We start from the raw sequence: 57,671 nt of genomic DNA, 5'->3' as shown, positions 1-57,671 counted from the left end.
CCTACACCCTCGCCGTCGGGCGCCGCGCGTTCGCCTGCCGGGCGGCGGTGGTCGCGTCGACCGTGGGGGCGGCCGTCGAAGCTCTCGGCACGCTGATCGCCGAGGGGACCGATGTCGCCGGGCCGCCGGGGACGGCGCGGGAGCTGGCCGAGCGCTGGGCCCGCGGAGCCGACGTCGACTGGGCGGCCCGGTACGCCGGTGCCGGACCCGGGCGGGTGCCACTGCCCGGGCATCCGTTCCGGCGCAGCAGATTCTGGATCGACCCACCGGTTCCGGGACACCACCCGTGACCGGCACGCACGTCCACCCGGGCGCCACCGCGCCCGTGTCCAGCTGGGGAGTTCACCGTGACCGACACGCTGCCTGCCGCGGGCACGCAGGTTCCACCACTGTCCTTTCCGGACACCACGGTCGCCGGCCTTGTCCTGGCGCAGGCGGAGCGGACGCCGGACGCACTGGCCGTGCGCCAGGGGGACGTCCGGCTCACCTACGCCGATCTCGTCGCCGCCGCCTGGGGAGTCGCCGCCGTCCTGCGTGAGCGGGGTGTCGGACCGGAAACGCGGGTGGGTGTCTGCGCCCGCCGGACGCCCGCCCTCGTCACCACCGTCCTCGGCGTCCTGCTCTCCGGCGGCTGTTACGTCCCGCTGGACCCGGGCGGGCCGCGGGCGCGCCTGGCCGGGATCGTCGCCGACGCCGGGATTTCGCTGGTGATCGGCGACGCCGCGGTCGAGGAATTCGGGACGGCGACGGGGATCGACGTCCCGCCGCCGGGGCCACCCGGGGTCTGCCCGGCCACGCCGGACACCACCGCGCACGTCCTGTACACCTCGGGCTCGACCGGGCGGCCGAAGGGCGTGCTCACCACCCACCGCAACATCGCCGCCTTCGTCACCGGGTTCGCCGGGCGGCTCGGCGTCGGGCCCGGCACCCGCACGCTCGGCATCGCCTCGCCCGGCTTCGACGCGTTCACGATGGACGTCTTCGTGCCGCTGAGCACCGGCGGGTCGGTGCAGCTGGCAGGCTCGGCCGACCGCGCGGACCCGGAACGGCTGCGCCGGTTCGTCGTCGAGCACGACGTGAACTGGGGATTCATCACCCCGACGCTGCTGTCGCTGCTGAACCCGGAGGACGTGCCGGGCTGGCGGACCATCGCCTGCGGCGGCGAGCCGGTCCCCGCCGAGCTGGCCGCGCGCTGGCTGCCGGGCCGCCGGTTCTTCAACGCCTACGGCCCGACCGAGACGACTGTCGTCGTGCTCACCGACGAAGTCACCGGCATGCCGGCGGACCCGCTGCCGCTCGGCACGCCGACGCCGCGCCACCGCGTGTACGTCGTCGACGACCAGCTGCGGCCCGTCCCGCCGGGCGAGGTCGGGGAACTGCTCGTCGGCGGGCCCGGCGTCGCCGCCGGTTACCTCGGACACCCGGAACTGACCGCGCGGAAGTTCGTCGGCGACCCGTTCGTGCCGGGGGAGCGGGCCTACCGCACCGGCGACCTGGGCCGGCTGCGCCCGGACGGCCGGATCGAGTTCGCCGGGCGTGCCGACCGGCAGGTGAAGGTCCGCGGGCAGCGGATCGAACTCGGCGAGGTCGAGGCCGCGCTGGGCGAGCACCCGGACGTCGGCTCCGTCGCGGTCGAGGCCGTGCCCGGCCCGGGCGGCACCCGGCTCGTCGCGTTCCTGACCCCGGAGTCGGCACCGTCCGATGTGGACCTCCACGCCCATGCGGCCGACCGGCTCACCGAGGCGATGCGCCCGGCCGCGATCCGGCGCCTGGCCGCACTGCCGGTCAACCCCGTCACCGGCAAGATCGACCGGCCCGCACTGCGTGCCCTCGCCGAAACTGCGCCAGAGCCTGCCGTCGAGCCCGCGTCGCCGGTGGAAGCGGTGTGGCGCAAGGTACTCGGCCCCGGCGCCGGTACCGACTTCCTGCTCTCCGGCGGCGATTCGATCGCCGCGATGCGGCTGGTCGCGGCCCTGCGTGCGGAACTGGCCGCCGACGTCTCCGCCGAAGACGTCTTCGCCGCGCGGACCCTCGACGGGCTCGCCCAGCGGGTCGCCGCGGCCGCCCCGCTCACCGGGCCGGGCCTGACGACCGGGCACGCGCCCGCGTTGTCGCCACCGCAGCGGCGGCTGTGGTTCCTCGACCAGCTCGCGCCGGACGCGGCGCCGTACAACATCGCGATGGCGTTCCGGCTGTCCGGGCCGCTGGACGTCGGCAGGCTGCGGGCCGCGCTGCGGGCGGTCGCCGAGCGGCACGACGTGCTGCGCTGGCGCATCCGGCCGGTCGACGGCGTGCCGCAGGCCGAGTGCCTGCCGCCGGAAGAGGTGGCCCTGCCGGTGATCCCGGTGACCGCGGACGCCGTCCCGGCCCGCCTGGCCGCCGACGCGGCGACGCCGGTGCAGCTCGACCGCGAGCCGCCGTGGCGGGTCCGGCTCTACGCACTGGGCGCCGAGGAGCACGTGCTGGGCTTCACCCTGCACCACGCGGTGTTCGACGGCTGGTCGCAGGAGCTGCTCTGCGCCGACCTCACCGCGGCCTACCGCGGCGAGCCGCTGCCGCCGCTCGCCGCGTCCTATGCGGACTACGCCGTGTGGCGCGCGGATCGCGACCGCCGTCGCGAGTCCGTCGACCTCGCGTGGTGGACCGGGCACCTCGCCGGTGCACCATCCACAGTGGACCTGCCGCGGGACCGGCCGCGCCCGGCCGTGCAGACCTACCGCGGCGCGACCTGCTTCCAGGCGTTCCCGGACGGCGTCGCCGAAGCCGTCCCCGGGCTGGCCGGCCGCACCGGGACGACGCGGGCGGGCGTGCTGCTCGCCGCGTTCGGGCAGCTGCTGCGGCGGCTCACCGGCGGCGCCGACCACCTGGTCGCCACCGTCGTCGCGGACCGGCAGCTGGCCGAGACCCAGGACGTCGCCGGGTTCTTCGTCGACATCGTCCCGGTGCGGCTGCGGGCCGACGACAGCGCGGACTTCGCCACGCACGTCCACCGCAGCGGCGAGGAACTCGTGGCCGCCACCGCGCACCCGGCGGCGCCGATCGACCGGCTCGTCGACGCCCTCGGCGTACCGCGCGACCCGGCACGGGCGCCGCTGGTCCAGGTGATGTTCAACGTCCTCAACTTCACCGAGCCGCGGCTGGGCCTGCCGGGCGTCGACGCCGCGTGGCTGCCGGTCGAGAAGCCGGGATCGCCGTTCGACCTGACCGTCTACGTCCTCGACCGCGGTGTCGAGCTGCTCTACAACCCGGATCTCTTCGACGCGGCCCGGATCGCCGCGCTGGCCGAGGACTACACGCTCCTGCTGCAGGAGCTGGTGGCCGAGCCGGACCGGCCGGTCGGGACGTGCGCGCCCGCGACACCGCGGCCGTCGGTGCGGACCGCCGCGCCCGGCGCGGACGCCCTTGTCCGGGCCGCCGCATCGGCCGCCGTCGCCGACCCGGCCGCGCTCGCCGCGACCGAGGCGGTCATCGCGGCGGCCTGGCGGGAGGTGCTCGGCCTGGCCACGGTCGGTGTCACCGACAACTTCTTCGACGTCGGCGGGCATTCACTGGCACTGGCCAGGGTGCACGCCGAGATCACCGCCCGGCTCGGCCGCCGCATCCCGATGGTGGACCTGTTCAGCCACCCCAGCATCCGGGCCCTTGCCACCCACCTGCATGCGGGCGCCGCGCCGAACCCGGAGCTCGCCCGTGCCGCCGAGCGGGTCGCCGCCCGCCGGGGGCGCACCCCGTCCAGAAGACCCCGCCGCAGTGCCGCCACGACCGGCCAGGAACAGGAGCGACCGCAGTGACCAACGACCTCGAACCGGGTGCCGAACCCATCGCCATCGTCGGGATGGCGGCCCGCGTCCCCGGTGCCGGCGACCTCCGGCAGTTCTGGCGCAACCTCGTCGACGGCGTGGAGTCCATCAAGCCCGCCACCCGCGAGGAGCTGCTCGCCCGCGGGGCCGATCCGGCCACTTTGGACGATCCAAGCTGGGTCAACGCGACCACGATGGTCGACGGCTTCGACGAGTTCGACGCCGACCTGTTCGGCATGACCAGCCGCGAAGCCGAGATCACCGACCCGCAGCACCGGGTGTTCCTCGAAGCCTGCCACTCCGCGCTGACCGACGCGGGGTACGACCCGGCCCGCTACGCCGGGGCCATCGGCGTCTACGGCGGGACCGGGCGGACCGGTTACCTCATCGAGAACCTGCTGCGCAACGAGCGGGTGATGGCTTCGCAGCACGGCGGCATCGGGATGTCGACCGGCAACCAGCCGAGCTACCTGACGACGTCGGTGTCCTACAAGCTGAACCTGCGCGGCCCGAGCCTGGCGGTGCACACGGCGTGCTCGACGTCGCTGGTCGCGGTGCACCTGGCGTGTGAGGCCCTGCGCAACGGCGAATGCGACATGGCGCTGGCCGGGGGCGTGAACCTGGAGATGCCGCACGGCATCGGATACATGGGCGTCGACGGCTTCACCTCGCCGGACGGGCACGTGCGCGCGTTCGACGCGGGCGCCAACGGCACCGTGTGGAGCAGCGGCGTCGGCGTGGTGCTGGTCAAGCGGCTGTCGCAGGCCTTGGAGGACGGCGACCACATCCGCGCGGTGGTGCTCGGCAACGCGATCAACAACGACGGCGCCACCAAGGTCGGCTTCTCCGCGCCGAGCGTCGCCGGCCAGACCGAGGCCATCGCGCAGGCCGTCGGCATGGCCGGGGTCGACCCGCGCACGATCGGCTACGTCGAAGCACACGGTACGGGAACGGCGCTGGGTGACCCGATCGAGATCATCTCACTGTCCACTGTGTACGGCCACGGCGTGCCGGACACCGGCTGGTGCGCCATCGGCTCGGTGAAGTCCAACATCGGCCACCTGTCCCAGGCGGCCGGGGTGGTGGCGCTGATCAAGACCGTGCTGGCCATGGAACACGGCCTCATCCCGCCGACCATCAACTACGAAGAACCCAACCCCGGCATCGACTTCCCGAACAGCCCGTTCTATCCCGCGCGCACGGTGACGAAGTGGGAGGCGGCCGACACCCCGCGCCGGGCGGGCGTCAGCTCGTTCGGCGTCGGCGGCACCAACGCCCACGTCGTGCTGGAGGAGGCGCCGGTCCCGCAGCGCGACCGCCGTCCCCGCCCGGCGCACCTGCTGCGGGTGTCGGCGAAGACGCCGGAAACCCTGGCCGCGGCGGTCGACCGGCTCGCCGACCGGCTGGCCGGGGACGTCGACCTCGACCTCGCCGACGTCGCGCACACCCTCGCGGCCGGGCGCACCGAGTACGCGCACCGGGCGGTCGTCGTCGCCCGCGACACCGAGGACGCCGTCGACGGCCTGCGCGACCCGCGGCGCCTGATCACCGCCCAGGCCGGCGAGCTGAAGGTGGCGTTCCTCTTCTCCGGGCAGGGTTCGCAGTACGCCGGGATGGGCGCCGAGCTGTACCGCACCGAGCCGGTGTTCGCCACCGCCGTCGACGAATGCTGTGAGCTGGCCGGGATTCCCGGCCTGCGCGAGCTGATCCTCGACCGCGGCGGCGACGCGAAGCTGCGGGAGACCCGGTACACCCAGCCCGCGCTGTTCACCGTCGAGTACGCGCTGGCCATGCTGTGGCGCAGCTGGGGTGTCCGGCCGGAGGCGATGATCGGCCACTCCGTCGGCGAGTACGTCGCCGCGACCGTCGCCGGGGTGTTCACCCTGGCCGACGCGGTGAAGCTGGTGGTGCGGCGCGGCGAGCTGATGCAGTCGATGCCCGCCGGGGCGATGCTCGCCGTCCAGCTCGACGAGGAGGCCGTCACGCAGCGGCTGCCCGAGGGTCTGGCGATCGCCGGGGTCAACGGGCCGGGCACCTGCGTCGTCGCCGGGCCGTCCGAGGCGGTCGCGGACTTCGCCGCGCTGCTGAAGTCCAGCGACGTGCAGTGCCGGGAACTGGTGACCTCGCACGCCTTCCACTCGCCGATGATGGACCCGATCCTGGCGGAGTTCACCGAGGCCGTCGCCGCGGTGCCGCGCTCGGCGCCGTCGGTGCCGTTCCTGTCCAACCTGACCGGCGGCTGGATCACCGACGCCCAGGCCACCGACCCGGCCTACTGGGCCGCGCACCTGCGCCAGGCCGTCCGGTTCGGCGACTGCGTGCGGACGCTGTTCGCCGGCGGCGAGCGCTGGGCGCTCGTCGAGTGCGGCCCTGGCCACCAGCTGGCCGGGCTCGCCCGCGGCCAGGTGCCCAAGGGCCTGCCCGCGCCGCAGCCGAGCCTGCCCGGCCGCACCGACCGCGAAGGCGACGTCGAAACGCTCTACGCGGCCGCCGGTCTGTTGTGGACACACGGGGTTCCCGTCGGGTCAACGGCGTCCGGGCACCGCGTGCCGCTGCCCGGCTATCCCTACGCGCGCAAGCGGTACTGGGTGGACCCCGACCCGGCGGGACCGGTCACCCGGCCCGAGGAGCCGAGCGGCCCGCTGCCGCTCGACGAGTGGTTCGCGGTGCCGTCCTGGCGCCAGGCCGGGCCGCAGCTGCGGCGCGAGCCCTTCGAGACGTGCCTGGCGTTCGTCGACGACGACGTCCTCCCGGGCCTGCTGCGCGACGCGGGGGTCGTGGTCACCGAGGTCCGGCCCGGTGCCGCGTTCGCGGTCACCCCGGCCGGGTTCACCGTCCGGCCCGGCGTGCGCGAGGACTACGACGCCCTCGTCGCCGCCCTCGGCGAGCGTCCCGGGCGGGTGGTCCACGCCTGGGCACTCGGCGGGACCGAGACCGGGATGGCCGCACAGGACCGCGGGTTCTTCAGCGTCCTCAACCTGGTCCAGGCCTGGGGCGAGCCGGTCCGGATCGACCTGCTGAGCACCGGCACCGCCGATGTCACCGGCACCGATCTGACCCGGCCCGGGCACGCGACGCTCGCGGGCCTCGCCCGGGTCGTCCCGCTGGAAGTACCGGGGACGGTCGTGCGCCGGATCGACGTCGAGACCGTGTCCGGCGAGGTCGTCGCCGAGCTGTTCGGCCCGGCGGACGCCCCGGCCGAGGTCGCCCTCCGCCGCGGCCGCCGCTGGGTCCTCGAACACACCCAGCTGACCGTGCCCGAGGCGGCGCCGGTGCTGCGCGAAGGCGGCCGGTACCTGATCACCGGGGGCACCGGCGGCATCGGGGTCACCCTCGCCGAGGACTTCGCGCTGCGCGTGCGGGCGAAGCTGATCCTGCTGACCCGCACCGGCCTGCCGCCACGCGAGGAGTGGGACGCGCACCTCGCCGCGCACGGCGGCACCGACCGGGCGGGCCGCGCGATGCTCGCCGTCCGGCGGATGGAGGCGGCCGGCGCGGTCGTGCACGTTCTCGCCGCCGACGTCACCGACCCGGCGCGGCTGCGGGAGGTCCGCGAGCTGGCCGAACGGGAGTTCGGCGGGCTCGACGGCATCGTCCACGCGGCCGGGCTCCCCGGCGGCGGCGTCGCCGAGGTCAAGGAACGGGCGGCCGCAGAAGCGGTGCTCGGGCCGAAGATCGGCGGCACCCTCGCGCTGGCCGAGGCGTTCGGCGACCTGCCGATGGACTTCGTCGCGCTGTGCTCGTCGGTCACCGCCGTCTCCGGCGACTTCGGGCAGGTCGACTACTGCGCGGCCAACGCCTTCCTCGACGCCTACGCCCGCGGTGACCACGGCTGGCGGGCCCGGGTCGTCTCGCACAACTGGGGTGGCTGGGACGAGGTCGGCATGGCCGCCGAGGTGGCCGCGCCGACGACGATCCGCTCGACGCGCACGAAGGCCGACGGCCCGGTCATGCACCCGGTGCTCGCCACCCGCACCGCCGACGGCTGCCACGGCCTGGTCTCGGCGGCCGGGCACTGGCTGCTCGACGAGCACCGCATCGCCGGGGTCCCGGTCGTGCCGGGCACCGGGCACCTGGAAACCGTGCGGGCCGCGGTCGAGGCCACACTGCCGAAGCCGGGTGACGGCCACGTCGTCGAACTGCGGGACGTCGCGTTCCTGGAACCGTTCTCGGTGCCCGAGGGCACGGTCGCGGAGTACCGGGTCGCCTTCGACGGTGACGGCTTCGCGGTGACCAGCCGCGCGGCCGGGGTGACGAAGGTGCACGTCCGCGGCTCCGCTGGCTGGGTCCCGGCGCCGTCGGTGTCCACTGTGGACCTCGACGCGGTGCGGGCGCGGACCCGCGTCCTCGACGACGGCAACGCCTTCGGCACCGGCCGGACCAGCATGGTCACCTTCGGCCCGCGGTGGGCCGCGCTGCGCACCCACCACGTCGGCGAGCACGAGGAACTGGCGTCGCTGGTCGCGCCCGCGGAGGCGGCCGCCGACACCGGCTTCGCGCTGCACCCGGCGTTGCTCGACGTCGCGACCGCGTTCGGCCGCGGCCGGGGCAGCGGCACCTACCTGCCGATGAGCTACGGCCGCGTCGTGGTGCACGCACCGCTGCCGTCGAGCTTCCACAGCCACCTGCGCTACCGGGACTCCGGCGGTGACCAGGTCGTCGCGGCCGACCTGACGCTGTGTGCCGACGACGGCCGGGTACTCGTCGAGATCGAGGACTTCGTGCTGCGTCAGGTCGACGAAGGCGCGGTGAGCGGCGGTCTCGCGGCCGCCGCCAGGGAGTCCACTGTGGAGTCGGCGGGGATCCGGCCGGTCGACGGCGCCGAGGCGTTCCTGCGGGCGATGACCCCCGGCCTCGGCGGCCAGGTGGTGATCAGCACCCGCCCGGTGCGCGACCTGTTCGCCCGCCGGGTCACCGCCGAAGCACTGGAGGAGACCGAAGAAACCGCCGAGCCGGTGGCGCAGCCGCAGGCCCAGGACGACTACGTCGCCCCGCGCACCGATCTCGAAGCCGAGATCGCCCGGCAGTGGGCCGAGGTGCTCGGCGTCGAGCGCATCGGCGTCCACGACGACTTCTTCGCCCTCGGCGGCAACTCGCTGGTCGCCATCCAGCTCATCGCCCAGGTTCGCAAGACCACCGGTGCCCGGCTGGCGATGAAGACGCTGTTCGAAGCCCCCACGGTGGCCGCACTGGTCGAGCGGATCGAACAGCTGCGCGCCGACGCGGCACCCGCTGCCGAAGAGCCGGCCGCCACCACCATCCCGAAGCTCGCGCGCTGAAGCAGGAGACCATGACCGACACGAAGGAATGGACGTTCCCGGCCTCGTTCGGGCAGGAGCGGATCTGGCTGTCCAACCAGCTCGACCCGGCGTCGCCGGTGTACAACCTGCCCTGCCAGGTACGGCAGGACCTGCCGCTCACCGAAGGACAGTGGCGGGCCGCGCTCGGCGTGGTCGTCGGGCGGCACGAGGTGCTGCGCACCGCGTTCCGGATGGAAGGCGGCGAACTCCTCCAGGTGGTGCACGCCGAGGTGCCGATCGAGCCCGAGGTGCACGACCTGCGCGCCGACCCGGACCGTGAGGCGAAGGCCGTCGAACTGGCCGAGGCGATCGCCCGCCGTCCGATTCCGCTGGACACGGCGCCGCCGTGGCGGGCCCAGCTGTGCCGGCTCGGCGACGCCGACTGGCTGCTGACCTTCGTCGTGCACCACACGGTGTTCGACGCGGGCTCGGTGCCGGTGCTGGCGAACGAGCTGAACGAGGCGTGCAACGCCGCCGCGGAGGGACGGCTGCCGAAGCTGCCCGAGCTGGCCATCCAGTACCCGGACTACTCGGCGTGGCAACGCGGGCAGCTGCCGGTGGTGCGCGCCCAGCTGGACTACTGGCGGGACCGGCTCGCCGGGCTCCCGCCGGTGCACAGCCTGCCCACCGACCGGCCGCGGCCAGCGGAGTTCGGGTTCGGCGGCGACCAGGTCGACTTCACCCTGCCCGAGGGGCTCCTGGACCGCGTCGGCGAAGTCGGCCGTGAGCTGTCGGCGTCGCCGTTCATGGTGCTGCTGGCGGGCTACACCGCACTGCTGTCGCGGCTGTCCGGTTCCGACGACATCGTGGTCGGCGTCCCGGTCGCCGGGCGCGACCTGCCGGAACTGGCGCCGCTGATCGGCATGTTCGTCAACCAGCTGGCCATCCGCGTCGACTGCGGTGGTGACCCGTCGTTCGCCGAGCTGGTGCGCCGGGTCCGGACCGCCGTGCTGGACGCGATCGAGCACGGCCGGGTGCCGTTCCAGCTGGTCGCCGACGCGGTGCGGCCGGAACGCGACCCCGCGGTGCAGGCGCTCTACCAGATCGGGTTCAACTTCATCCCGGACTCCGGCATCGAGCCGGTCCGCTACGCCACGGCCAAGGACGACGTCGCCATCGACCTGACCACGACCGGCGGGCGGCTGCTGTACCGCACCGACCTGTTCGACCGGGGCACCGCGGAGTCCATGGTGGACCGGTTCCTGCGGCTGCTGGTGGCCGCGGCCGCCGACCCGGAGGTCGCGGTCGCCGACCTGCCGCTGCTGTCGGACGCCGAACGCCGTCAGGTGGAAGAGTGGAGTGGTTCGTCCACTGAGGACTACCCGCTCGTCGTGGCGTGCTTCGAACAGCAGGTGCGGGCGACACCCGACGCCCTCGCCGTCGACCTCGGCGGCGTCCGGCTCACCTACGCCGAGCTGAACGCCCGGGCCAACCGGGTCGCGCACCGGCTCGGCGCCGGAGGTGTGGTCGGGGTCTGCGCGCCGAACTCCGCGGAGCTGGTCGTCGGCATCCTCGGCGCGCTGAAGAGCGGCGCGGCCTACGTCCCGCTGGACCCGGCCAACCCCGCGCAGCGGCAGGCCCTGATCCTCGGCGACGCGGGCGCGCGCGTGGTCCTCACCGCGGGGGAGGCCGTGCCCGGCGTCGAGACGCTGGCGCTCGACGACCCGGCCGTGTGGGCCGGGGCTTCCGCGGACAACCCGGAAGCCGCCGCGGGCCCGGACGATGTCGCCTACGTCATCTACACCTCCGGCTCGACCGGACGGCCGAAGGGCGTGCAGGTCGGGCACCGGGCGCTGGCCACCTACCTGGGCTGGGCGCGCGAGACGTACCCGAGCCTGGGCGGCCGGGCCCTGCTGCACACCTCGCCGTCGTTCGACCTGACGGTGACGACGCTGCTCGGCCCGCTCACCGCCGGTGGATCCATTGTGGACAACGGCCGTCCCGACTTCGTCAAGGCGACGCCGACGCATCTGGCCGTGCAGCCGGAGGAGTCGTACCCGGCCGGTGACCTGGTGCTCGGCGGCGAGGCCCTGATGGGCGAGGTGCTGCGGCCGTTCTCCGGGATCGCCGTCACCAACGAGTACGGCCCCACCGAGGCGGCCGTCGGCTGCGTGATCCACCGGGTCGACGGCCCGGTCGCCGGGCCGGTGCCGATCGGCCGTCCCACGCCCGGCACCCGGGTGTTCGTGCTCGACGAGCGGCTGCGGCCGGTCCCGCCGGGGGTGGCCGGCCAGCTGTACCTCGCCGGGGCGCAGCTCGCCCACGGCTATCTCGGGCTGCCCGAGCTGACCGCGGAACGCTTCCCCGAGGGCCCGCACGGGCGGATGTACGCCACCGGCGACCTCGTCCGCTGGCGCCGCGACGGCGTCCTCGAGTACCTCGGCCGGACCGACGAGCAGGTCAAGCTGCGCGGCTACCGCATCGAACCCGGCGAGGTCGAAGCCGCACTGCGGGAGCTGCCGCAGATCCGGGACGCCGCGGTGGCCGTCCGGGAAGACACCCTCGTCGGGTACGTCGTCGGGAACGCCGACGGCGCGGGCGAAGCCCTGCGGGCCGTCCTGCCGGAGTACCTGGTGCCGACGGTGTTCGTCACGCTGGACGCGTTGCCGGTGGCGGCGAGCGGGAAGCTCGACCGGGCCGCCCTGCCCGACCCGCAGCTCGGCGGCGGCACGGAGTACGTGGCCCCGAGCACCGCGGCCGAAGAGCTGGTCGCCGAGGTCCTGGGCGAGCTGCTGGGCATCGAGAAGCTCGGCGTTCACGACGACTTCTTCGCCAGCGGCGGCAACTCGCTGCTGGCGATCCGCGCGATGGCCCGGATCCGCAAGCAGGTCGGCGTCGACCTGCCGGTCCGCGGCCTGTTCTCGTTCACCACGGTGGCGGGCCTTGCCGCCGAGGTCGAACGACGGCTGGCCGAGGACCTCGACCAGCTCAGCGACGAAGAGGTGCAGGCCCAGCTGGCCGAAGGTGAGCAGGCGTGACCACGATCGACGAAACCAGCAGCGCGGCCGCGCGCCGCGCGCTGCTGGAACGGCGGCTGCGGCGGCGCGCCGAACCGGCCGCGACCATCACCCGGCGGCCGGACGGCGACCCCGTCCCGCTGTCCTACCAGCAGGAACGCGTCTGGTTCATGGAGCAGTTCGCTCCCGGCACGACGTCGTACAACATCCCGGTGCCGGTCCGGCTCACCGGGCGGCTGGACGTCGGCGTCCTCCAGTCCGCTCTGGACGCGCTCCCGGCCCGGCACGAGGCCCTGCGGATGCGGTTCCCGGCCGGGGAGGACGGGCAGCCGTCCGTCCACATCGAACCGGTGGTGCGGGTTCCGCTGTCCATAGTGGACGTGGCGGACGAGGACGCGGCCCGCGCGGTGGTCGACGCCGCCGCGGCCGAGCCGTTCGACCTGGCCACCGGGCCGCTGCTGCGGGCCACCCTGGCCCGGATCTCCGACGGGGAACACCTCCTTGCCGTGTGCACGCACCACATCGTCGGCGACGGCTGGTCGGTCGACCTGCTGTTGCGCGACCTCGCGGCGCACTACCACGGCACGGCCGAGGCGCTGCCTGCGTTGTCCATCGGCTACGGCGACTTCGCGCACTGGCAGCGGCGGACGCTCACCGGCACCGAACTGGACCGGCAGCTCGGCCACTGGCAGGACACCCTCCGCGGCGTCGAGCCGCTGGAGCTGCCCACCGACCGGCCGCGGCCGGCGACCCAGACGTTCGACGGCGCGATCCACGAGTTCTTCGTCGAGCAGGACCTCGCCCGGGCACTGGGCGAGCTGAGCCGCAAGCACGGCGTCACGCTGTTCATGACGCTGCTGGCCGCCTACCAGGTCCTGCTGTCGCGGTACTCCGGGCAGGAGGACTTCGCCGTCGGGTCGTCCTCGGCCGGGCGCGGGCTGCCCGAGCTGGAAGGCGTGGTCGGCATGTTCGTCAACATGCTGCCGCTGCGGGCCCAGCTCGGCGGCGACCCGACGTTCACCGAGCTGCTGGAGCGGACCCGGCGGCACGTGCTCGACGCCTTCGACCACGCCGACGTCCCGTTCGAGCGGCTGGTCAACGCCCTCGGCGTGCCGCGTGACGTCAGCCGTTCGCCGGTGTTCCAGGCGATGTTCGTGCTGCAGAACTACGAGATGGGCCGGATGGCCGCGGCGGGGGAGTCCGCAGTGGACTTCCGCTGGCTGCCGATGGACCTGCCCTCGACCCGGTTCGACTTCGAGTTCCACGCCATCGAGGTCTCCACCGGGCTGATCGGCAAATTCGTGCACAACACCGCGCTGTTCGGCACGGAGACCGTCGCCGGGATGGCCGGGCGGCTGGTCGCGCTGCTGCGCTCGATCGTCGCCGACCCGGCGCGCCCGGTGTCCGAACTGGACCTGCTGGGCGAGCAGCGGGACCTGGTCCTGAACCGCTGGAACGACACGGCGGGCGAGATCCCGCCGGGCACGCTGCACGGGCTGGTCGAGGCGCAGGTGGCCCGCACACCGGACGCGCCCGCGCTGACCTTCCGCGGTGCGTCGCTGACCTACCGGGAACTCGACGGCCGGGCCAACCGGCTCGCCCACCGGCTGCGGGACCTGGGCGTCGGGCCGGGCACGCTGGTCGGGGTGTTCGCGAACCGCTCGTTCGAGCTGGTGATCGGCCTGCTGGGGGTGCTCAAGGCCGGGGGCGCATACGTGCCGCTGGACCCGGAGTACCCGGCGGACCGGCTCGCGTTCATGCTCGACGACGCCGCCGCGCCGGTCGTGCTGACGCAGGCGGCGCTGCGTGACACGCTCCCGCCGGGGGACGCGGAAGTCGTCGTCCTCGACGAGCTGACCGGGCCGGACACGCCGGTGCCACCGCTGGCGACCGCGGACGATCCCGCGTACGTCATCTACACCTCGGGTTCGACCGGGCGGCCGAAGGGCGTGCCGAACGGCCACCGCGGCATCGTCAACCGCCTCGACTGGATGCAGCGCGCGTACGGTTTGGACAGTTCGGACAGCGTGCTGCAGAAGACTCCGGCGAGTTTCGACGTGTCGGTGTGGGAGTTCTTCTGGCCGCTGATGACCGGGGCCCGGCTGGTGCTGGCCGAACCGGGCGGCCACAAGGATGCCGCCTACCTGCGGGAACTCCTCGCGGCCGAGCGGATCACGACCGCGCACTTCGTGCCGTCGATGCTGACGCTGTTCCTGGCCGAGCCCGGGATCGAATCGGTGACTGCGCTGCGGCGAGTCGTGTGCAGTGGCGAAGAGCTGCCGCTGGACACCGCGCGAGAGTTCATCCGGCGGCTGCCGCACTGCGCACTGCACAACCTCTACGGCCCGACCGAGGCCGCGATCGACGTCACCGCCTGGCACTGCACGCCCGAAGCCCTCGCCGAGGTCGCGTCCGTGCCGATCGGCGCGCCGATCCGCAACATCCGCATCTACGTCCTGGACCGGCGGGGCAGTCCGTGCCCGGTCGGGGTGCCCGGCGAGCTGCACATCGCGGGCGTGGGCCTGGCGCTGGGGTACCACAACCGGCCGGAGCTGACAGCCGAGCGGTTCGTCCCGGACCCGTTCCACGGCGGCCGCATGTACCGCACCGGCGACCTCGCGTTCTGGCGCCCGGACGGGACGCTGGGCTTCCTCGGGCGGCTGGACCACCAGGTCAAGCTGCGTGGCCTGCGCATCGAACTCGGCGAGATCGAGACCGCGCTGCGCGAGCAGGACGGCGTCCGCGACGCCGCGGTGCTGGTCCGCGAGGACACGCCGGGGGACAAGCGGCTCGTCGGATACGTCGTCGGCGACGCCGATCCCGGCGTGCTGCGGACGGCGTTGAAGCAGACCCTGCCGGACTACATGGTGCCGCCGTCGTTCGTCACCCTGGACGAGCTGCCGCTGACCCCGAACGGCAAGCTCGACCGCAAGGCCCTGCCCGCCCCGGTCGCCGGGCGCGACGCGAGCACCGAGCTGGTCGAGCCGTCGACCCCGCTGGAAGTACTGCTCGCGGACATCTGGCGGGACGTGCTCAAGGTCGGCGAGCTGGGCGTCGACGACGACTTCTTCGACCTGGGCGGGCATTCGATGCTCGCCACCCAGGTGGTGGCGCGGATCGCGAAGGCCGGCCACCAGGCCGGGGTGATGGACCTGTTCCAGCACCGCACGATCCGTGACCTGGCGTCCTTTTTGGATGGTGAGCGCGACGACTCCGGGCACCTGCTGTACGAGCTGACCAAGCCGGTCGCGAAGCCGACGCTGACCTACGTCTGCTTCCCCTACGGCGGCGGCAGCGCGATCGTCTACCAGCCGCTGGCCGACGCGCTGCCGAGCGGGTATTCGCTGTTCTCCGTGGCGATCCCGGGCCACGACGTCGGCCTGTCCGAAGAGGCCGTGCCGTTCGACGAGCTGGTCGAACGGCTCGCCGAAGAGGTCCTGGAGCGCATCGACGGGCCACTGGCCATCTACGGCCACTGCGGGGTCGGCAACGCCCTCGCCGTCGGTGTGGCCCGGCGGCTGGAGGAACGCGGCCGGGAGCTGGAGGTCGTCCACATCGGAGCGATCTTCCCGTTCGCGCGGATCAAGGGCGCGGTCGGGACGCTGCGGACGCGGCTGGAGAAACTGCGCAGCAACCGGTACTACGCGAACTGGCTCAAGGGCATGGGCGTCGACACCGACGACCTCGACCCGGCACAGGCCGACCGGATCATCAGCAACATGCGCGCCGACAGCCGTGCCGCCGAGGAGTACTTCAGCGGCCTGCTCGACGCCCGCGTCGCCAAGCTGCGTGCGCCGATCGTGTCGGTCGTCGGATCGGAGGACCCGGTCACCGACTACTACGCCGAGCGCTACCGCGAATGGGAGTTCCTCACCGACCGGACCGCTTTGGTCGTGCTGGACCAGGCCGGGCACTTCTTCCTCCGCTACCGGGCCGAAGAGCTGGCCGAAATCCTCACCCGCGTCCATCCGGCGCTGGACGACCCCGGCGAGCTGCACGTCTCGGCCCGCGGCGAGGACGCGGGCTGGGCGGTGCACGACACCCATCGATCCACAGTGGACGACAAGCCCGCGGTCAAGCCGAGCATGGCCCGGTTCGTCACGGTCACCGTCGGCCAGCTGGTCTCCTCGACCGGCTCGGCGCTGACGTCGTTCGCGGTGCCGATCTGGCTCTACACCAAGACCGGCTCGGTCACCGACCTCGGCCTGCTGTGGGCACTGGCCCTGCTCTGCGGGGTGCTGGTGCTGCCGGTGGCGGGCGCGCTGGTCGACCGCGGCGACCGCCGCAGGATCATGATCGCCGCCAGCGCGGTCGCCGGGGCCATCCAGCTCGCCCTCGCACTGCTGCTGACCGCCGGCACCTTCCAGCTGTGGTTCGTCTACGTGCTCATCCCGCTCGGCTCGGTCGCCGGATCACTGCAGCGCATCGCCTACCAGTCGTCGGTCGCGCAGCTGGTGCCGAAGCAGTACCTCGGGCACGCGATGGGGCTCGCGCAGCTGTCCAACGGCTTCGCGCAGCTGCTGATGCCGGTGATCGCGGCCGGGCTGCTGGCCGCGATCCAGCTGTCCGGCATCCTGGTCCTCGACATGGCCAGTTACGTGTTCGCCATCGTCAGCCTGCTGTTCGTCCGGTTCCCCGACCTGCTCGGCTGGCGCCCGCGCGAGCCGCTGCTGACGGCGATCGCGGGCGGGCTGAAGTACTCGTGGAACCACCGCGGCTTCCGCACGATGCTGCTGTACTTCGCGCTGGCCAACGTCTTCCTCGCGCCCGCGCTGGTGCTCGTCTCGCCGCTGGTGCTGTCGTTCGGCACGGTCACCGACGTCGCCCAGGTCGCGCTGGCCGAGGCGATCGGCGCGGTGGCAGGCGGCATCGGGATGGCCTTGTGGGGCGGCCCGCGCAAGCGGCGGATGGTCGGCGTCCTCGCGGGCAACGTCGGCATCGCGCTCGGCAGCCTGGTGATGGGGCTGCGGCCGTCGCTGGCCGTCGTCGCCGCGGGCGTGTTCCTGCTGGCCGCGGCGATGGCGGTGTCGCAGGGCATCTACGCGACGCTGGTGCAGGTCAAGGTGCCGCAGCGGTTCCACGGCCGGGTGTTCGCGATCAACCAGACGATCACCTGGTCGACGCTGCCGATCGGGTTCGCTGTGCTGGCACCCCTTGCCGTCGGCTGGTTCTCGCCGCTGCTCGCCCCCGGCGGGGCGCTGGCCGGCTCGGTCGGCGCGGTGCTCGGCACCGGCGAAGGCCGCGGGGTCGGGCTCGCCTACGTCGTCTACGCGCTGATTCTCTTGCTGATCAACGCGGGCGGGTTCAGCGTCCGCCTGCTGCGCCGGTTCGACACCGAAGTGCCCGACTCGCTGCCGGACGACCTGGTCGGGGCACAGGAACGGGAGCGCAGGCTCGCCGGGAAGGAGGTCGTGTGAGTGTCGTGGTGCTGATCAGGGAGGCCCGCGGGCACTGGGTCGGCGAGGTCGCCGCCGCGGTGCGGGCCCTCGGCCATCGGCCGGTGCTGCTCGCGCCGCCGGTGGACGCGGCCGAGCGCGCGTCGCTCGCCACGGTCGTCGACGAGATCGTGGCCGTCGCCGACGTCTACGACGCCGAAGCCGTCGCCGCGACGATCCGCTCGGCGTTCGGGCCGCCCGCCGCCGTGGTGACGGGGTCGGACGGCGCCATCGCGAGCACCGCCCGCGTCGCCGAGCTGCTCGGCGTCGCCCGGTGCCCGGCGTCGGTGTTCGCCTTGTGCGCGAACAAGTTCGCTGTCCGGGAAGCCCTGGCCGCGGCCGGGCTGCCGGGGCCGGCGTTCGCACTGATCTCCTCGGCCGCGGAAGCCACCGAGGTGGCCGGACGGGTCGGGCTCCCGGCGATCGTCAAGCCGGTCAACGGGGCCGGGAGCAACCTCGTGCGTGTCGTGTCCACTGTGGAGGAGCTGGCCGCGGCGTACGAGCTGCTGGCCGCGCGCCTGCCCGAGTCGCCGGACCCGCGTTACCGCCGTCCACTGGGGACACTGGATCCGGCGACGACGTTCCTCGTCGAGGGATTCCTGCGTGGCCCCGAGTATGCGGTGGACGTGCTGATCCGCGACGGCGTCGCCGAGCCGGTCGAGATCCTCGACAAGCCGCTGATCGACGAGCGCAAGTTCGAGCTGGCACTGTCCTGCCCGCCGGCCGGGCTGCCGCCGGAGCGGGCGTCGCTGGTCGCGTCGGCGGCGTCCTCGGCAGTCCTGGCACTGGGGCTGGACAACACGGTCGCGCACGTCGAGGTGATCGACGACGAGCAGCGCGGTCCGACGATCGTCGAGGTCAACGCGGGCCGCCCGGCGGGGTCGATCATGCCGCTGCTGGCCAGGCTGCGCACCGGCATCGACGTGTTCGCCGAGCTGACCGCCCTGGCACTGGGCGCGCCGCGGCCCGAGCGGGAACCGGCGAAGCTGCCGATCCCGCTGGCCATGCTGATCCTGTACGCCTCCGGCTCGGGCACGCTGACCGCCATCGGCGGCCTCGACGAGGTCGCCGAGCTGCCGGAGGTGATCGATGTCGTCACGACGGTCTCGCCCGGCCAGGTGCTCACCGACGACCAGGAGACGTATGCGGTCAACCTGGTCGTCGCGGGCTTTGCCGATCACGAAGACCTGGCCGCCCTGCACGCCGAAGCGAGCAAGCTGATCCGCCTGGAGGTCGCATGAAGACCGCGTTCCTCGTCCGGGAGACCCGCGGACACTGGATCCGGGACTTCGCGGCCGCCGTCCGGGCCGCGGGGCTGCGGGCCGAGCTGGTCACCGAGCCTCTCGACGAGGCCGAACGCGCCGAGCTGGCACCCCTCGTCGACGGATTCGTCGTCGTCGACGACGCCCGGGACGCCGAGGCCGTCGCCGGAGTGCTGCGGGACCGCGAACCGGCCGGAGTGCTCACCGCGGCGGAAGGGATCGTCGCGAGCACCGCCCGGATCGCCGAGCTGCTCGGCGTCGGCCGGTGCCCGGCCGGGGTGTTCACCGTGACGCAGAACAAGTTCGCCGTCCGGCAGGCCCTCGCCGAAGCGGGACTCCCCGGCCCGCGCGCCGCGTTGTTCGCCGATCCGGCCGACGCCCCGCGGATCGCCGCGGAGGTCGGCCTGCCCGCGATCGTCAAGCCGGTCAACGGCGCGGCGAGCACCCTCGTCCGCACGGTGTCCACAGTGGACGAACTGGTCGCGGCCTACCATCTGCTGGCCACCCGGCTCCCGGAGAATGCCGACCCGCGGTACCATCGTCCGCTGCCCGGGCCGATCGACCCGCTGCGGGTCTTCCTCGTCGAAAGCCTGCTGCAGGGGCCGGAGTACGCGATCGACGTGCTCGTCCGCGACGGTGCCGCCGAGACCGTCGCCGTGGTCGGCAAGCCGCTCATCGACGAGCGGAAGTTCGAGCTGGGCATGGTCGTCCCGCCGTTCGGGCTGGACGGGGAACACGAGGCGGCGATCCGGGCCGCCGCGTCCGCCGCGGTGCTGGCACTGGGACTGGACAACACGTGCGCGCACGTCGAGATCATCGACGACGTCGCACTCGGGCCGGTGATCGTCGAGGTGAACGCCGGCCGCACCGCCGGCGGCGCCCAGCCCGCCCTGCTCAAGCTCGCCACCGGCATCGACGTCACCGCCGAAGCCGTCTCCCTCGCCCTGGGCACCCCGCCGCCCGCCCGGGGCACCGGCCTGCCCGTGCCGGTCGGCTACCTGGTCGTCTACGCCGAAGGCCGCGGGCGGCTGGTGCGCGTCGACGGCACCGACGAAGTCGCGGACCTGCCCGAGGTCCTCGAAGTCGTCACGATCGTCTCACCGGGCCAGCTGCTCACCGACGATCAGGAGATCTACGCCGTCAACGTCCTCGCCGCCGGGTTCGCCGACGCCGACGACCTGGCCGCACTGCACGCCGAGGCCACCAAGCTGGTCCGATTCGAACTGGAGGAGTCATGACTGCCGATCTCGCGCCGCTGCGGCAGCTCGAAGGCAACGAGCACACCAGCATCGCCGTCTACCCGGCCACCGATTTCACCTGGGTGGAGGAACACCTGCCCCAGCTGCAGCAGCACCTGCGCGACCACGGCGCGTTCCTGCTGCGCGGCCTGCCGGTGGACCTGGACCTGTTCAACCGCGTCACCGAGACGATCGGCGGCGCGCTGCTCACCTACACCGAGCGGTCGACGCCGCGCTCGGCGGTCGCGGGCAACATCTACACCTCGACGGAGTACCCGCCCGCCGAGTCGATCCCGATGCACAACGAGAACTCCTACTCGGCGAGCTGGCCGTCCCGGCTGTTCTTCCTCTGCGACACCGCCGCGGAAACCGGGGGCGCGACACCGATCGCGGACAGCCGCGCGATGTTCCGGCGGCTGCCGGAGGACCTGCGCGAGCGGTTCGCCGGCGGCGTCACCTACACGCGGGCGTTCCGCGAAGGGCTCGGGCTGACCTGGCAGGAGGCGTTCCAGACCGAGGACCGCGCCGTCGTCGAAGACTACTGCGCACGCAACGGCCAGACGTTCGAGTGGACGGACGAGGGACTGCGCACGCGGCACGTCCGTCCGTCCTTTGTGGAGGAGCCGCACACGGGCGAAACCGTGTGGTTCAACCAGGCCAACCTGTTCCACGTGTCCAGCCTCGGCGAGGAGGTGAGCGAGGCGCTGCTGGAGCTGTACCCGGAAGCGGACCTGCCGCGCAACGCCTACTTCGCCGACGGCAGCCCGATCCCGCTCAACGACCTGGAGAAGATCCGCGAGGTCTACGACGAGGTGAGCTACGCGTTCCCGTGGCAGGCCGGTGATATCATGGTGATCAACAACATGCTGATGGCCCACGGCCGCGAACCCTTCACCGGCAAGCGGCGCATCCTCGTGGCCATGACGGGATGACCGGACCGGTGGTCGTGCTGCTCGCGCACCCGCGGCCGGGCAGCCTCAACCACGCACTCGCCGAACGCGTTCGCGGTGCATTGGACCGGCTCGGCGTGCCCGTGCGGTTCCACGACCTGTACGCCGAGGGGTTCGATCCGGTACTGACCGCCGACGAGGCGTACACCAGCGGAGCCCGGGGATTCTTGGCGGCCGAACCGGATCCACTGGTGCGGCGGCACCGCGAGGAGCTACGCGAGGCGGCCGGGCTGGTCGCCGTCCACCCGAACTGGTGGGGCAAGCCCCCGGCGATTCTTAGTGGCTGGCTCGACCGGATCCTCGTCCCGGGCGTCGCTTACCGCCTTGACGACGCCGGCGGCGCACCGGAGTCACTGCTGTCCCTGCGGCGGCTGCTGGTGGTGAACACATCGGACACCACCGAGGAACGCGAGCGAACCCTCTTCGGCGACCCACTCGACGCGATCTGGCGGCGTTGCCTGGCGCCGTACCTCGGCGAGCCGGAGGTGCACCGGATGGTGCTGCGGGTGGTGGCGGACGCGTCGGCAGACCGCCGCGTTCAGTGGCTCGGCGAGGTCGAAGCGGAGGTGGAGCGGCTTTTCGGCGGTCGGTGACCGGTTGACCGAGCCGTCCGGCGGGCGTTGCGGCCGCTTCGGCGACGTTCTGCCCGGCCGGACCGGCGGATCCTGTTGCCGGTCCGGCCCCGGCCCGCGGGTGCTGCGGCGCTGCTTCGCTCAGGGCCAGGCCGGTGCGGTCCGCGGGCGCTTCGAGACGTCCCAGGCGTGCAGGCCCCGGCATTGCTCGGCCCGCGGTCCCGCCCCGGCCCGCGTCCGCTGCCTCAGCGGTAGCTGTCGAGGACGAGCTTCGCGGCCTGCGCGATCAGGCGGTCGTCGTGCTTGGCGTTCTCGGTTCGGCGGTCGGACATCACGACCAGCACGATCGGTGCCCGCCCCGGCGGCCAGACCACCGCGATGTCGTTGCGGGTCGCGTACTCGCCGGTGCCCGTCTTGTCGGCGACCGTCCAGCCGGCCGGGGTGCCCGCGCGGATCACCGCGTTGCCGGTGAGGTTGGCGCGCATCGTGTCGGTGAGGAAAGCACGCTGCTCCGGCGGCAGCGCCGTGCCGAGGACGAACGCCCGCAGGTCGGCGGCCATCGCCCGGGGCGTGCTGGTGTCCCGGACGTCGCCGGGGGACAGGTCGTTGAGGCCCGGCTCGATCCGGTCGACGTGCGTGGTCGTGTCGCCGATTCCACGCAGCGCGGCGGCGAGCCCGGCGGGGCCGCCGAGTTCGCGGAACAGCAGGTTGGCCGCGGTGTTGTCGCTGTAGCGCAGGGCCGCGTCGATCGCGTCACGCAGGGAGAGCCCCGTCTCGACGTGCTTCTCGCCGACCGGCGAGTTCGCCTGCACGTCGGCGCGAGTGTAGGTCAGGACCTTCTTGAGCCCGTCCATGCTGGTCCGCTGGAGGACGGCGGCAGCGGAGAACGCCTTGTGCGTCGAGGCGTAGCCGAAGCGCTCGTCGGCGCGGTGGGTGATCTCGCGGCCGGAGCCGGTGTCGACGGCGTACACGCCGAGGCGGGCGTCGAAGTCGCGCTCGAGCGGGGCGAAGTCGAGTTGCCGGACCTGGGTGGACGTCTGCGGGGCCGGAGCGGGGGCCGGTGCCGGGGTGGCGCAGGCGGCGAGCGGGACGAGGACCAGTGCGGCGAGCGCGGCCCGCCGGACGTGGGGGAACGGCACGGGTGAGTTCCTTTCTTGATCGACATCCGCAGTTTTGCCCGGTTCCGCTCATGCTGTCCAAGACGGAAACGACCGGTTCGATGCCAAAACGGCATAAAGTGGGGTGATGGACCTGGTCGGCGGCTGCAGGGCGTTCGTGTGCGTGAGCGAGACGGGAAGCTTCACGGCGGGCGCGGCCCTCGCCCGCATCCCGCAGCCGGTCGCGAGCCGGCGCATCGCGGCCCTCGAACGGCACTTCGGCGAAACGCTCTTCGACCGATCGACCCGCCGGGCCCGGCTGACGGCGTTCGGCCGTGACCTGCTCCCGTCGGCGAAACGCCTGGTCCAGCTCGCGGAGGCCCTGGAGCACGACGCCCACCGCGCGCGCCTGCGGCCGATGCGCGTGGCGGTGCCGGACACGTGCGGAGTGCGCGAGCTGGCCGAACTGGCGGCCGAAGCCCGCGCGTCGGAGGTGCACCTGGAGTTCCGCACGGCCCCGCCGGGCGAGCGGGCGGCCCTGGTCCGCACGAGCGAAGTCCGGGCGGCGCTCACGGCGGTGCCCCCGGAGGACGGGGTCTGGGCGGTGCCGCTGGGCGTGGCCGGGGTGGTGTCCCCGCCGGGGCGGGTGGTCCACCTGGAGACGCTGCGCGCGGGCCGCGCGCCCGGCCCCCGGCGCCGGGTGTGGATCCAGCCGGAGGACGACGTCCCGCACGTGCGCGACCGGGTCCTGCGGGTCCGCGACACGGTGGGCCTGCAGCCGGCCCAGGTGGCGGTCGCGGAGTCTTTGACCTCGGCGGCCGCGGAGGTGTTCGGGTCGGCGGACCTGCTGTTGTGTTCGGTGGCCCAGGCAGAGGAGCTGGGCCTGCACTGGCGCCCGGTGGGCGAAGTGCACCTGGCCCGCGGTTATGGTGTGGCGGCGGCACTCGGCGAGGACGCCGAACGGCTCCGGACAGTGCTGCGCGACGCGGTGGGCCGCTGCTTGGGGGTGGGCCGGTGAGCCGCGGCTCCCGTGTGGCGGGGGATCAAGGTCGGGCCGAGCGGCGGGAGGCGGCCGGGGCGGGCCATGATCGCTGGGGCTGCTGTGAGCCGCGGGCTGTGGCCAGGTAACTGCGGGGGCGGGTTGGTGAGTCGGCGGAGGGTGCTGTGGGTGGCCACCACGCGGTGTTCGGGAGTAGGCCGGTGAGTGCCGAAGCGTTGGTCCGGGCCCTGCGGGCCGAACTGGACGATGGGGGGCTGCGTGGCTCCTTTCTCGTGCGTGACCTGCGGTCCGGTGCCGAACTCGGGATCGATCCCGATCGCGAATATCCCATTGCGTCGCTGGTCAAGGTTCCTCTCGCGGCCGCGACGCTGGAACGCATCCGCCGCGGTGAACTCGATGGTGGGGCTCAGCTGGAGGTTGCTCCCGGCGGGGTCACCACGCCCGGGCCGATCGGGCTCACCCGGTTCCGGCATCCGGCGCGGATTGCCGTCGAAGACCTTCTGTACCTCAGCACCTCCCTCAGCGATGGTGCCGCCGCCGACGTCCTCTTCGGGCTCACTCCGCCCGCCGATGTCACGCGGATGCTGGAAGCCTGGGGACTTCCCGGCATTGCCGTCCGGCATCTGATGCACGACCTCGTCGACACCCCGGCCGAGCGCTTCGGTCACGGCGAAGCCGACCTCGCGCAAGCGCTCGCCATCGGTGCGGGCACCGCCGGGCAGGGGCACCGGCTCGCGCAGCTCGACGTCACGCGCGCCAACTCGGCGTCCGCGCGGGCGCTGCTCGACCTGCTCCAGGCCCTGTGGACGCCGTCGAAGATCGATCCGTCGGTGGCCGCCGGGGTGCGGGAGCTGATGGCGCACAACGTGATCCGCCACCGGCTGACCCCCGATTTCGCGTCGGACGCCGCACGGTGGTCGTCGAAAACCGGGACACTGCTCAACCTCCGGCACGAGGCAGGCGTCGTCGAGCACGCCGACGGCGGGATGTTCGCGGTCGTGGCGCTCACCGAGTCGCGGGTCCCCGCCGTCCTCCAGCCCGAGGCCGACGTTCTGATGGCCCGCGTCGCCCGTGCCCTGCGCGACCACCTGCGCGGCGGCTGAGCAACGCCGGAAAACCGCTTGGCGAACGGCATTAGGCTCGGGCAGTGCCCTTCACCAGACCCGAACCGCCGTACTACGCGGTGATCATCACCAGCGCCCTCGACGCCGATCACCTCGACGGCTACGCCGAAATGGACGCACGGATGGCCGAGCTGGGCCGGGCCCAGCCGGGCTACCTCGGCCGCGAGTCCCGCACCGACGCCGGCGGCCGCGAGCTGACGGTGCTCTACTACCGCGACGCCGAGTCGATCACGGCGTGGCAGCAGCACCCTGAGCACCTCGAAGCCCAGCGGCGCGGTCGCGAGCAGTGGTACGCGAACTACCACATCGAAGTGGCCAAAGTGGAGCGCGCGTACGGCTTCGACCGGCACGCGTAGCCGTACTCGGCGAAGCGCCGGCCGAAGGCCAACCCGAGCGCGCTCGCCGGTGGTGCGTGGTCACCGGGTGACCACTCACGCCACCGGACCCGGCTCAGGCCCGCGCCGCCACCGGGAACTCCACCTCCGCCGTCTTCACCGTGCCCGCCTTGCGGCCAGGGACCCGCTGGTGGTGCCAGTACAGGTTCGTGTGCGCGACGACCTGCTCCGGCGATGGCGCCCCGTACTCCGTCATGTCCTCCGTCGTGTGCGCGTCGGACACCAGTGTCGCGTCGTAACCCCGCGCGAGCGCGCCGTGCAGGGTCGAGCGGATGCACATGTCCGTCTGGGCTCCGGCCACCACCAGGCTGCCGATCCCGCGTGCCGCCAGTACTTCCTCCAGGTCGGTGTCCTCGAACGAATCGCCGTACTCCTTGTGCACCAGGGGCTCTCCCTCGCGGCGCACCAGCTCCGGCACGTACTCCCACGTTTCGCTGCCCCGTGGCAGGCCGTCGTCGGAGTGCTGGACCCACACCACGTCGGTGCCCGATGCGCGGGCCTTCTCCACCAGGGACGCGATGTTGGCGATGACGGGTTCGGAGTTCACGGACGCCTGCATCACGCCGTTCTGCACGTCGATGACGAGCAGGGCGGTGTGCGGGCGGTCGGTCAGTGTGGTCATGGCGACGACCCTAGCGCCGGGCACCGACAATTTTCCGCGAGCACGGGAGGCCGAGGGCCGGTGTCGAGTCGCGTGGGGCTGGGCTGAAAGGGACTTTCCTGGCGTCCGGCGCGACGAAAGTCCCTTTCGCCGCGCCGGATGAGACGAAAGCGCCTTTCAGCTCACGGGAAGCTAGGGTGCCCCGCCGATGTGCTTGGCCGACACCGCTTCCCACACGGCGTCGAAGTTCTCGTAGCGGTCCTCGCCGGGCAGCCCGCCCAGCGAACCCAGCACGGAGTCGCCGCCGCCGGCCGCGGCCGCGCGGCGCAGGAGTTCGTCGCGGCCGCACGGGTACTCGGCGCCGGCCAAGTGCTCTTCGAGACTGGTTCGGTCCGGTTCAGCCATACCCGCCGGATACCCGGCCGCGCCGGGACGGAAACCCGGCGATCGCCCCGTAGGGTGACGCGGTGAGCACACGCGACGAAGCGACGCGGCCCCTCCGGTACTCGATCAACGTCACGCTGGACGGCTGCTGCGACCACCGGGTCATCCCCGCCGGCGAAGAACTGCACCACTACTTCGCCGGGAACCTCGGGCGCGCCGACGCGCTCCTCTACGGCCGGGGCACCTACGAGCTGATGGAAGCGGGATTCCGGGGGCAGCCGGGCGACCAGGACCCGTTCGTCCGGCTGATCAACGACGCGAAGAAGTACGTCGTGTCGAGCACGCTGGAGCACGTCGACTGGAACGCCGAACTTCTGCGCGGCGACCTGGCCGACGCCGTCCGCCGGCTCAAGCGGGAGCCGGGCCGGGGCATCCTCCTCGGCGGTGTGCGGCTGCCGCTGGCGCTGGCGGAACGGGGGCTGATCGACGAGTACGAGTTCGTGGTGCATCCCCGGCTGGCGGGCCACGGGCCGTCGGTGTTCGCCGGACTGGCCGAGTACGTCGACCTGAAGCTGGTGGACCGGGCGGAGCTGGGCTCGGGCGCGGTGGTGCTGCGGTACGAGCCGGTGACCTAGCCCGCCACGTCCAGCGACTGCGTTCCGACGACGCCCAGCAGCGCCAGGCGGTCGGCGTCGGCGCTGCCGGGCTCGGCCGTGTACACCATCATGCGCAGGTCGCTGCCCGCCACGCCGAGGACGTCGCAGTCCAGCGTCAGCGGGCCGATCTGCGGGTGGTCGATCGTCTTGCGGCCGGAATCGTGGGCGGCGACGGCGCCCGAGTCCCACAGCTGCGCGAACCGGGCGCTGTGTCGCCGCAGATCCGCGACCAGCGCACGCAGGGCCTGGTCGGCCGGGTACCGGTCCGCGGTGCGGCGCAGGTCCGCGACCAGCGCCTCCTGCAGCGCGCCCCGCGACTCCGGGGTCTGGCGGACCCGGCTGTCCCGCGTGACGAAATTGCGCCAGACCCCGTTGAGGTCCCTGCCGCGCCATTCGCCCATCAGCGCCGTGTACAGCGGGTTGGCCAGCAGCTGGTTCCACGCCGCGTCGAAGACCGCCACGGGCGTGCCTGACAGCCGGTCCAGCATGCGGTGGACGCCGGGCGTGATGTGCCGCGGGACCGTGCCGGGACCCGGCGGGTGCAGCCCGGCCAGGCGGAACAGGTGGGCGCGTTCGTCCGCGGTGAGCCGCAGCGCGCGGGCCAGTGCCTCCACGACCTGGGCCGACGGGCTGGTGGCGCGGCCCTGTTCGAGCCGGATGACGTAGTCGGCCGAGATGCCCGCCAGCTGGGCCAGTTCCTCGCGGCGCAGCCCGGCGGCACGGCGGCGGCCGCCCGCGGGCAGGCCGGCGGCCTCGGGGGAGACGCGGTCGCGCCAGTGCCGCAGTGCCGTGCCGAGTGCGGTGGTCGCCATGCCTCGATTGTGCAAGCCCGGCCGCGGATTGTCCTGGTACTGCCGGTCCCAGGAAGACCGGTCCGCTTCCTGCCGCCGCGTTCCCGGCCGAGGGTGGTACCCATGAACCAGCTCGCCCTCGTCACCGGCGCCACCTCCGGCATCGGCCGCGCCTTCGCCGAACGCCTCGCCGCGGACGGCTACGACCTCATCGTCACCGGCCGCCGCCAGGACCGGCTCGACGAGTTCGCCGCCGCCCACCCCGATGTCGACGTCCGGACCGTGGCCGCCGACCTCGCCACCGGCCACGGCGTCGACACCCTCGCCGCGCTCTGTGCGGCCGAGCCGCTGACCATGCTCGTCAACAACGCCGGTGTCGCCCACTACATGCCGCTGGCCGAGCTGCCCGCGGACAAGGCGCGTGAACTCGTGCACGTCAAGGTCGCCGCCCCCACCCTGCTCACCCGCGCGGCGGTCGGCGGCATGCTGGACCGCGGCACGGGAAGGATCGTCAACGTCGCCGGGATGATCGCCTTCAGCGGTCCCGCGGACAAGTCCGTGCAGCCGCGCCGGGCCGTCTACGCGGGCTCGCTGGCCTACCTCGTCGCCCTGTCCCAGACGCTCGGCGCCGAACTCGACGGGACCGGCGTCCGGGTCCAGGTGCTGTGCCCCGGCGTGGTCGCCACCGAGTTCCACGAGCGCCAGGGCCTCGACCTGAGCGCGGTGCCGCGGATGTCCGCCGCCGACGTCGTCACCGCCTCCCTGCGCGGCTTCGAACTCGGCGAGGTCGTCACCGCGCCCGGGGTCGAGGACACCGGCCTGCTCGACGCCGTCTTCCGGGCCGACCTCGCCGCCTTCGGCGGGCAGAGCCCGCAGCTGGCGTCGCGCTACCGGGACCGCTGAGTCAGCCGAAGAACTCGCTCAGCGCGGCTGCGAGGTCCCCGGGGTTCTCCTCGGCGACGTGGTGCCCGGACTTGATCGCGTGCCCGCGCAGGTCGGCCGCCCACGGGCGCCACACGGCCAGGACGTCGCCGTAGAGCTCCTCCATGTCGTCGTCGCTGGACCACAGCACCAGCACCGGGCAGGTGATCCGCCGTCCGGCGGCCCGGTCGGCGTCGTCGTGGGCGCGGTCGACGCCGAGCCCCGCCCGGTAGTCCTCCAGCATCGCCGCGACGGTGGCCGGATCGTGGATCGCGCGGTGGAAGTCGGCGAAGTTCTCCTCGCCGAGCCGTTCGGGCGTGTTCTTCGTGCCGACGTTGTACCAGGCGTCGGGGTCGGCGTTGATCGCCCGCTCGGGCTTGTCCGGCTGGGCGAAGAAGAACCAGTGCCACCACTCCTGCGCGAACCGCGCGTCGCAGCGGGCCAGGGCGTCCCCGATCGGGACGGCGTCGAGGATCGCCGTGCCGCGGACCACGGACGGGTGATCGAGTGCCAGGCGCGTCGCGACGTACGCGCCGCGGTCGTGTCCGGCGACGAAGAAGCTGTCGTGCCCGAGATGCCGCATCAGCGCGACGCAGTCCGCGGCCATGACGCGCTTGCTGTAGGGCGTGTGGTCCGTGTCGGTCGGCGGCTTGCTCGACTCGCCGTAGCCGCGGGTGTCCGGGCACACCACGGTGAACTTCTCCGCGAGCAGGGGCGCGACCCGGTGCCACGTCGTGTGCGTGCGCGGATGGCCGTGCAGCAGCAGGAGCGGCGGGCCGGACCCGCCGTGGCGGACCCGCAGCGTCACCTCACCGACGTCGACCCGGTCGAGCGTGAAGCCTTCGAACACGCAGTACCCCCAGACGTGCGCACGCTGCCGCACCCCGGAAACCCGGGGCGCGGCAGCGGGAGACGGGTCAGTTCTTGTCGGTGACGCCCTTCACGGCGTCCTTGATCTTCTCGCCTGCCTGCTTGAGCGAGCCCTTGGCCTGTTCGGACTTGCCCTCGGCCTGCCACTGCTCGTTGTCGGTGGCGTCGCCGACGGCTTCCTTGGCCCGGCCCTTGAGCTCTTCGCCCTTGTTCTCGAGTTTGTCGTTCATTGAGTGCACCTTCCGTTGCGGCGACATTTCCGGATCGGCCTGTCGCCAAAAGGGCCTTGACACGCTGATACCCACTCGGCCGCGGCCTACACATCGGCGGGCAGATGACCGCCCTCGCGCTCGATCCGCTGGATGGCCGGCTCGGCGAGGATGCCGTGCACGACGACCGACACGGCGACGGCAAGGGCACCGACCCGCCACAGCACGTCCTGCTGCGGCACCGGGAACTGGTTGAGCGCGTAGGCCAGGTAGAAGAGCGTGCCGATGCCGCGGACGCCGAAGAACGCGATCGCCGTGGTGGCCCACCGCCCGGGGGAGGGCGCGCCGAGCAGGGAAAGCCAGCCGAACACCGGCCGGACGACGAGCACCGCGACGACCGCGAGCACCACCTCCAGCGGCCGCAGCCCGCGCAGCAGGCCGTCGCCGATCGCCAGCCCGAGCCCCAGCAGTGCGAGCGGGACGAACAGCCGTTCCAGCTGGTGGCCGAACGCGTGGAGGACGCCGTGGTACTCGTGCTCGCGCTCCTGCGTCCGGACCGCGACCGCGGCGACGAACACGGCGACGAAACCGTTGCCGTGACAGAGTTCCGCGAGCGCGTAGGGCAGGAACGCCAGCGCCAGCAGGACCAGCCCGTCGGCGTACTCGGCCAGCCGGAGCCGGTCCGACGGCGCGCGGAAGATCGCCCAGCCGAGCAGCCGCCCGGCCGCGAGCCCGACCACCCCGCCGATCACCACCGGCAGCAGCAGGTCCACCAGCACCCACGAGAGATCCAGGCGGGGCGCGCCGGCCGTGAGGGCCAGGCCCAGCAGGACGAACGGCATGGCGAGGCCGTCGTTGAGCCCGGCTTCGGTGGTGAGCGTGAAGCGGATTTCGTTGTCCCTGGCCAGTTCCGGCTCGACGTCGGGATGCGGTACGCCGATGTCGCCCGCCAGCACCGGGTCCGTCGGCGCCAGTGCCGCGGCCAGCAGCAACGCGACGCCGGGGGCCAGCGCGAGCCACCAGGACCCCAGCAGCGCGATCGCCAGGATCGACAGCGGCATGGTGATGCCGAGCAGCCGCCACGTCGACCCCCACTTCCGCAGGCCGACCGGGCGGTCGACGGACAGGCCCGCCCCGGCGAGCGCGACCAGCATGCCCAGCTGCGCAAAGGATTCCACGCCGTGCAGGTGCGCCGCGGGGTCGCTCCAGCCGCCGCCGTAGGGCGACGGCAGCGGCAGCAGGCCCAGCACGATCCCGGCGGCGAGCATCACCAGCGGCACGGAGAACGGCCGGTCGGCGACCAGCTTGGGCACGATCGCCGCGGCGAGCGCGAGCAGGCCCGCCACGCCGAACAACACGGTCAACGACGACAAGGTCACCTCCTGGCTGCCGGGCGCGAGTCCGGGTCCGCTGGGCGCACCGTGCTCGGCCCGGGGCCCGGCGCGGGAGTAGCGTGGCCGGGAGAGGTGCGCCGGGAACGGGATTCCCGGCGCGCGAGCGGCGAAACCGTGAGGAGGCCGCGGTGACGGCGACGAACGGGGCCGGTGCGCCGTGCCGGTTCTGCGGCAGGCGGCGGGATCCACGGGTGCCCGGCAGGGGCGGGCCGATCTGCGTGGACTGCGTCCGGGCCGGTCTGCGGGTCGCCCGCGACGGCGCGGACCGGGAGACACCGGCAGGCGACGTCCTGGCGGCGGTGACGTCCCCACTGGCCGCCGTCTGCGACTTCTGTGGCCGCCGTGAGCGGCGGACGTTCCTGGGCCTGCGGCGCCCGCTGCTGCGGGTCGACTGCGCGGCGCGGGACGCGGTGATCTGCGTGGACTGCCTGGACCACGCGGGGGATGTGCTGAACGTCGCGCTGCGTGGCTGAGCGTGTTTCCGCGCGTGTTTCCGCGGGTAGCCGGGCGGTATGACGTCCACTCAGGGGAAGACCGAGACCGCTTCCGTGGCCGATACGGTCCGGGTCGCGGCCGAAGTGGCGCTGCCGGCCCTGCTGGGCGGGGTGATCAAGCGCCGCCCGGCGGCGATGGCGGTGGCCGGGAAGCTCCAGTTCGACCGGCCCGCCGTCCGGCTGCTGCGGCAGCTGCGTGACCGGCACGGCGCGCGGCCGCTGAAACTGCGTGTCCCCGGCCGGTCCGTGGAACTGGCACTGTCCGGAGAGGACGCGGGCGCGGTGCTGGCCGCGTCCCCGGTGCCGTTCAGTCCGTCCACAGTGGAGAAACGCGCCGCGCTGGGCCACTTCCAGCCGCACGGCGTGCTGGTTTCCGACGCCGCCGAGCGCCGTCCGCGGCGCCGGTTCACTGAAGCCGTCCTGGAACCGGGACGTCCCCTGCACGAACTGGCGGCGCCGTTCGCCCAGGCCATCGCGGAGGAATCCGCGGTCCTGCTCAGCGAGGTGACCCACGACGGCGAGCTGAGCTGGGACGCGTTCAACGTCGCGTGGTGGCGGCTGGTCCGGCGCGTGGTGCTGGGCGCGGGCGCCCGGGACGACGACACGGTCACCGACCTGCTGGCCCGGCTGCGGCTCGACGCGAACTGGGCGTACCTGCACCCGAAGCGCAAGCAGCTGCGGGCGCAGTTCCGCGAGCGGCTGACCGCGCACCTCGGCCGCGCCGAGCCCGGCAGCCTCGCGGCGGTCATCGCCGAGCTGGGCGCGGACGACGAGGTCGACGCGCCCGACCAGGTCGCGCACGGGCTGTTCGCCTTCGACGCGGCGGGCATGGTGACGTTCCGGACGCTGGCCCTGCTGGCCACCCACCCGGCGGCGATGGACCGCGCCCGCGCGGAACTCGGCGGCACCGACCCGGCGGAGCCCCAGCAGCTGGCCTACCTGCGGGCGTGCGTGCTGGACTCGGTCCGCCTGTGGCCGACGACGCCGATGATCCTGCGCGAGACGACGGAGGAGACCTCCTGGGGCCCGGCGGGGACGACGGTGCTGATCTTCGCGCCGTTCTTCCACCGCGACGCGGACCTGCCGTACGCGGACCGCTTCGACCCGGACCTCTGGCTCGACGGCCGTGCGGCGGAGAACCCGGCGCTGGTCCCGTTCAGCGCGGGCCCGGCGGTGTGCCCGGGACGCGACCTCGTCCAGTTCTGCGCGAGCACGATGCTGGCGAACCTGGTGCGCCACCACGGTTTCGAGCAGGCGTCGGGCCCGGTGCTCAGCCCGGAGCGCCCGCTTCCGGCCACTTTGGACAACTTCCATCTGCGGCTGCGGCTGCTCCCGGACTGAACCGCCGAGCCGCCCTGAGCCGGACGATCACCACGAGCATCGCCGTGCCCAGCAGGATCAGCACGACCGGCACCGCGGTGGGCAGCCACGGCCAGGCGCGCCCTTCGAACGCGATTCCGTCGGACGGCAGTTCCAGCACCTTCGCCGTCCAGCGGGCGGTGGCGACGTCGGTGCTGCGCGCCAGCCCGCTCACCGCGGTGTCGTAGGCGAAGCCGGGCCGGTCGTGGACGTACTCCGGGGCCGGTCCGCCGGGCGGTGGCGTGACTCCGCGCGTCGCGCCGGGCACGAGCAGCCGGTCCAGGTCCGGTGCGGTGGTCAGGTCCGCGCGGGGCAGGAACGTCAGCCCGTGCCGGGAGCGGACCGGGCCGCCGCCGGCGCTCACCGCGAGCGTGCGCGAGGTCAGCGACTGGCCCTGGGTGTCGAACACCGAGGCCAGCTCGACTTCGCCGACGCCGTCGGCCAGCAGCACGCCGATGCGGTCCGGGTTCCACCGGAAGGCCGCGTTGACGATCGCGGCCGCGTCCGGCATCGACGCCGGTGGCGTCACCGGCACCGTCGTGCCGTAGCGCCGCCAGCCGATCGCCGCCGCCGCGTCGGCCGCCACCGCACGCCCGGCCAGCCGTTCGACCCAGTGCAGGGTCCCGTCGATGCCCGACAGGATCCCGGCGGTGGTGACGACGGTGCCGTCGTCGACGAACCGCTGTCCACGCACCCAGTGCACGGCCGGGTACTGGTCGGCCCACGTGTCGACCTTCAGCCAGTGCGCGGTGGCCGGGCGGCCGTCGAGCAGGCCTGCCGACGCCAGCACGGCACCGCCGTTGCAGACACTCAGCAGCTTCGCGCCGCGGGCGGCCTGCGCGCGCAGCCACGCCTTCACCGGCTCGCTGCCGGCCTCGTCGACGTCCGGCAGCGCGGGGACGACGACGAGGTCCGGCGCCGGGAGATCGTCGAAGGTGAAGTCCGGCACCAGGTCCAGGCCGCCGGTGAGCGGTTTCGGGCCGCGGTGCGGCGCGGCCGTGTAGACGTTGAACCGGCCGGTCGCGGCGAGGATCTCGTACGGCGCGAGCGCGTCGGAGACCACCGCACCGTGGTCGCCGACGACGACCACCGCGGTCGGCTTGGCCGGGTCGTGGGCAGGCGGTGCCGCGGCCGGGACGGGCCGTGGCGGGCCGGGGGCGTAGAGCGCGTCGAACGCGCTGACGGCGGAGACGGCCGCACCCACGGCGGGCACCGCGAGGACGGCGACGGCGAACGCGAACCACTTCAGGACGGCACGCATGATCAGTGCCAGTACTCCGCGCGGCGCCACACCATGGCGGCCAGCATGAGCGGGAACATGATCACGTGCCCGGCGACCATCAGGGCCGTCCCGGACAGCGCGCCCAGCCAGTACGGCACGAGCAGTGCCACGAACGGCAGGTACATCACCGCGGCCATCTCGGCGATCCGCGGCCACGAGTGCCGGCGCAGGGCCATCGCGAGCACCATCGCGACGGTCATGTTCGTGGCCATCACGAGTGCCTCGACGTCCGGGCGTGCGAGCCAGGCGGACGGCCACAGCGGGCCGAGCGCCACCATGCCGATGAGCATGGCGGCGACCATTTCGGCGTAGTGGCCGGCGAACCGGGCGAGCTTGCGGGCGGTGGTCCGCGCCGGTGCGGTGGTGGTCATGGTTTCCCTCCAGGTTTGTTCCTGGAGCGAGCATCGCGCGTTCCGGCCGTGCTGCCCCGTGCCGGAAGTCATGACCGAGGTCATGGTCTGCCGCGGCTACAGCAGGCCGAGGTCCCTCGCCCGCAGCGCGGCCTGGGTGCGGTCACGGGCGCCGAGCTTGCCGAGCACGTTGGTGACGTGGTTCTTCACCGTGCCCTCGGCGAGGAACAGCGTGCCGGCGATCTCCCGGTTGCTGCGGCCGCCTGCCAGCAGCCGCAGCACGTCCAGCTCGCGCTCGGACAGCGGGACGACCAGCGGCTGCGGCCGCGGCTGCGGAGTGTCGGGCAGCTGCGCGAACCGGGCGACGACCTTCGCCGCGACCGACGGCTGCAGCACCGACTCCCCGCGGGCGGCGGCCCGCACCGCCTCGACCAGCCGCGCCGAGGAGACGTCCTTGAGCAGGTACCCGACCGCGCCCGCGCGCAGGGCGGCGAAGACGTCCTCGTCGTCGTCGAACGTGGTCAGCGCGATGACCCGGACCCCGGGGTGCTCGGCGCGCAGGCGTCGGGTCGCGGCGACCCCGTCGAGCACCGGCATGCGCAGGTCCATCAGGACGACGTCGGGGGCCAGCGCGGCGACCCGGCTCAGCGCTTCGTCGCCGTTGCCCGCTTCGCCGACGACGGTGATGCCGTCGTTCGTCGCCAGCAGCGTGGCGAGGGCTTCGCGGAAGAGGGCCTGGTCGTCGACCAGCAGGACGCGGACCGGGGTCATCCGGGGATCTCCATGCTCAGGGCGCTGCCCTGTCCGGGGCGCGAGGTGAAGGCCAGTGTCCCGCCGAGGTGCTCGGCGCGTTCGCGCAGGCCCACCAGGCCGAAACCGGTCGTGGTCCCGGCGGTGGTGCCGTTGCCGTCGTCGCGCACCGAGAGCCGGACGGTCGACTCGGCGTATTCGAGGGCGACGTCCGCCTGCCCGGCACCGGCGTGCTTGCGGACGTTGGTGAGGCCTTCCTGCGCCGCCCGGTAGAGCGCTTCGCGGTGCTCCTCGGGCAGCGGACGTTCGGTGCCGGAGACCGACAGCCGCGCCGGGACCCCGGCCGCGGACGTCTCGTCGGCCAGTGCCCGCAGCGCATCCGGCAGCGGCGTCGACCGCGGTTCCCGCAGCTCCCGCACCGACCGCCGCACCTCGGCGAGCGCGGTTTCCGCCTGTGCCTGTGCTTTCGCCAGTACCTCGTCGGCCTTGCCGGGATCGGTGGGCAGCACCGCCCGCGCGGCCTTGACCTGCATCTGGACGACGGTGAGCGAATGGCCGAGCCCGTCGTGGATGTCGCGGGCGACGCGGTTGCGTTCCTGCGCGGTGGCGAGCCGTTCGGCCTGGGCGGCGTAGTCGCGCAGCTTCGCGTGCGCCTCGGCCAGTTCGGTGCGCGACCGCTGTTCGCGCAGCAGCAGTTCGGTGATGACCGCGGCGAACAGCACCGAAACGAGGGTGCCGAGGCCTTCGCGCAAGCCTTCGCCCAGTGACATCCCGAGGTGCACGAGCGGGATCACGGCGATCACCAGCGCCACGACCGGCAGCGGCAGCCGCAGCAGCACGCACTGGCTGACCAGCACGACGAGGAACAGCGTCGCCCCGACGCCGGGATTGAGGGAGAAGATGACGAAGGCGAGCGGCAGCTGGACGGCGACGTACCCGGCAGGCCAGCCGATCCGGCCGCGGCCGCGCACCCAGCCGAACCCCAGCGTGGCGAACGCCGTGAAGACGGCGCCCAGCACGAGGGAGAGCACGGGCTCCCCGGAACCGAGGACCCCGAGCACGACGGAGAGGAAGGCGCCGCAGGTCAGCACCGCGAGAGCCCGGTTCATGCGGTCACTCTGGAGCCTCCGGGCGGCCGCGGTCAACCTGTTCGCGCGGCCGTCCGGCGTCCCCGCGCTTACGCTGGAACCGACGGCGAAGCCGATGCGGGGGGATGACATCGATGTCAGTGCTCTGGGGCGTGTCGTTCGACGCCACTCCGCTGTCAGGGGTCGTGGTCGAGTTCCTCAAGACGGCCCGCCGGTTCGCCGCCCGCGGCCACCGGGTCCACCTCGACCTCGGCTACGACATCAAGGCCGACAAGGGCGCCTTCTTCCGTCCCTACCGCGACGAAGCCCAGCTGCTCCCGGAGTGGGTCACCCTCGACCGCGTCGAGGACGTCGGGGAGATCCCCGGCTACGACAGCGCGTTCGCCGTCCGGGTGCTGCGCGAGGTCGTCCAGGACGGCGACGAGACCCTGCGCCCGGAGGTCGACCGCGTCGCCGGCGCACTGGCCGGGAAGATCCTGGCGACCTGGGAACGCCGGGGCGTCACGATGGTGATGGTCGAGAACGGCACCCTGCCGGAGAACATCGCCTACACCGAAGCGCTGTACCGCGCGATCGACCGCTACGGCGCGCGGCACCGGCTGGGGCGCTTCGTGTTCTGGCGCGACCACGACCTCATGTGGCAGAGCGAACCCGGGATCGCCAAGTACGGCCGGTTCCCGTACCCGGGCATCCCCGCACCGCGCAATTCCCCGCACATCCACTACTTCGCGCTGCACGAGCAGGCGAAGGCCCGGACGCTGGACTGGGTGCCGGGACTGGCGAACCTCGACGTCCTGCCCAACGCGTTCACCATCGAGCCGGCCCGGATCGACAACGGCAACGCCGGTTTCCGGCGCGACCACGGCATTCCCGCCGACGTCCCGCTGCTGGCCCGGATCACCCGGATCATTCCGCAGAAGCGGCTCGACCGGGACCTCCACCTCCTCGCCCTGTTGCCGGGTGCCTGGCTGTTCGTCGCGGGCGACACCGGCGAGGCCCCGGCCGAGCACGCCCGGCTCACCGCCCTCGCGGACCGGCTCGGCGTGCGCGACCGCGTCGTGTTCGGCGGCTGGCTGACGCCGTACGACACGGCCGTTCCCGGCCGCTACTCGGTGCGCGACCTGCTCGCGCACGCGACGGCCGTGTCCTTTCTGACCTCCTACGACTACGAGAGTTACGGCAACCCGATCAGCGAAGCGATCGCGTCGGGGACGCCGTACCTCACCAGCGGGTACGAGCTGTACGACGTCGTCTACGGCAGCAAGGGGTTCCGGGCACCGGTGCTCGACATCCGGGCCCGCGACCTGCCGGACGCCGCGTTCGCCCGCGAAGTCGCCGAGCTGATCACCGACGAGAGGAGACGAGCGGACGTGGTGCGGGTGAACTCCGAACTCGGGCGGGCGGTGTTCGGCACGCGGGTGGTCGACGAGCGCGTCGACCGGCTGTATCCGCCGCCGATGGGCGCCGGGACGCGGCTGAGCGTCGTGCTGCCCGTCTACAACGAGGCCGCGAACCTGCGGGAAGTCCTCGGCACGCTGTACGACCAGCAGGGCATCGACAGGAGCCGGTACGAGGTCGTGCTGGTCGACAACAACTCCACCGACGACACCGTCGACCTCGCCCGCTCCTTCGCCGCGCGGCATCCCGACCTCGCGCTGCACGTCATCCACGAGCCCGAGCAGGGCGTGTCGTGCGCGCGGCGGGCGGGCATGGACTTCGCCGCGGCGCGCAGCCGCAACCGGCCCGACAGCGATCCGGGGGAGCGGTTCTACCTCGTCTCGGCCGACGCGGACTGCCGGGTCGACGCGCGCTGGCTGAGCGAGCTGTTCGCCGCGATGGAGTCGAGCAAGGCCGCGATCGGCGTCTGCGACTACTACTACAACGAAGACCACTTCACCGGGCGGCCGCGGCTGTGGGACGCCATCCAGCGGACGCTCCGGTGCCGCGCCGTGACGTTCTCGCTCTTCGGCGGCTTTCCCGACGGCAAGGGTTTCGCCGTCGAGCGCGACGCCTACGAGCGGGCCGGCGGCATCGAGATCTTCTACCAGCTGCGGGACGGCGAGTTCGTCAGCCACCTGTCCGACGACTGGGACTTCGGGATCAAGGTCGCCAGCCTCGGCGACGCGATCACGTATGCGCCGCGCTCACGGGTCGAGATCAACCCGCGGCGCGTCGACCACGCCATCGACGAGGTGATCGCCGGCCGCGCCTACGGGTCCGGCGGCACCATCGTCATGCGCGACATCCGCCCGGCGGCCCCGGCCGTCCGGACCGACCTCACCGCCGCCGAAGCCCGGCAGGCGTGGGAGTTCTCCATCAAGGACTTCACGCCGAAGAACATGATTCTGCCGGTGCTGCTGACCCCGGCGCTCCTGGAGGACGACGCCGTCATCGCGTTCTTCGGCGCCGATCTCGCCGCCCGGCTGGCCCGGCGGATCGCCGATATCCGCGACGAGATGCGCGTCGTCGACTTCACGCCGATCCACGCCTACAAGACGCCGTCGTACCGGCTGTACTTCGAGTTCGCCGACGAGCTGTTCGCCTGCCTGCGCCGGCACGTCGGCGAGGACATCGGCCAGCCGCCACCGCTGCCGCCGTGCCTGGCGAAGGTCCCGCCCGGGCGGTTCGCCGAGTTCGTCCGCTACTACTGCGAAGACCGCGAATCCGGCGAGGCACACGACTACTTCGGCAACGGAGGGGTGTTCTGATGACGCTCGCCTACGAAGAGGCCGTCGGCTCACTGCACGTGCTCGACCCCGCGTGGCCGCGGCCCGCGGTGCTCGACGTCCTCGAAGCACCGGAGAACCGGCACCTGCTGGAGTTCGTGCGGGAGGACCCGTTCGGGGCGCACGTGTTCCCGGGCAACGTCCCCGGCACGCCGGAGGAGTTCCTGCGGGACCTGGACGCGCAGCTGGCGTCCTGCGGCCCGATCCACCTGTGGTCCTACATCCCGACGTGCGCCTACCGCTGCCGGTTCTGCCAGTACCCGGTGGTGCTGGTGAAGGGCCGGATCGGGAAGGCCGCGGACTGGGTGGACCTCAACATCCGCGAGGCGCAGCTGTGGCTCGACGCCGTGCCGAACCTGCGTTCCGCCGAGGTCGGGGAGTTCAACGTCTTCGGCGGCACGCCGTCGCTGCTGCCGGAGGCGGAGATCCGGCGGCTGCTGGAGTTCTACCGGTCCCGCTTCGGGTTCACGGAGAACACCACGATCCGGTTCGAGGGCGACCCGAGCACGTTCACCCCGGCCAAGCTGGACCTGCTACGGGAACTGGGCTGCACCAAGCTCTCCAGCGGCGTCCAGTCGTTCGACGACCACGTGCTGCGGCTGTGCGGGCGCGAGCACACCGCGCAGACGTGCGTCGACTTCGTCCGCAACGCGACCGCGGCCGGGTTCGAGTGGGTCAGCATCGACCTCATGTACGGCCTGCTCGACCAGACCGTCGGCAGCGTGCGCCGCGACCTGGACGTCGTGCTGGAGAACGAAGTCACGGCGGTGGTGTGCACGAAGCTGCACCTGGCGTCCTACAGCGACACCCGCACCGGCGTCACCGGCGAGAAGCCCGCGGCGTGGCAGCTGCCGTCCTATCGGGACAAGCTGGTCCGCGACGGCCACCGCTGGCCGACGCTCGGCGAGCAGTACCAGATGCGGGAGCTGCTCACCGAAGGCCTGCGCGCGGCGGGCTACACCGAGCACCCGACGATGTACTTCGCCCGTGACGGTCTCGGTCCCGAGAAGTGGAAGTCCATTATGGTCGACCAGGATCGGCAGGAGCCGGAGGTGGCGATCGGGCTGGGTGGCAGCTCCAGCTGCCGCGCGTCCGAGGCGATCACCGACGTCAACTCGCGGCGGTACGCCGAATCCGTGGCCGCGGGCCGGATCCCGCTGGGTTCGGCGACGCGGTTCACGCCCGAAGCGCAGGAAGCACGGGCGGTGAAGATGGCGCTCACGACGTTGCAGCCGGTGCGGGATTCCGTGCACCGGGCGCGGTTTCCCGGACGTTCGCTGTTCGCCGAGCCGTGGCTGGGCAAGTTCCGGTCACTGGCCGAGCGTGGACTGGTCCGGCTGGGCGCGGACACCGTCGAGCTGACCCCGGCCGGCGAGGTGCTCGTCGAGGCGATCATCACCACCGAGTTCTGAAGATCACTGCATCGGGTGACACAAGCCTCGCGGGGTCCGCCGGCGGCAGGCAGCATGGGCCGCGGACGTACCGAGAACGGAGGCCCGGCATGCGCCGAACCGTGACGGGAGCGGCTGTCCTGGCCGTGCTCGCGGCCGTGGTGGCCGCGCCGCCCGCGCGAGCCGACTATTCCCTGGCGGACACGAACTACGCGGGCACGCAAATCGCCCGATACGAAGGAGTGCAAGGAATCCCGCGCGCCGACCCACCGAGGCAGACGCTGGGCCACGACGTCAGCGGCCACCAGGGCCCGGTCGACTGGAAGGCGGCGGCCGGCGCGGGCGCGAAGTTCACCTACGTCAAGGCGACGGAGGGAACAGGGTTCGTCAACCCGCAGTTCGGCCAGCAGTACGACGGCGCCCACGCGGCCGGGCTGATCCGCGGCGCGTACCACTTCGCGCGCCCGGACGTGTCGGGCGGAGCGGAGCAGGCGGAGTACTTCATCGCCCACGGCGGCGCCTGGCGCCCGGACGGCACGACCCTGCCGGGCGCACTGGACATCGAGTACAACCCGTACGGCGAAGTGTGTTACGGCAAGAGCCCGGCCGACATGACGGCGTGGATCGCGGACTTCACGCGTACGTACCTGGCGAAGATGCACCGCAGCGCACTGATCTACACGAGCACGGCATGGTGGAAGCGCTGCACGGGCAACACGGGGCGGTTCGGCAACACGGACCCGCTGTGGCTGGCCCGGTACGGACCGGAGGTGGGGGAGCTGCCCGCGGGATGGGAGAAGCAGAGCATCTGGCAGTTCGCCCGAGGCGGCGGGTTGCCGGGAGACCAGAACTACTACAACGGCCCGATCGGCCGGGTCCAGGCCCTGGCGAAGGGCGCGAGCTAGGTACTTCGCTCGGGTCGTGCGGGGCGGGCGAAGGGTGCGAGCCAGTGACCCGGACGGGGCGGGTTCTTCACACGATGGCGTGACCGGGCGAGTCGGAGCGGCGGGAGTGTGCCCGCGAGTCCGCAGAGTACGTCGGGTGATGAACGACTCGATGGACGACGCGGGCTGCTGCCTGCTGTCGGTCGCCTGGAACGTCGCCCCGCTGGCCGAAGGGCAGCCGGGTTCCCGGCGCACCACCCTGCGGCGCACGGTCGTGACGGTGTGCCAGGCCGCCGGCCACGGTGCCCGCGAGTGGGCCGCCCGGCACGGAACGGGCACCGAGGCCGAATACCGGCCGTTCCTCCAGCTCGCCGACGTCGCCTACGAGATCGCCACGCTCCTGCTGCTCGTCGAGGACTTCCTGGTGCCGGACCTGGAACGCGAACACCGCCGCTGGGCCGAAATCGAGCAGCTGACGGCCCGCCTGACCGAACTGGCCGGCTGGACATCGGCCTTCCTCAGCGGGGACCGGGAGCTGTCGGGGACGGCCTGACGGACGCCGCACCGCCGCGGATGCGAGGGCAAGGAACTTCCGCGTCCGCTCAGGGTTTGAAGCCGACGCCCGCGTAGAGGCCGTCCTCCTCCGGGTCGACCACCGCGGCCAGCCGGTCCGGGTGCCAGTTCGCCGAGGTTGTCAGGCCCGGCTCCACCAGCTCGAAGCCGTCGAAGAGGGCCAGGACCTCGTCGCGGGTGCGCGGGAAGATGCGGTCCTGGGTCGAGCGCATCGTCTCGGCCACGCGCGGGTCGCTCAGCACCGCGAAGTCGTTGGTCAGGTGGGTGATCGCGAGGTAGCTGCCGGACGTGACCGCGTCGCGGTAGGCCGCGAACACCGGGCGGACGTCCGGGGGCAGGTAGTGCCCGATCGTGATCGCCAGCAGCCCCACCGGCTCGGTCAGGTCGAGCAGCGTGCGGACCGGTTCGGACGTCAGCACGGCGGCCGTGTCGGTGACGTCCGCTTCGAGGGCCGCCGCGTTCGGGTTGTCCTTGAGCAGCATCCTGCTGTGCGCGACGGCGACCGGTTCGTAGTCGACGTAGACCACGCGGGCGCCCGGGTCGACCTCCTGGGCCACTTCGTGGACGTTGCCGACCGTCGGGATGCCCGAGCCGAGGTCGAGGAACTGCCGCACGCCCTGGCCGAGCATGAACCGGACGGCGCGGCGCAGGAACGCGCGGTTGCGCCGGGCGACCGTGGCCACCTGCGGCTGGATGGCTTCCAGGCGCTGGGCGACCGCGCGGTCGGCTGCGAGGTTGTGCGCCCCGCCGAGCAGATAGTCGTAGATGCGGGCGGCGCTGGGCCGGGACAGGTCGGCGCCGGGCGGGATCCAGTCCGCCTCTTCCTGCTCGCTCACGGAACCACCTTAGCGGCTGCGAGCCAGCCTCCGGAGTGCCTCCTAATGCCGGGTACCGGTGAACCGGACGGCGTATCCGCGCTGCGGCGAACCGGTGATGTGCGGGAATGGGACGAAGATCGACGGTGTGCCGCTGGTGCGCTACGTCGCCGCTGCGCTACTTTCCGTCAGCCGGTGCCGTACCGAACTTCCGGAGGTGACGCGGGGTGAGCGGGGCCAGTGGTCCGAACCAATACGCGAGACGCGGCGAGAGCGGGCCGCCACGACCGTGATCCGTGTCCTGTTGATCCTGTCCTGCCCGCGCCGTTCCCGCCGCATCGCGCGGCAGCTCGCCGGGGAGGCCGACATCGAGGTGCGGCAGCGCGCGCCGGAGACCTGGAGCGACATCGTCGCCGCGCTCGAGGAGTTCACGCCGTCGGTGGTCGTGCTCGACCGGGCCGTGCTGAACGCCGAAGGCGTCACCGTCGCCGGCGACATCGCGCGCTGCGCCCGGCGTCCCGCCGTGGTGCTGCTGGCCGACGCCTACCGCCCGCGCGACATCGTGCCCGCCGCGAAGGCCGGGGTCCGCGGTTACGTCGTCGACGGTTCCGGCGGCTGCGCGTGGGCCCCGGTCGTGCGTGCCGTCGCGGCCGGCGGCGGCTGGCTTGCCCCGGCCGCGGCCGGGGAACTGCTCGACGCCTTCCGCGCGCGGAACCCCGACCGGCAGCGGATTCCGCTGACCGACCGGGAACTGAGCGTGCTCCGCCTGGTCGCGCAGGGCTGCTCCAATCTCGAGGTGGCCACCCGGCTCGGCCTGAGCCAGTCGACGATCAAGACGCACGTGTCGCGGATGCTGTCCCGGCTCGACCTGCGCAGCCGCACCCAGCTCGCCGCCTTCGCCCGCGACCTCGGCGTCGTGTGAAAGAGTCGATATTCGTTCTTTCGACCGATGCGGCCGCGGCGGCGTTGCTCATACGATGATTCGCGGCCGGCGCGGTCCCATATTCGGGACCCCGGCCGTGATGCGCGGAAATCACCCCCAATAGTGGACGGAGGTCGGTGTTGTCCAGGGAAGACGGCTCCGCGTCGGGATTGCCGCTCGCGCGGTACGAGCTCTTCCGTTCCTGTGACCCGGATCATGTGCGCGAGGAAGTGAGCCGGGTTTGGGCGCCGCACACCCTGCGGGTGCTCGGCGCCGATTCCCGGCTCGACGCGAGAATGCATTACGTGCGGTTGCGCGACCTGTCGGTGAGCGTGCTGCGCTACGGGGCGCCGGTGCGGTTCGCCGCCGGTCCCGCCGGGTCGTTCTTCACCGTGTTCGTCCCGCTCGAAGGCGAAGCCGAGGCCTGCTGCGGCGCCGACCGGGTGCGCCTGAACCCGGCGACCGCGGCGGTGCTGTCCCCGGCGGACCCGGTCGTGCTGCGCTGGCCCGGCGACTGCGCGCAGCTCGTCGTCCGGCTGGAGCGCACCGGGCTGGAGGCCCGGCTGAGCGACCTGCTCGGCGCGCCGCTGCGCAGGCCGCTGCGGTTCGCCCCGGCGATGGCCGTCGGCTCGGGCGACGGCCGCAGCTGGCTGCGCGGCCTGCGGATGCTGGTCACCGAGCTGGAACGGCCGGGATCGCTGATCGAGCGGCACGCGGTGGCGGAGATGTTCGAGCGGACGCTGCTCACCGCGCTGCTGATGGGCCAGCCCGGCAACTACACCCGGATGCTCGACGGCGAGGTGCCCGCCGCGCCGACCCGTGCGGTGAGCATCGCGCTGGAGTGGATCGACAACCACCCGAAGTGGCAGCACACGACCGCGAGCCTCGCGCGCGAGGCCGACGTCACCGAGCGGTCGCTGCAGCTGGGGTTCCGCAAGCACCTCAAGATGGGCCCGATGGAGTACTTGCGCGAGATCCGCCTGCGCGGGGTGCGCGACCAGCTGCGGGCGGCCCAGTCCGACGCCGTCACGGTGACCGAGGTGGCCGCGGAATGGGGTTTCCTGCACGCGGGGCATTTCGCCGCCCGCTACCAGCAGCGGTTCGGCGAACGGCCGTCGGAAACGCTCCGGCGGTGAAAGCGCAACTGCGCTGAACGGGTGCCGTCCATTCGGGCGGCACCCTTTTTTGTCGGGCGACCGGCTCATTTCACGGGACCGGGAAGAAGTGTTCGGTTTTCGGATGTCGCCGCCGGTGGCTCCGGCGGAATCATGAGTAGCGGGCCGGACGGGAAATGGACCCGGCCGGAAATGGGTACGCGCGAAGGAGGAAAAGTGCCGCCGATGATCCGGGTGGAGAACCTGGTCAAACGGTTCGGGCGGACGACAGCGCTCGACCGGGTCAGCTTCGCCGTCCCGGCCGGTGCGGTGGTCGGCGTGCTCGGGCCGAACGGGGCCGGGAAGACGACCATGGTGCGGATCCTGGCCACGCTCCTGCGGCCGGACCGCGGCGTGGTCCGGGTCGGCGGCCTCGACGTCGAGCGGGAACCGGCGCGGGTTCGCGCTCTGCTCGGGCTGACCGGCCAGTACGCGTCCGTCGACGGGGATCTGACGGGCACGGAGAACCTGGTGCTGCTCGGCCGCCTGCTGGGCCTGTCCCGCCCCGCGGCGCGGGACCGGGCGGCGGAACTGCTCGAGCGCTTCGAGCTCGGGCCCGCCGCCGCCCGGCCCGCGTCGGCGTACTCCGGCGGGATGCGCCGCCGGCTCGATCTCGCGGCCAGCCTGGTCGGCCGTCCGCGGGTGCTCTGCCTCGACGAGCCGACGACGGGACTCGACCCGCACGTGCGGCGCGAGCTGTGGCAGGTGGTGCGCGAGCTGGTGGCCGAGGGCGTCACGGTGCTGCTCACCACGCAGTACCTGGAGGAGGCCGACCGCCTCGCGGACCGCGTGACGGTGTTCGACGCGGGCCGGGTCGTCGCCGACGGCACGCCCGGCGAGCTGAAGCAGCGGGTCGGCGGCCGCACGGTCCAGGTCCGCCCGGCGGTGGCCCAGGACATGGACGCCGTCGCGCGCATCCTCGGCAAGGTGACCGGCACGCCGCCTGCCCGCGATTTCACGACCGGCCTGCTCACCGCCCCGGCCGCGGACCCGATGGTGCTGTCCACTTTGGTCCGGAAGCTCGACCAGGCCGGGCTGCCGGTGGCCGAGGCCGGGCTGCGGCTGCCGAGCCTGGACGAGGTTTTCCTTGCCCTGACGGGAAAACCGGCCGGTCCGGAGGTACCTGCGGCGAGGGAAGGGAGTGCGGGATGAGCGGCAGGGTGGTGCGGACCGAACCGGCGCGGGCCGGGGCCAGGCCGGGAGTCCCCGCCGCGCGGAAAGGAACCCTCCGATGAGCGGCCGCGTGGCACCGGCGCAAGCCGTCCGGCACGGGCTGATCCTGGCCGGACGCGGCGTGCGCAAGATCCGCCGCAACCCCGAGCACCTGGTCGACGTCACCGTCCAGCCCCTGCTCTTCCTCGTCATGTTCGGCTACCTGTTCGGCGGCGCGATCGCCGGGAGCCCGGCCGCCTACCTGCCGGATCTCGTGCCGGGGCTGATGGTGCCCAGCGTGCTGATGGCCACGCTGTCGGCCGGGGTCGGGCTGAACAGCGATGCCGGCAGCGGGGTCTTCGATCGCTTCCGCAGCATGCCGATCGCCCGGTCGGCGCCGCTGACCGGAGTGGTGCTCGCCGGGGCCGTCCGGTATCTCGTGGCCGTCGCCGTCCTGCTGGCCGCCGGCGCCGCGCTCGGTTACCGGGTCCGGACCGGGCCGCTGGAAGTGCTGGCCGCGACGGCCATTCTCGTCACGGCCGGGCTGTGCTTCTGCTGGATCACCGTGTTCCTCGGCATGGTGCTGCGCGACCGCGACGCCGTGCAGGGCAGCGCCGTCGCGCTGTTCATGCCGATGGTCTTCGCCAGCAGCGTCTTCGTCCCGGCCGCGACCATGCCCGGCTGGCTGCGGGCCTGGTCGGGCGTCAACCCGGTGAGCCTGCTCGCCGACGCCGTCCGCGGCCTGCTCAACGGCGGTCCCGTCGCGGGCCCGCTCACCGGGGCGCTGGCCTGGTCGGCCGGCGTGCTGGGCGTCTTCTTCCCCCTGGCGATCCGCGCCTACCACCGGCGCGTCGGATGACGGAGAGGTGAAACCGGCCATGGGCTCTGCCGAGCCGACCGTGAAAGTGACCTTGAAGGGAGCACCCGACGGAATGCCCGAAACCGTGCTCGTCCGCTGCGCCGAGCTCGCGCACGACCGGCTGAAGATCCCGTACCGGGCAGGCTACGAGCACTTCGTCCCCGAAAACCACCGCGGAGTACCGGAAGACGGCGCCGTCTTCGTCTGGTGCGACCGGACGAAACTCGCGGAATAGGAAAGGCGCCATGAACACCGCCATTCTCGGCACCGGCTCGTACCTGCCGGAGACCGTCCTCACCAGCACCGAGCTGAGCCGCCGGCTCGGCCTCGGCGACCAGTGGATCTACGACAAGACCGGGATCGCCGAACGCCGGGTCGCCGCGCCCGCCGAGGCGACGTCCGACCTGGCGACGCGGGCCGCCGAACACGCCCTGCGCGCGGCGAACCTCGCCGCGACCGACATCGACCTGCTGATCGTCGCGACCTCGACGCCCGACCAGCCGATCCCGGCCACCGCCTGTGCCGTGCAGGCCAACCTCGGGGCGATGCGCGCGGCGGCCTTCGACGTCGACTCCGTCTGCAGCGGCTTCGTCTACGCGCTGGTGACCGCGCACGCGCTGCTCGAAGCGGATCCGTTGCCGCGCAACGCTCTCGTCATCGGCGCCGACACCTACTCGCGCATCCTGAACTACGAGGACCGTCGCACCTGCGTGCTCTTCGGCGACGGCGCCGGTGCCGTCGTGCTCGGCAAGCGCGGCGGCGGACGCGGGCTGCTGTCGAGCGCGCTGGGCTCGGACGGGACGACGGCCGACTTCGTCACCGTGCCCGGCGGCGGGAGCCGGCGCCCGGCCAGCGAGGAGACCCTCGCCGCGGGCGAGCACTACTTCGCCATGCGCGGCAGGCAGGTCCGGGACCTCGCCGCGCGCGTGCTGCCCGACCTCGTCGTCGACGTCGCGAAGGCCGCGGAGCTGGAGGTGTCGGAGGTCGACCTGATCGTGCCGCACCAGGCGAACGGGCGGATGCTGGAGGACCTGGCCAAGACCCTGGACCTGCGGCCGGAGCAGATGCACCTGACCGTGGAGCGGTACGGCAACACCGGCGCCGCCTCGGTCCCGATCACCCTCGACGACGCCGTCCGCTCGGGACGGCTGTTCGACGACGACGTCGTGCTGCTCGTGGCGTTCGGCGGCGGCATGAGCTGGGGCGGGGCGACACTGCGCTGGACGCGCCCGCGCAAGCCGGGGGAGCCGCGGTGATCCGGCCGCCGGTGCGGGTGCCGCGGTCCCGGCCGCCGCGGTACGAGGTCGAGGTGCTCGGCGACGTCCGCATCCCGTCGAGCGAGCGCGGCCTGACCCTCGGCGCCGACCTCTACCGGCCGCGGACGGCGTCGCCCGTGCCCGCGCTGGTGACCCTCCACACAGGACGGAAGGACGGGCTCGGCGGGATCGCGGCGAGCCGCTACCTGCGGTACTTCGCCGAGCGCGGCTACGCCGTGCTGTACGTGGACTGCTTCGGCATCGGGACGTCGGAGGGGACACCGCGGCCGCTGCTGAGCCCGGGCGAGGTCGCCGACGGCGTGTCGGTGGTGCAGTGGGCGGCCGCGCAGCCGTGGTGCACCGGCCGGGTCGGCATGTGGGGCCTGTCCCACGGCGGCATGACGACGCTGGCGGTCGCGGCGCAGCGGCCGCCGGCGCTCAAGGCGATCTTCCCGGTGATGGGCTGGACCGACGTCGAGCGCGACCTGGTGCACCCGGCGGGCCAGCGCGGCGGGATCGGGATGTTCGGGCACCTGAGCCTGTACAACATCTTCTGCGCGCTGCTGCCCCCGCTGCGGACCGACGACCGCGAGAACTACGAAAGCCTGTGGAAGGAACGGCTGGAGGAGTTCGAGCCGTGGTTCGCCGACGCCTGGGAGCACCCGCCGGGGCACCCGGTGTGGGCCTGCCGCCGGATCGACCCGGGCCGGATCACCGTGCCGTCGCTGTGCGTCGCGGGCTGGCGGGATCTGTTCTGTGACGCCATGATCGCCGCCTACCGGCGGATCCGGGCGCCCAAGCAGCTGATCGCCGGGCCGTGGCTGCACACGTTCCCCGACGTCGCCCCGGTCGGCCCGTTCCCGTCGGCGGTGCTGGCGTGCGCGTGGTGGGACCGCTGGCTGCACGGCCGGGCACCGCAGGCAGGTGCCCGCGAGCGGACCGCGACGTTCTTCGTCCAGGGCACGGGTTCCCGCTGGGTGCGGGCCGAGCAGTGGCCGCCGGCGAAGAAGGCCGACCACGTCTTCGTCGCGTCCCGCTCCGGGCACCTGTACCGCTCGGCGCCGGGCGGGCGCCCGTCGGCAGCGGCCACGGTCACCGGCCGCGGCGACCCGACCGTCGGCGCGCTCAGCGGCCTGACGAAACACCCCACCGACCGGTTCGGCTACCCGCTGGACCAGCACGACGACGACGCCCGGACGCTCGCGTTCACCAGCGCGCCGCTGCCGGAGCCGCTGCTGGTCGCCGGGCAGCCGTCGGTGCGGCTGCTGCTCGGCCCGGGCACCACCGCGACCCGGTGCGTGCTCAAGGTGACCGACGTCGACGAGCAGGACCGCTCGCTGCTCGTCGCGTCCGGCACGGTGGACCTGACCCGGCGCGACGACGTCGTCCAGGTTCAGCTCGACCCGACGTGCTACCGGTTCGCCGCCGGGCACCGCGTCCGGCTGGTCGTCGCCGAGGCGGACCTGCCGCGGCTGTGGCCGGTGGCGGAGCCGGGGCTGCTGGGCGTCCGCGTGATCCGCGGTCCCGGCGACTACGTCGGCCTGGCCGCCGAGGAGTACGCGGGCCACCAGGCCACGACGCTCAGCCTGCCCGCGGCCGACCCGGACGCGCTGACCGACGTCGTGGTGCCGCTGCCCGAGCGGCGGGCGGCCCCCGCCGCGGGCGGCGACCGCTGGGAGATCGCCCGCGACCACCTCCGCCCGGCGGTCCGGGTGACCGTGGAGAAACGGGACCGCATCCGCGACTTCCTGGCGATGACCACGCAGGTCGGCCTGAGCGTCCCCGAGCACGACCCGGCGTCGGCACGCATGACGGCGTCGGGGGAGAAGACCGCACACACCCCCGGCGGCGAGGAGATCGTCGTCCGGGCCGGGATCGAGCTGGGGGCCGCGGACGCGGCCGTCACCGCCGAGGTGCTGGTCAACGGCACGCAGTTCTTCACGCGGGAGTGGAAATGGACCTGACCGGGCTGGAACGTCCGCTGAACTACCTGGAGCTGGCCCACCTCGACCGAGTGGTGATCATGGCCGCGGAGTACGCGGGCGAGCTCGACCCCGAGGTGCTCGCGCGCGCGTTCCGGCACCTGTGCACGGTCCACCCGGTGCTGCGGGCCCGGGTTCGCGGGACCGCGCCGGAAGCGGTGCTGGCGGTTTCCCCGGAGCACGAACCGGAACTGCGCGTCTTGGACGACGGCCCGGACGTCCTGGCGGAGATCGCCGGGCTGCCGTGGGACGCGACGGCCGGGGTCGCCGACCTCGTGCTCGCGCGTGGCGACGGCCACGGGTACGTCGCGCTGCGCACGGACCACTCGATCACCGACGCGAACGCGTGGCTCGGCACGTTCCGCGAGCTGCTGCGGCTGTTCACGGCGTTCGCGTCGGGGGAGGAGCCGGTGAGCGAGCCGGGGACGGCGCTGCCTGCCCCGCCCGCGGCGCTGTTCCACGAACGCCTCGGCCTGATCCCGTACGACCGGCGGCTGTTCCATTCGGCGACCCCGCCCGAGCCACCGGCCGGGACGGCTGGCCTGATCAGCGGCTACCTGCGGCTGGGCGTCGAGGAGACGCAGTGGCTCAAGCGCGCGGCCCGCCGGTACGACACGACGGTGCACGGCCTGGTCTCGGGCGCGATCCTGCTCGCCCAGCGCGTCCTGGCCGGCGGTCGCGAGCCGGCGCCGATGTACTGCGTGTCGCCGGTGGACTTCCGCCGCCGGGTGGACCCGCCGGTGGGCGAGCTGGAGACGACCAACTTCATGATGTCCTATGTGGCCGAAACGGCGGTTTCGCCGCGGCAGAGCCCGGTGCTGATCGGCCGCGAGATCAAGGCCCGGATGGACGAGGTGCTGGCGGTCCCCGAAGGCGTCCGCGACCCGGCGCCGATGGAGGACACGCTGGGCCGCAACCTGTCGTACGCGCTGATCAGCAATCTCGGCGTGGTGGCGGAGTTCCCGGCCCCGGCCGCGGTGGAGTTCACCGAGCTGCACATCCTCAACACGGTGGGCGACACGTTCTTCCCGGGCTACTACGTGTCGACCTACCGCGACCGCCTGACGGTCCTGCACATCTTCACCGACCGCTTCTTCACCCGCGGCGACGTCGACCGGATCGTGCGGGAACTGCACGAGCAGCTGCTCATCGTCGGCGCTTCGGCCTAGCCAGGGTCGCGTTCGGGCCACGTCGGGCGGTCACTACTCCAGGAGGAACCGGTTCGTGAAGGCTCTGCTCCTCACCCACGGCAGCCGCGGGGACGTCCAGCCGTTCGCTGCGCTGGCCTCGGCGCTCGCCGGTGCCGGGCACGATGTCGTGCTGGCCGTGCCCGCGTCGTCGGCCGGGCAGGCGCAGGCGCACTGCCCGCGGGTGATCCCGCTCGACGACGGCACCAACAAGCTGGTCGACGACCGCGCCGCGTGGGAAGCCGTCGAACGCAACTTCCGTGGCCTGCGCGGGAAACGGCTCGGCCTGCGGCTGCTGCGGCGGAACCGGATCGCGATGGCCCGGGTGTTCGGCGACCTCGCGGCGCTGGCCGGGCAGGACGACGCCGACGTCGTCGTGCACCAGGTCAACGTTCCCGGGCACGCGATCGCCGAACGGCTGGGCGTCGCGGCCGTGCCGGTGTGCCTGCAGCCGTTCTGGGTGCCGACGCCGTCGTTCCCGGATCCGCTGCTGCCGTTCCCGGTGCCCGCCGCATTCCACCGGGCGTCGTACGCGACGACGCGGACGTTCGTGCGCGCGCTCACCGGAAGTCCCCGGAAGTTCCGGGCCGCGCTCGGGCTGCCCCGCCGCCGGTTCGCCCACGACCCGCTCCGGCGGCCGGACGGCGGCCCGGCCCCGGTGCTGCAGGCGTTCAGCAGGCACGTGCTGCCGCCGCGGGCGTGGTACCCGGAACCGGTGCACACGCCCGGGTTCTTCTTCCTGCCGCCGTCGCCGTGGACGCCGCCCGCGGACCTGGCCGCCTTCCTCGCCGCGGGGGAGCCGCCGGTCTACCTCGGGTTCGGCAGCATGGTCGGCAGCGACCCGGCCCGCACCGGCCGGATCGTGGCGGCGGCGGTGCGCGCGGCCGGGGTCCGCGCGGTGGTCGCGCTGGGCCGGGGCGGCATCCGCCCGGACGGCCTCGGCCCCGGGACGTTCTGCCTGACGCAGGCCCCGCACGACTGGCTGTTCCCCCGCATGGCGGCGGTGGTGCACCACGGCGGGGCGGGCACGACGGCGGCGGCACTGGCGGCGGGCCGCCCGCAGGTGGTGTGCCCGTTCATGTTCGACCAGCCCTACTTCGGACGGCGGCTGGCCGCACTGGGTGTCGCCCCGCCGCCGCAGCCGTTGCGGGAGCTGACGGCGGACGGCCTGGCCCGGGCGATCGGCGACGCGGTCGCCGGGACGCTCCCGGCGCGGGCCCGGGAGCTGGGCGAGCTGATCCGCGCGGAGGACGGAACGGGCGAGGCGGTCAAGGTCCTCGAAGCACTCACGACCGCGGACCGGCGGGCTCGGTGATCCGGCCGCCGCGCAGGGTCACCACGCGGTGGCACAGGAAGCGGACGACGTCGGCGTCGTGGGAGATGAACAAGTAGCTCAAGCCCAGCTGGTGCTGCAGGTCCAGCAGGAGGTTGAGGATCTGGGCCTGCACGGAGAGGTCGAGCGCGCTGGTTGGCTCGTCGCAGACGAGCAGTTCGGGTTCGAGCACGAGGGCGCGGGCGATGGCGATGCGCTGGAGCTGCCCGCCGGAGAAGGCGCCGGGGTACCGCCTCGCGACGGCGGGTGGCATCCCGACTCGTTCGAGCACCGCGGCGACCCGGGCCTCGGCCGCCCGCCGCGGCAGCCGCCGGACCACGCGCAGCGGCTCGGCCAGGGTGCTGCCGACGGTCCGGGACGGGTTCAGCGAGCCGTGCGGGTCCTGGAAGACGATCTGCAGGCGGGTGCTCAGCGCCCGCCGCCGCCGGGCGGTCGCGTGGGTGATGTCCTCGCCGCGGAAGAGAATCCGGCCACCGGACGGCCGGACGAGCCCGACGACGGCGTGCCCGACGGTCGACTTCCCGGAGCCGGACGCGCCGAGCAGCCCGAGCGTTTCACCCGGCCGCACCACGAGGTCGACGCCGTCGACGACCGGATGGTGCGGCCGGTAGGCGACGCGCAGGCCGCGGAGTTCAAGCAGAGGCACGTTCCCCTCCCGCCAGCTCGTCGTGGTGCAGGCACCGGGTCCGGTGCCCGGCGTCCGGTTCGGACACCGGTACCGGCGCCGCACTGCACTCGGGCGTCGCGAGCGTGCACCGCGGCGCGAAGTGACAGCCGGACGGCCACTGCCCGGGTTCCGGTACCGACCCCGGGATCGCGGTCAGCCGCGTCCCCGGCCGCGCCCGGCTCGGCATCGCCCCGAGCAGGCCCTCGGTGTACGGGTGCCGTGGCCGTGTCAGCAGCTCCTCGACCGGGCCCGACTCCACGATGTGTCCCGCGTACATCACATACGCGCGCCGGCAGAACGACGTCACCACCGCCCAGTCGTGGGTGATCAGCAGGATCGCCATCCCGCGCTCAGCCTGCAGCCGTCCCAGCAGGGCGAGCACCTCGGCCTGCACCGCTGCGTCGAGTGCCGTGGTGGGCTCGTCGGCGATGAGCAGGCTCGGCTCGCCCGCCAGTGCCATCGCGATCGCGACGCGCTGGGCCATGCCGCCGGACAGCTCGTGCGGATAGCGGCGGGCCACCTCCTCCGGCAGGTTGACGTCGCGCAGCAGCTGCAGCGTCCGCTGCCGCACCGACGTCCGGGAGCCGCCGTGCCGCAGCCGGACCAGCTCGCCGACCTGGCGCCCGATGGGGAACACCGGGTCCAGCGCGGCCACCGGGTCCTGCGAGATCAGCGCGATCCGCGAGCCGCGCAGCGCGCGCGGCCCGGTGGCGGCCAGGTCCTCGCCGTCGAAGCGGAAGCTCCCGGCGGTGACCGCGCCGCCCGCCGGGAGCAGGTCGAGGATGGCCCGGCCGGTGATCGACTTGCCGCAGCCGGACTCGCCGGCCAGCGCCACCGTTTCGCCGTGGCCGATCTCCAGGCACAGGTCCTCCACCACGACCCGGCCGCCGGCCAGGGTGACTTCCAGGCCGCGCAGCGAAAGCAGCGCCGCGGACGGCTCCGCGCACGGAGTCAACGTCGACGTGCGCGCCGGCTGCGGCAGCGGCGAGTGGCCGGCGGTCGCGTCCCGGACGGCGTCGCCGAGCAGGCCGAACGCCAGGATCGCCAGCCCGAGCACGACACCCGGCGGCACCAGCAGCCACGGCTGCCGGTCGATCACGGACGCGGCCTGCGCGATCATGTCGCCCCACGTCGGGTCCGGCGGCTGCGCGCCGAAGCCGAGGTAGCTCAGCCCGGCGTCGATGAGCAGCGCGCCGCCGGCGAGCAGCGACACCTGGACGATCACCGGGCCGGCGATCCGCGGCAGGACGTGCGCGGCCACGATCCGGTGATGCGGCAGCCCGCACACCCGCGCCGCGGCGACGTAGAGTTCCTTGCGCACGGCCAGGGTCGCGCCGCGGACCACCCGGGCCAGGCCGGGCGAGACGAGTACGCCGAGCGCGACCATCACGACCGTCTGGTGCTCGCCGACGACGGCCAGCACGACCAGCAGCGTCATCAGCACCGGGATCGCGAGCAGGACGTCGACCACCCACGTGAAGGCCCGGTCGAACCACCCGTCGAGGTACCCCGCGGCGATCCCGCTCGCGACGCCGGCGACGACCACGGTGACGACGACGATCGCGGCGTGCAGCAGGCTGACCCGCCCGCCGTACATCAGCCGCGCCAGCACGTCGCGGCCGAGCGCGTCGGTGCCCAGCACGTGCGACAGGCTGGGCCCGGCCAGCACGTGGTCCAGGTCGGCGGCCACCGGGCTGTACGGCGCGAGCAGCGGGGCGAGCACCGAACCGGCCACCAGCAGCGCGAGGTAGGCCAGCGGCAGCACGGCGAGCGGGCGCCGCAGCGCTGCCCGCCACCGCCGCCCGGGCCGGACGCCGCGGGCGACGAACTCCTCGATGCGCGCGGTCACCGGACCCGCGCCTTCGGGTTGAGCCCGCCGTAGGCCAGGTCCACCACCAGGTTGACCACGACGACGATCACCGTGAACACCACCACCACGCCCTGGATCATCTTGATGTCGTGCGACGACGTCGCCTGCACGGCCAGCCCGCCCAGCCCGGGCATGGCGAACACCGACTCGACGAACACCGTCCCGCTGAGCAGGCCGATGAACGTCAGCCCGACCAGCGTCACCACGGGAATCGCCGCGTTGCGCAGCGCGTGCCGCAGGATCACCGACCGTTCGGGGACGCCGTGGGCCCGCAACGCCGTCACGTAGTCCCGGGAAAGCGCGTCCAGCATCGCGTCCCGCGTCTGCTTGGCGAACACCGCGATCCCCGGCAGTGCCAGGGTCGCCACCGGCAGCACGAGGCTGCGGGCCCACCCCGCGGGCGACGCGCCGAGCGCGACGTACCCGGTGGCGGGCAGCAGCTGCACGGTGACCGCGAACAGCGTCACCATCGTGAGCGCGAACCAGAAACTCGGGAGGGCATAGCCGATCAGGGAAAGGACGTCGACGACCCGCCCGATCCGTCCACCGTGGACAGCGCTGACGACACCGAGCGCGACCCCGACGAACGCCGTCACCGCGGTGGCGCAGCCGATCAGCGACAGCGTGACCGGCAGCCGGTTGCCGATCTCGCCGGCCACCGAAAGCCCGCTGATCGGCGACGAGCCGAGGTCGCCGTGCAGCGCGTCGCGCAGCCACTGCCCGTACTGCGTGAGCACGGGCTGGTCGAGACCGAGCTGGTGCCGCAGCTGTTCGTGGGCCTCGGTGCTGAAGTTCTGGCCCAGGATCGTGCGCGCGAGGTCGCCCGGCGCGGCCGCCTGCAGCAGGAACGCCAGCAGCGAGACGAGGAAGACGAGCACCACCGACACCACGAGCCGGTGGGCGATCAGCCGGAGCATCGCACCTCCCGGTGCTGGGCGGCGACGAACTGCCGGTACCACCGGTAGGACGCCTTGGGCGTGCGGGCGAGCGTCGTGAAGTCGACGTGCACCAGTCCGAAGCGCGGACGATAGCCGTGCTCCCATTCGAGATTGTCCAAAAGGGACCAGACGTGGTAGCCGCGGATGTCCGAGCCCGCGTCGCGGGCGGCCCGCACCTGGCGCAGGCAGGCCCGCAGGTAGGCGATGCGCCGCAGGTCCTGGACCGAGCCGGTGACGTCCGGCTCGTCGAGGCCGGGGTACCCGTTCTCGGTGATCTCGATCGGCGGCAGTCCCGGGTAGTGCGTGCGCAGCCAGGCCAGCAGCGTGCCGAACTCCTCCGGCGCGACCGGCCAGCCGAGCAGGTTCGTGCTCGCGCCGGGCAACGGCACCCGGGTGTAGCCGAACACCCCGGACGGCGCCGCGGCGATCCGGGCGGGGGCATACCAGTTGACGCCGAGGAAATCCAGCGGGGCGGCGATGACCGCCAGGTCGTCGCCGCCTGCGTCGAGCACCGGCTGCCCGTCCAGGCGCGGATATTCCCCGCGCACCAGGGGATCGAGGAACAGCCGGTCCTCGTATGCCTCGGCGCGGGCCGCCGCCTCGACGTCGGCGGGCTCACTGGTGGCGGGGGAGATCCCGGCGAGGTTGAGGCTGATCCCGATCTCCCCGCCCGGCACCCGGTCCCGCAGGCGCGGGACGGCCAGGCCGTGGGCGAGCAGGAGGTGGTGGGCCACCCGCAGGCCGTGGCGGCGCGCGGATTCCGGCGGGCGGCCTGCCATTTCGGCGTGCATCACCGACAGCGGCTCGTTGAGCGTGATCCACCGCCGGACGCGGTCGCTGAACCGGACGGCGAGCCCTTCGGCGTAGTCGGCGAACCGTGCCGCGGTGTCGCGGGCCGCCCAGCCTCCGGCGTCCTCCACCGGCTGCGGGTGGTCCCAGTGGTAGGCGGTCAGCAGCGGCTCGATCCCGCGGGCCAGCAGGCCGTCGACGAGCCGGTCGTAGAAGGCCAGGCCACGGCCGTTCCACCGGCCCTGCCCGGCGGGCTGGACCCGCGGCCAGGACACCGAGAACCGGTAGCTGCCGATGCCGAGGTCCGCCATCAGGTCCAGGTCTTCGGCGAGCCGGTGGTAGTGGTCGCAGGCGACGTCGCCGGTGGCGCCGCCGGCCAGCCCGCCTGGGCGGTGGGCCCGGGTGTCCCAGGTGGACGGTCCCTTTCCGTCCGCGTTCCACGCGCCTTCGATCTGGAAGGCGGACGTGGCCACGCCCCACCGGAATCCCGGCGGGAACGTCAGCTCCGGTTCGCTCATGTCAGCCGGCCGGGTGCCAGGCGTCGACGCTGGGGAACGGCTGGCCGGCGATGGCGTCGACGCCGACGGTGTCGCGGTGGAACAGCATGCCCGGGCTCAGGCACACGGGCAGGAACCAGCCCAGCTCGACCACGCGCCGGACGATCTGCTTGTCCAGCGCGGGCCGGGCGTGCTCGTCGGCGGCCGCGGCCTGCCGGTCGAGGCGTTCCAGCTCGGGATCGCTGCTGTGGAAGGGATTCATCCCGATGGCGTCCTTCAGCCACAGCCCGCGGCCCATGAAGTACGCGGGCAGCGCGCCCCAGCCCATGCTGGAGGCGGGGAACTGCGTCAGCGCGGCGTTGGCGGCGGCCGGGTCCTTGGCCGCGATCCGCAGCGT

At 73.2% G+C, this 57,671-nt stretch carries 46 protein-coding genes (2 of these 46 cut by a window edge); 29 read left to right on the top strand and 17 right to left on the bottom strand.

Annotated features, from left to right (window positions below; translation table 11 throughout):
- The 9 genes in view from ABJI51_RS33570 to ABJI51_RS33530 are tightly spaced (at most 57 nt apart) and all read left to right on the top strand, a layout consistent with a single transcriptional unit that may run on beyond the window.
- Positions 1–290, top strand: the end of a protein-coding gene (locus tag ABJI51_RS33570; protein WP_348955102.1) for a beta-ketoacyl synthase N-terminal-like domain-containing protein. The gene continues 3,139 nt to the left of window position 1, outside the view; only the last 290 of its 3,429 coding nucleotides appear in the window; its start codon lies off the left edge, out of view; the stop codon is at positions 288–290.
- Between the two features lie 57 nt (positions 291–347).
- On the top strand, positions 348–3,791 hold the full coding sequence (locus ABJI51_RS33565; protein WP_348955101.1) for an amino acid adenylation domain-containing protein: 3,444 nt from the start codon (positions 348–350) through the stop codon (positions 3,789–3,791).
- On the top strand, positions 3,788–9,079 hold the full coding sequence (locus tag ABJI51_RS33560) for a type I polyketide synthase (protein WP_348955100.1): 5,292 nt from the start codon (positions 3,788–3,790) through the stop codon (positions 9,077–9,079). The genes ABJI51_RS33565 and ABJI51_RS33560 overlap by 4 nt, the downstream gene beginning before the upstream one ends.
- Positions 9,080–9,090: 11 nt before the next feature.
- On the top strand, positions 9,091–12,078 hold the full coding sequence (locus ABJI51_RS33555) for a non-ribosomal peptide synthetase (RefSeq protein ID WP_348955099.1): 2,988 nt from the start codon (positions 9,091–9,093) through the stop codon (positions 12,076–12,078).
- Positions 12,075–17,474 (top strand): non-ribosomal peptide synthetase/MFS transporter, encoded by a 5,400-nt coding sequence (locus ABJI51_RS33550; protein WP_348955098.1) that lies wholly within the window; start codon positions 12,075–12,077, stop codon positions 17,472–17,474. The genes ABJI51_RS33555 and ABJI51_RS33550 overlap by 4 nt, the downstream gene beginning before the upstream one ends.
- Positions 17,471–18,733, top strand: a complete 1,263-nt coding sequence (locus tag ABJI51_RS33545) for an ATP-grasp domain-containing protein (protein WP_348955097.1) — start codon at positions 17,471–17,473, stop codon at positions 18,731–18,733. The genes ABJI51_RS33550 and ABJI51_RS33545 overlap by 4 nt, the downstream gene beginning before the upstream one ends.
- Positions 18,730–19,992, top strand: coding sequence for an ATP-grasp domain-containing protein (locus tag ABJI51_RS33540; protein WP_348955096.1), 1,263 nt, complete (start codon positions 18,730–18,732; stop codon positions 19,990–19,992). The genes ABJI51_RS33545 and ABJI51_RS33540 overlap by 4 nt, the downstream gene beginning before the upstream one ends.
- A complete protein-coding gene (locus ABJI51_RS33535; protein ID WP_348955095.1) occupies positions 19,989–20,924 on the top strand; it encodes a TauD/TfdA family dioxygenase in 936 nt (311 codons plus the stop codon). Before ABJI51_RS33540 ends, ABJI51_RS33535 begins: the two co-directional genes overlap by 4 nt.
- On the top strand, positions 20,921–21,535 hold the full coding sequence (locus tag ABJI51_RS33530) for an NAD(P)H-dependent oxidoreductase (protein WP_348955094.1): 615 nt from the start codon (positions 20,921–20,923) through the stop codon (positions 21,533–21,535). Before ABJI51_RS33535 ends, ABJI51_RS33530 begins: the two co-directional genes overlap by 4 nt.
- 224 nt (positions 21,536–21,759) lie before the next feature.
- Here the strand turns inward: ABJI51_RS33530 and bla are convergent, their stop codons facing one another.
- Positions 21,760–22,653, bottom strand: a complete 894-nt coding sequence (bla, locus tag ABJI51_RS33525; protein WP_348955093.1) for a class A beta-lactamase — start codon at positions 22,651–22,653, stop codon at positions 21,760–21,762.
- A gap of 106 nt (positions 22,654–22,759) precedes the next feature.
- Here bla and ABJI51_RS33520 point away from each other — a divergent pair, with 106 nt between their 5' ends.
- The 3 genes from ABJI51_RS33520 to ABJI51_RS33510 all read left to right on the top strand — a co-directional run bounded on the left by ABJI51_RS33520 (position 22,760) and on the right by ABJI51_RS33510 (position 25,091).
- Entirely contained in the window at positions 22,760–23,629 is an 870-nt protein-coding gene (locus ABJI51_RS33520) for a LysR family transcriptional regulator (RefSeq protein WP_348955092.1), read from the top strand.
- Between the two features lie 182 nt (positions 23,630–23,811).
- The gene (locus ABJI51_RS33515; RefSeq protein ID WP_348955091.1) at positions 23,812–24,714 is read left to right on the top strand and encodes a serine hydrolase; all 903 of its coding nucleotides are present in this window, start codon (positions 23,812–23,814) and stop codon (positions 24,712–24,714) included.
- 44 nt (positions 24,715–24,758) lie between these two features.
- Positions 24,759–25,091, top strand: a complete 333-nt coding sequence (locus ABJI51_RS33510; RefSeq protein WP_348955090.1) for an antibiotic biosynthesis monooxygenase family protein — start codon at positions 24,759–24,761, stop codon at positions 25,089–25,091.
- Between the two features lie 94 nt (positions 25,092–25,185).
- On the opposite strand, the gene ABJI51_RS33505 is transcribed toward ABJI51_RS33510, so the two are convergent.
- Both ABJI51_RS33505 and ABJI51_RS33500 read right to left on the bottom strand, forming a co-directional pair.
- Positions 25,186–25,752, bottom strand: a complete 567-nt coding sequence (locus ABJI51_RS33505) for a cysteine hydrolase family protein (protein WP_348955089.1) — start codon at positions 25,750–25,752, stop codon at positions 25,186–25,188.
- A 171-nt stretch (positions 25,753–25,923) separates the two neighbouring features.
- Positions 25,924–26,136 carry a DUF2795 domain-containing protein gene (locus tag ABJI51_RS33500; protein WP_348955088.1) on the bottom strand — a complete coding sequence of 71 codons (213 nt, stop codon included), beginning with the start codon at positions 26,134–26,136 and terminating at the stop codon, positions 25,924–25,926.
- A gap of 62 nt (positions 26,137–26,198) precedes the next feature.
- Here ABJI51_RS33500 and ABJI51_RS33495 point away from each other — a divergent pair, with 62 nt between their 5' ends.
- Positions 26,199–26,750, top strand: coding sequence for a dihydrofolate reductase family protein (locus ABJI51_RS33495; protein ID WP_348955087.1), 552 nt, complete (start codon positions 26,199–26,201; stop codon positions 26,748–26,750).
- Here the strand turns inward: ABJI51_RS33495 and ABJI51_RS33490 are convergent.
- Entirely contained in the window at positions 26,747–27,583 is an 837-nt protein-coding gene (locus ABJI51_RS33490) for a helix-turn-helix transcriptional regulator (protein WP_348955086.1), read from the bottom strand. The genes ABJI51_RS33495 and ABJI51_RS33490 overlap by 4 nt on opposite strands.
- A gap of 102 nt (positions 27,584–27,685) precedes the next feature.
- Between ABJI51_RS33490 and ABJI51_RS33485 the strand changes: the two genes are divergently transcribed.
- Positions 27,686–28,465, top strand: a complete 780-nt coding sequence (locus ABJI51_RS33485) for an SDR family NAD(P)-dependent oxidoreductase (protein ID WP_348955085.1) — start codon at positions 27,686–27,688, stop codon at positions 28,463–28,465.
- Position 28,466: 1 nt separating this feature from the next.
- Here ABJI51_RS33485 and ABJI51_RS33480 read toward each other — a convergent pair whose 3' ends face one another.
- The 3 genes from ABJI51_RS33480 to ABJI51_RS33470 form a co-directional block, all read right to left on the bottom strand.
- A complete protein-coding gene (locus ABJI51_RS33480; RefSeq protein WP_348955321.1) occupies positions 28,467–29,333 on the bottom strand; it encodes an alpha/beta fold hydrolase in 867 nt (288 codons plus the stop codon).
- 67 nt (positions 29,334–29,400) lie between these two features.
- On the bottom strand, positions 29,401–29,583 hold the full coding sequence (locus ABJI51_RS33475) for a CsbD family protein (protein WP_348955084.1): 183 nt from the start codon (positions 29,581–29,583) through the stop codon (positions 29,401–29,403).
- Positions 29,584–29,669: 86 nt separating this feature from the next.
- Positions 29,670–30,935 (bottom strand): cation:proton antiporter domain-containing protein, encoded by a 1,266-nt coding sequence (locus ABJI51_RS33470; RefSeq protein WP_348955083.1) that lies wholly within the window; start codon positions 30,933–30,935, stop codon positions 29,670–29,672.
- A gap of 149 nt (positions 30,936–31,084) precedes the next feature.
- Here ABJI51_RS33470 and ABJI51_RS33465 point away from each other — a divergent pair, with 149 nt between their 5' ends.
- On the top strand, positions 31,085–31,429 hold the full coding sequence (locus ABJI51_RS33465) for a hypothetical protein (RefSeq protein ID WP_348955082.1): 345 nt from the start codon (positions 31,085–31,087) through the stop codon (positions 31,427–31,429).
- Between the two features lie 39 nt (positions 31,430–31,468).
- Positions 31,469–32,791 carry a cytochrome P450 gene (locus ABJI51_RS33460; protein ID WP_348955081.1) on the top strand — a complete coding sequence of 441 codons (1,323 nt, stop codon included), beginning with the start codon at positions 31,469–31,471 and terminating at the stop codon, positions 32,789–32,791.
- Here the strand turns inward: ABJI51_RS33460 and ABJI51_RS33455 are convergent.
- From ABJI51_RS33455 to ABJI51_RS33440, 4 genes are all read right to left on the bottom strand, one after another.
- Positions 32,721–34,070, bottom strand: coding sequence for a DJ-1/PfpI family protein (locus ABJI51_RS33455; protein ID WP_348955080.1), 1,350 nt, complete (start codon positions 34,068–34,070; stop codon positions 32,721–32,723). The genes ABJI51_RS33460 and ABJI51_RS33455 overlap by 71 nt on opposite strands.
- A gap of 2 nt (positions 34,071–34,072) precedes the next feature.
- Positions 34,073–34,462, bottom strand: coding sequence for a hypothetical protein (locus tag ABJI51_RS33450; RefSeq protein ID WP_348955079.1), 390 nt, complete (start codon positions 34,460–34,462; stop codon positions 34,073–34,075).
- Positions 34,463–34,558: 96 nt separating this feature from the next.
- Positions 34,559–35,212, bottom strand: a complete 654-nt coding sequence (locus ABJI51_RS33445) for a response regulator (protein ID WP_348955078.1) — start codon at positions 35,210–35,212, stop codon at positions 34,559–34,561.
- The gene (locus ABJI51_RS33440; RefSeq protein WP_348955077.1) at positions 35,209–36,300 is read right to left on the bottom strand and encodes a sensor histidine kinase; all 1,092 of its coding nucleotides are present in this window, start codon (positions 36,298–36,300) and stop codon (positions 35,209–35,211) included. Before ABJI51_RS33440 ends, ABJI51_RS33445 begins: the two co-directional genes overlap by 4 nt.
- Before the next feature lie 113 nt (positions 36,301–36,413).
- Between ABJI51_RS33440 and ABJI51_RS33435 the strand changes: the two genes are divergently transcribed.
- The 4 genes from ABJI51_RS33435 to ABJI51_RS33420 all read left to right on the top strand — a co-directional run bounded on the left by ABJI51_RS33435 (position 36,414) and on the right by ABJI51_RS33420 (position 41,833).
- Complete coding sequence (locus ABJI51_RS33435) at positions 36,414–38,987, top strand: glycosyltransferase (protein ID WP_348955076.1); 2,574 nt, start codon at positions 36,414–36,416, stop codon at positions 38,985–38,987.
- The gene (locus ABJI51_RS33430) at positions 38,987–40,417 is read left to right on the top strand and encodes a radical SAM protein (RefSeq protein ID WP_348955075.1); all 1,431 of its coding nucleotides are present in this window, start codon (positions 38,987–38,989) and stop codon (positions 40,415–40,417) included. The genes ABJI51_RS33435 and ABJI51_RS33430 overlap by 1 nt, the downstream gene beginning before the upstream one ends.
- An 89-nt stretch (positions 40,418–40,506) precedes the next feature.
- The gene (locus ABJI51_RS33425) at positions 40,507–41,301 is read left to right on the top strand and encodes a GH25 family lysozyme (protein WP_348955074.1); all 795 of its coding nucleotides are present in this window, start codon (positions 40,507–40,509) and stop codon (positions 41,299–41,301) included.
- A 139-nt stretch (positions 41,302–41,440) separates the two neighbouring features.
- The gene (locus ABJI51_RS33420) at positions 41,441–41,833 is read left to right on the top strand and encodes a hypothetical protein (protein ID WP_348955320.1); all 393 of its coding nucleotides are present in this window, start codon (positions 41,441–41,443) and stop codon (positions 41,831–41,833) included.
- 49 nt (positions 41,834–41,882) lie between these two features.
- Here ABJI51_RS33420 and ABJI51_RS33415 read toward each other — a convergent pair whose 3' ends face one another.
- On the bottom strand, positions 41,883–42,689 hold the full coding sequence (locus tag ABJI51_RS33415) for an SAM-dependent methyltransferase (RefSeq protein ID WP_348955072.1): 807 nt from the start codon (positions 42,687–42,689) through the stop codon (positions 41,883–41,885).
- A gap of 268 nt (positions 42,690–42,957) precedes the next feature.
- Between ABJI51_RS33415 and ABJI51_RS33410 the strand changes: the two genes are divergently transcribed.
- From ABJI51_RS33410 to ABJI51_RS33370, 9 genes are all read left to right on the top strand, one after another.
- A complete protein-coding gene (locus ABJI51_RS33410; protein WP_348955071.1) occupies positions 42,958–43,590 on the top strand; it encodes a response regulator transcription factor in 633 nt (210 codons plus the stop codon).
- Positions 43,591–43,820: 230 nt separating this feature from the next.
- Positions 43,821–44,726, top strand: a complete 906-nt coding sequence (locus ABJI51_RS33405) for an AraC family transcriptional regulator (RefSeq protein WP_348955070.1) — start codon at positions 43,821–43,823, stop codon at positions 44,724–44,726.
- A gap of 204 nt (positions 44,727–44,930) precedes the next feature.
- Positions 44,931–45,896 (top strand): ATP-binding cassette domain-containing protein, encoded by a 966-nt coding sequence (locus ABJI51_RS33400; RefSeq protein ID WP_431605688.1) that lies wholly within the window; start codon positions 44,931–44,933, stop codon positions 45,894–45,896.
- 79 nt (positions 45,897–45,975) lie between these two features.
- Positions 45,976–46,755, top strand: coding sequence for an ABC transporter permease (locus ABJI51_RS33395; RefSeq protein ID WP_348955067.1), 780 nt, complete (start codon positions 45,976–45,978; stop codon positions 46,753–46,755).
- A 19-nt stretch (positions 46,756–46,774) separates the two neighbouring features.
- Complete coding sequence (locus tag ABJI51_RS33390; protein WP_348955066.1) at positions 46,775–46,990, top strand: DUF5988 family protein; 216 nt, start codon at positions 46,775–46,777, stop codon at positions 46,988–46,990.
- A 10-nt stretch (positions 46,991–47,000) separates the two neighbouring features.
- Positions 47,001–48,011 (top strand): 3-oxoacyl-ACP synthase III family protein, encoded by a 1,011-nt coding sequence (locus tag ABJI51_RS33385; protein ID WP_348955065.1) that lies wholly within the window; start codon positions 47,001–47,003, stop codon positions 48,009–48,011.
- Entirely contained in the window at positions 48,008–49,975 is a 1,968-nt protein-coding gene (locus tag ABJI51_RS33380; RefSeq protein WP_348955064.1) for a CocE/NonD family hydrolase, read from the top strand. The genes ABJI51_RS33385 and ABJI51_RS33380 overlap by 4 nt, the downstream gene beginning before the upstream one ends.
- Complete coding sequence (locus tag ABJI51_RS33375; protein ID WP_348955063.1) at positions 49,966–51,162, top strand: phthiocerol/phthiodiolone dimycocerosyl transferase family protein; 1,197 nt, start codon at positions 49,966–49,968, stop codon at positions 51,160–51,162. Before ABJI51_RS33380 ends, ABJI51_RS33375 begins: the two co-directional genes overlap by 10 nt.
- A gap of 55 nt (positions 51,163–51,217) precedes the next feature.
- Positions 51,218–52,495, top strand: a complete 1,278-nt coding sequence (locus tag ABJI51_RS33370; RefSeq protein WP_348955062.1) for a nucleotide disphospho-sugar-binding domain-containing protein — start codon at positions 51,218–51,220, stop codon at positions 52,493–52,495.
- Here ABJI51_RS33370 and ABJI51_RS33365 read toward each other — a convergent pair.
- The 5 genes in view from ABJI51_RS33365 to ABJI51_RS33345 are tightly spaced (at most 1 nt apart) and all read right to left on the bottom strand, a layout consistent with a single transcriptional unit that may run on beyond the window.
- The gene (locus ABJI51_RS33365; protein WP_348955061.1) at positions 52,467–53,159 is read right to left on the bottom strand and encodes an ATP-binding cassette domain-containing protein; all 693 of its coding nucleotides are present in this window, start codon (positions 53,157–53,159) and stop codon (positions 52,467–52,469) included. The two genes, ABJI51_RS33370 and ABJI51_RS33365, sit on opposite strands and share 29 nt — an antisense overlap.
- Entirely contained in the window at positions 53,146–55,029 is a 1,884-nt protein-coding gene (locus ABJI51_RS33360) for a dipeptide/oligopeptide/nickel ABC transporter permease/ATP-binding protein (RefSeq protein WP_348955060.1), read from the bottom strand. The genes ABJI51_RS33365 and ABJI51_RS33360 overlap by 14 nt, the downstream gene beginning before the upstream one ends.
- Positions 55,026–55,967, bottom strand: a complete 942-nt coding sequence (locus ABJI51_RS33355; protein ID WP_348955059.1) for an ABC transporter permease — start codon at positions 55,965–55,967, stop codon at positions 55,026–55,028. The genes ABJI51_RS33360 and ABJI51_RS33355 overlap by 4 nt, the downstream gene beginning before the upstream one ends.
- Complete coding sequence (locus ABJI51_RS33350) at positions 55,955–57,295, bottom strand: GH1 family beta-glucosidase (protein WP_348955058.1); 1,341 nt, start codon at positions 57,293–57,295, stop codon at positions 55,955–55,957. Before ABJI51_RS33350 ends, ABJI51_RS33355 begins: the two co-directional genes overlap by 13 nt.
- 1 nt (position 57,296) lies before the next feature.
- Positions 57,297–57,671 carry the 3' portion of an ABC transporter substrate-binding protein gene (locus ABJI51_RS33345; protein ID WP_348955057.1) on the bottom strand. It continues 1,167 nt past the right edge of the window, so only the last 375 of its 1,542 coding nucleotides appear in the window; its start codon lies beyond the right edge, outside the window; its stop codon occupies positions 57,297–57,299.

It is taken from the genome of Amycolatopsis melonis, assembly GCF_040064235.1.
Taxonomy (GTDB): domain Bacteria; phylum Actinomycetota; class Actinomycetes; order Mycobacteriales; family Pseudonocardiaceae; genus Amycolatopsis; species Amycolatopsis melonis.
This window is presented reverse-complemented; position numbering and strand designations above follow the sequence as displayed.

Bases quoted from the DNA above. Each gene is read 5' to 3' on its own strand.
- ABJI51_RS33555 (WP_348955099.1), top strand. From the start codon at position 9,091: ATGACCGACACGAAGGAATGGACGTTCCCGGCCTCGTTCGGGCAGGAG.
- ABJI51_RS33540 (WP_348955096.1), top strand. From the start codon at position 18,730: ATGAAGACCGCGTTCCTCGTCCGGGAGACCCGCGGACACTGGATCCGG.
- ABJI51_RS33535 (WP_348955095.1), top strand. From the start codon at position 19,989: ATGACTGCCGATCTCGCGCCGCTGCGGCAGCTCGAAGGCAACGAGCAC.
- ABJI51_RS33530 (WP_348955094.1), top strand. From the start codon at position 20,921: ATGACCGGACCGGTGGTCGTGCTGCTCGCGCACCCGCGGCCGGGCAGC.
- ABJI51_RS33520 (WP_348955092.1), top strand. From the start codon at position 22,760: ATGGACCTGGTCGGCGGCTGCAGGGCGTTCGTGTGCGTGAGCGAGACG.
- ABJI51_RS33505 (WP_348955089.1), bottom strand. From the start codon at position 25,752: ATGACCACACTGACCGACCGCCCGCACACCGCCCTGCTCGTCATCGAC.
- ABJI51_RS33500 (WP_348955088.1), bottom strand. From the start codon at position 26,136: ATGGCTGAACCGGACCGAACCAGTCTCGAAGAGCACTTGGCCGGCGCC.
- ABJI51_RS33490 (WP_348955086.1), bottom strand. From the start codon at position 27,583: ATGGCGACCACCGCACTCGGCACGGCACTGCGGCACTGGCGCGACCGC.
- ABJI51_RS33485 (WP_348955085.1), top strand. From the start codon at position 27,686: ATGAACCAGCTCGCCCTCGTCACCGGCGCCACCTCCGGCATCGGCCGC.
- ABJI51_RS33475 (WP_348955084.1), bottom strand. From the start codon at position 29,583: ATGAACGACAAACTCGAGAACAAGGGCGAAGAGCTCAAGGGCCGGGCC.
- ABJI51_RS33460 (WP_348955081.1), top strand. From the start codon at position 31,469: ATGACGTCCACTCAGGGGAAGACCGAGACCGCTTCCGTGGCCGATACG.
- ABJI51_RS33455 (WP_348955080.1), bottom strand. From the start codon at position 34,070: ATGCGTGCCGTCCTGAAGTGGTTCGCGTTCGCCGTCGCCGTCCTCGCG.
- ABJI51_RS33450 (WP_348955079.1), bottom strand. From the start codon at position 34,462: ATGACCACCACCGCACCGGCGCGGACCACCGCCCGCAAGCTCGCCCGG.
- ABJI51_RS33445 (WP_348955078.1), bottom strand. From the start codon at position 35,212: ATGACCCCGGTCCGCGTCCTGCTGGTCGACGACCAGGCCCTCTTCCGC.
- ABJI51_RS33440 (WP_348955077.1), bottom strand. From the start codon at position 36,300: ATGAACCGGGCTCTCGCGGTGCTGACCTGCGGCGCCTTCCTCTCCGTC.
- ABJI51_RS33435 (WP_348955076.1), top strand. From the start codon at position 36,414: ATGTCAGTGCTCTGGGGCGTGTCGTTCGACGCCACTCCGCTGTCAGGG.
- ABJI51_RS33430 (WP_348955075.1), top strand. From the start codon at position 38,987: ATGACGCTCGCCTACGAAGAGGCCGTCGGCTCACTGCACGTGCTCGAC.
- ABJI51_RS33425 (WP_348955074.1), top strand. From the start codon at position 40,507: ATGCGCCGAACCGTGACGGGAGCGGCTGTCCTGGCCGTGCTCGCGGCC.
- ABJI51_RS33420 (WP_348955320.1), top strand. From the start codon at position 41,441: ATGAACGACTCGATGGACGACGCGGGCTGCTGCCTGCTGTCGGTCGCC.
- ABJI51_RS33400 (WP_431605688.1), top strand. From the start codon at position 44,931: ATGATCCGGGTGGAGAACCTGGTCAAACGGTTCGGGCGGACGACAGCG.
- ABJI51_RS33395 (WP_348955067.1), top strand. From the start codon at position 45,976: ATGAGCGGCCGCGTGGCACCGGCGCAAGCCGTCCGGCACGGGCTGATC.
- ABJI51_RS33390 (WP_348955066.1), top strand. From the start codon at position 46,775: ATGGGCTCTGCCGAGCCGACCGTGAAAGTGACCTTGAAGGGAGCACCC.
- ABJI51_RS33385 (WP_348955065.1), top strand. From the start codon at position 47,001: ATGAACACCGCCATTCTCGGCACCGGCTCGTACCTGCCGGAGACCGTC.
- ABJI51_RS33375 (WP_348955063.1), top strand. From the start codon at position 49,966: ATGGACCTGACCGGGCTGGAACGTCCGCTGAACTACCTGGAGCTGGCC.
- ABJI51_RS33355 (WP_348955059.1), bottom strand. From the start codon at position 55,967: ATGCTCCGGCTGATCGCCCACCGGCTCGTGGTGTCGGTGGTGCTCGTC.
- ABJI51_RS33350 (WP_348955058.1), bottom strand. From the start codon at position 57,295: ATGAGCGAACCGGAGCTGACGTTCCCGCCGGGATTCCGGTGGGGCGTG.